We start from the raw sequence: 57,671 nt of genomic DNA, 5'->3' as shown, positions 1-57,671 counted from the left end.
ATATATTCATTGACCTTATCTGCCCCCAGATCAATGGGTAGGTTGTAAAGCAGGGCTAGGAGCTGGTTCCAGCCCTCTATGACTTGGTCAGAGAGAGACGAAAAACCGACGGTTAGTTGTTGCCCCACCATGGCTAGAAGCCCAATGACCAGGGCGATCAGACCAATTTCGGTAATAGCTGTTGCTAACCCGTTTGAAACTCTGTATCGGCGCAGGAAGTAAACCACAGGTGATACTAACCCCGCCAAGAGAGCTGCAATCATCACAGAAATAATGATGAGCGATACTTTGGCTAGCGCCCAGTAGAGGGTTGCGGCTGCAATGGCTATAATCATCAGCCTCCAGGCCCATGCCGAAGCAACGCGTAAGGCAAAGGGAAGCTGCTGACTGACAGCAGAGCTAGATCGAGATGATGGGGAGGTGTCGTTACTCATGCTGTCCATCTTCCCATGTTTTGAGTACCTGTGGCACCGACTAACCCATGTCGTTTCTCTGAGAGTGACTAAGCTCGCTCACACTGGGTACAAATAGCTGCTTGAAGGCTCAGGAGCGCCCCTGCTCTAGGTTGCTCTCAGGCCCTGGGAGATAGGAAGGGCAGAAGCCGGTTTCCCAGCTTCTGCCCTTCCCTATATTGGTTGTCTTAACCTTAGTCAGCCATGGAGCGAATGTAGTAAATTACGCGAAGAATCTCGATGTAAAGCCAGACCAGTGATACCACTAGGCCGAAAGCGATACGCCACGATTCGCGCTCGGGCAGACCTGACTTGATAGCTTCACTTGCGTGGGTGAAATCAAGCAGTAGGGAGTAGGTTGCCAGCAATACAGCGAAAAGACCGATAATCAGTCCCAGAGGAATACCCATAACTTCAACGCTCCGAGCATTGAAATCAAAGAACATCGAGGTCACAAGATTGACCAGGCAGAAAACGGTGTAAGAGATAGCTGCGACCATGAAAAAGCGGGTCAGCTTAGCAGTGGCACGAATTTTGCCAGAGGAGAAGAGCGCCAGAATGGTCCCGAAGACGATGACGGTTGCCAGAACCGCCTGAACAACGATGCCAGGGTAGGAAGCCTCGAAGAAGAGTGAGAGGCCACCGACCAGGAAGCCTTCCATGACCGAGTAGGTCATGACCAGAGCAGGCGAAACCTGCTTCTTGAGGGCGTTGACGAAGCCCAGAACCAAACCGCCAACCAGACCGACAAACATCAGAATGGGGAACTGCCAGGCAATAACTGCGGCCACAAGGACCAGACCAAAGTTGAGGCCGGTCTTGACGATGATGTCGTTGATGGTAATACGATTAGTGTCTACTGGGGTTGCGGCAGGCGCGGTGTACATCTGGTTGAGCTGCTCAGCAGATACGGGCTGGCCGTAGGGAGCCTGCTGGCCGTAGGGGGCCTGCTGTCCATAAGGGTTCGATGCGGTGGTGGTTCCGCCGGCACCGAACTGCCCGAAGCGGGGATCCCCCTGAGGCTTAGTCATGTTGTTAATGAGTGGGTTTCCAGCCACGCTATGTTCTCCTCGCTGTGATACAGAGTTCACGTAAATATCTTGTTCACCAGCCTAGCTGATAGAACATCTTTTTTCTGCCCTTTTTTCTCAGGGCGTGATAAGGGAACTCAGTTCTACCCTGCCGAGGTCAGCTCCCCCTCAATAAAGTTCAAGACAGCGCCTTCCTTATGAGAGCCGATCTGCAGGCTGGCCGCATCTAAGAGAACCGGATCGCTATTTGCCATTGCAAGTGCCCGGCCCGCGTAGCGGAACATTTCAAGATCATTGCCGCTATCACCAAAAGCCGTTGTCTGCTGCCCAGGTACCCCCAGGTGGTTAGCCAGCCACTCTAGCCCGTGCCCCTTGTGATGGCCCTCAAGAATCAGGTCAATAGCCCCAAAACCGCTTGAGGTCGCTACGATGCCTTCAGGTAGAGCTTCTTGAACCATTGCCAGGGTTTCATAAGCATCCTCTTGCCCGGAGCTTGTCAGCGCCAACTTCACTACGGTATCAGCAAGCTGACTCCGATCTGTCAGAAGCTGAGCATTGGGGTAGAAAAGTCGCAGGGCACTGAGCGGGTTGCTCTCGTCAAGGTCTGGCACCTGAATACCCTTGGCCTTAATCTGGGCAAGAATCAGGCTTGCGATGGGCTCAAGCCGCTCCTGGGGGACATAAGATCCGTTTCGGCAGGAGATAACAAGACCGAACTGGGGGTGGGCTTGGAGTGCCTTCAGCGTCTGCTCAACCAATTCCGGGCTAAAACTCCAGAGCGCTAGGTCCTTCCCCTGATTGTGGATAATGGCACCATTCTCAGCGATGTAGTAGAGGTTGGAGTGGTGCTCATGTCCAGCCATGTACTGCTGGATCTTGGGCATCTGGTTGCCGGTAGCAATAGCCAGGTAGGAGCCTTGCTCCGCCAGCAGATCCATGACCCGGTCGAACTGAGCATGGTCATAGGTTTTATCTTCTGCAAGCAGCGTCCCATCAAGGTCTACAGCGTACAGGTGGGGGGCTTTCGCTTCCTTGTCATTCACCACAGGTTTTTCTCCTCGCTCACGGGTTAGCGGCTTGTCTTGACCAGGGGACCAGAGCGCTTTTGAACAAACAGCACAGCCAGAGCCCCTATGTCTGCTTGACCTTATTCTGCCAAAAGCAAGTATATAGGCCCCGCTAGAAAGAAGATCAGGGAGATCGTCCCCGGCTCTTTAGCCTGATCACCAAGGATGGACTTCCATCTAGGCCCTCTAGGCGGCTACACTTATATAAGTTTTGATGCCACCGGATTACCAGAAATAAGATTTTCAGAGGGCATCAGACGCCCTCCCATTAGATTTAAGATGCCCGTCCAAGTTTGGTATTCATAGGCCAGTACTTCTAACTGCTTCCTCCGCATTTTAGCTAGCTTGAAGCATCCCATTACCCTTCTGCTCCATGACACTACGAGCTTGAAATGCTCAAAACCCAAAGGAATTTCTGTGAAAAGAACCCTGGCAACATCGCTGATTATCGCATCATCTATGCTCTTGAGCGCCTGCCATAATGAACCTGAAGCGCAACCTGCCCCCAGCCACATCAGCCAGGACGTCGTCCAAGAAGATGAGGGGCAGGATGAGCCAGATCTTTACGCCCAATACGCAATCAAGGACGGTCAGATATCTTCTACTAACCTGGTTGGACAGGACGGTGCTGTCGATCGAGAGGACAAGATCATCTGGGAAAAAATCATACAAATCATCCCCCCGCAGTACCTATCGATGATTAGCACATACGAGGTAGTGACCGACGGTAAAGATGGGGTTCTTGCCTCGGTTAATCTCAACGAGGACCTGACAACCTGGACTATCTCCGTTGATCTGGATGACACTCTAAATAAGAACCAGCAGCTAACACCCTCCAGTACGGTTACTATCATCCACGAAATGGCACACATTATTGCCCTGAACAGTCAACAGATGAGTTCAGAAGAGAATCAAGATACTGCCCATGCCGTTCAAGAGGGAACCTTAAAAAAAGACTCCTACCTTAGTGCTTTTTACGATAAATTCTGGAAGGACCATCCCGGTATCAGCCAGAAAGATTCGGGCATAGGTGCGAATCGTATTGATTCTTACCAGGGTTCTTTTGACCAGCGCCCCGATGACTTCATCACTGAGTATGCTGCTGAGAATCCGGTTGAGGATCTTGCAGAATCATTTGCTTATTTTGTTGTTTTGGATAGGCCAGAGGACGACAGTCTCAAGTCACAAAAACTTTCATTTTTCTATAACTATCCAGAGCTTGTTAAAGTCAGGGACGACATCAGAGCCAAAAACAACCTGACGCAAATGGCTGGAGAGCTAGCCGAGCTAAAATCAGGTCACCGGCTCTGAGATTGCAGTATCCCTTACTGTTTGCTGATAGCACCCCCTGTGGCATGGCACCAGGGGGCTGTTCGGGGATGTGCTTGAGCTGAACTACACCCCGGAGGAGGGCGATTGGTTGAGAAGGCCGCTACCTCCCGAGTTGTAAGCCAATGGGTTAACACGGGGACTAAAGTAGGCTGATAGGCATCTCGGGGGAAAACTATATATAGACAAGGTTCTGCTTGGGAACATAAAAAGACACGGAAGAAAGCTCCCGCGTCCTTTTACAGATCGTAATATCGTTTCTTAAATAAATCCCGATGCGCAGAATCAACCTCTAGATCACGATATTTTTCCTCTAGATAACCTGCTTTAACCATATCTTTAGTCTGCTCAGACCTTTCCCGAATCTCAGCACGAGACAGACCTGGCTTCCACGGCTTAGACAAGAAACCCACAACCCCGAAAACAATAAAGAACACAAGCGCACACACAAGACCAGCCACTGCCTCATGAGAGATCAGAAAGGCCCCCACCCCCGCCAAACAAGGGAGCACTAGAAACTCAGGTAAAGCATAGCCCCATCCACCCGGGTCACCGTGAGACGCCTTGATAATAAAGGGACGTTGCAACAGCACCACAATCAGCTCACCCCCAAGGACCACAGCACTGATAAAGACAAGGAGGCTTTGACCCCCAAAATCAAGGGCAGGGAAGAGGAATGAGAGTAACCAGTAGATAAGGCCTGCCAGGAAAGCCAGAAGAGCACTAGTCATCAGGTGCCCTAGATAGGCTGCGGACAAAGAAACGTATTCTGGGTGATTCTGATCGTATGCCTGGTTGGATGTCATGAGCACTGCTCCCCTTGATTTGAGAAACACGTGGAGGGATATCTGTGATTGTATCCCTCCACTGTTGAGAATAGTTGAGAGACTGTCCGTGAGGGCGTCACTGCATCCTAATATGTCTTGAAGAACGCCTGCTAAGTAGTCACCGATTTTCGCTGCGGTGGTAACGGTTCGAGCAGCACACCAGCTACCTCAAGAGTTGCGGTTTCACGGGTAGGCAATTCATCAGCAGTCCATATTGATAGGATGCCAGCCCCCAAAAAACTACCCTCACGCAAAAACATTCAACCGCCAAGGATAACCAGCCCCGCCCAACAAGACCCCTCCCTTGAACCCCAAGGAGAATCCTTTACTCCTGCGGCAGATGAAGATGCCCCGGAGATAAATCCAGGGCATCCAACATACACGGCTACTTCCTATATATTCAATATATTCCCTGCTGGGCACCAAGAACAGAGGCCACTAGAAAAGCAAACGGTATAGCGAAAACAGCTAAGATTGCGCTTAAAACAGCCATTTTTCTATTCCCCCCAAAGGCAAACAGGAAGAACGATAGAACAAAAAGAGAAGTAAGAGAAACTACCGTGACAAAGGTCTGAAGAGGGGTTTCGGTTCCCATCAACAAAAGATTTATATACCAAACAACTGCGGGGGCCAAAACAATGAACCCCAGACGCGAAAGCATCTTTTCTTTATTTTTCGCTGTTCACTCTCAGTCTCAGTCTCAATAGCTGCAGTAGACAAGAAAAACGCCCCGTTGGGCTTCAAACCAAACGGAGCGTCCTAGCAGGTGGTGCCCCCACTGGGACTCGAACCCAGAACACAAGGATTTTAAGTCCTCTGCCTCTGCCAATTGGGCTATGGGGGCTAGGGCGGTGCCAGCTCGGCGCTTAAGCCGGGCTGGCACATTCTTCGCCTCTACATTTATACCAGAAAAGTCTTTAGAGCTTGGCCTTAGACTTCTCGGGGGCGGTACCGGTCGCCTGCTGGAAAGCCCGGCGGGGTGAGCGCTGGTGACGGATTGATGAGGTGTCACGGCCAAAGACCTGGTTGAGCGCCCAGGTAGTCATGACACGAGCGGTACGCTCAGTAGTGGGGATAGCCAGGCCGTGGTAGCCACGGTGCATAATCCAGGCCAGAGGACCGCCGATGGTCTTACCCTTGATATTAGCAACACCCTTCCACAGGCCTAGACCGGCAACAACGCCAATAGTCTCGTGGTAGTAGTCGGTCAGGGCTTCGCCACGGCGCTTAGCCAGCAGGTTCTCTGCCAGCTTGAGAGCCTGACGTGAAGCGTGCTGAGCGTTAGGCACGCAGAAGCCACCAACCCCGCCACCGGAGAGATCGGGGACAGCGGCATTATCGCCAGCGGCCCAAGCATCTTCAATCACGCCGTCCTCGCCAGCAACACGCAGGTCAGCCTGAACACGAACGCGGCCGCGCTCGTCAACGGGGAAGTCAGTTTCCTTGAGCATGGGGGAAGCAGCAACACCGGCAGTCCAAATCAAGGTGTCGGTGTCGAGCTCACCAGCGGGTGACTTATCGCCCATATTGATGAGCTTGAGGTGGCCGTCGGTTGCATCGGCCAATGAGGTGTTCAGCAGAACCTCGATGCCGCGGGCACGCAGTTCAGCAACAACTTTCTCGGCGCGGTCTGCGGGGACCTCGGGCATGATGCGGGGGGCCGCTTCGACCATCACAAAACGCAGGTCAGAAACCCGCAGGCGCTCGTTACGGTTAACTGCCTCGCGGGCCATGTCTTCGAGCTCAGAGATGGTTTCCACACCGGCAAAGCCACCGCCGACGATGACGAAGGTAAGTGCACGACGGCGTTCGTCCTCATCGGTGGTCAGCGAAGCGATTTCGATGCGTTCCAGAACCCAGTTACGTACAGAGACAGCTTCTTCAACGGTCTTCATACCAATAGCAACCTCGGCCAGGCCGGGGATGGGGAAAGCACGGGTTACAGCACCGGCCCCCAGGACGATTTCATCGTAGGTCAGCTCAAAAGGCTCACCGGCGTTGATGGGTTCGATGGTTGCGGTCTTGGAGGCATGGTTAATCGACAGCACGCGGCCACCGATAATTTCTGAATCGCGCAAGTGCTGACGAAGCGGAACGGTCGCATTACGGCCTTCCATGGAACCAGCGGCAACCTCGGGGAGGAAGGGCTGGTAGGTCATGTAAGGGTTGGGATCAACGATGGTGACAACACCACCGGATTCTTTGATAACCTTCTGAATCTTCTTTGCAACGGTGAAACCGACGTAGCCGCCGCCGACAATGAGAACGCGGGGGCGATCCTGTGCAATCTTGTTGAATGCCATTCGTGTTTAACTTCCTGTTGATGTGTTGCCGGTACTCCGGCAAAAAGTCTCCATGCTTATCTTGCCACTTTTAACTGCATAAATATAGTTTTTTACCCAGCATGTGATGGGCAGAGCGGTCTGAAGGGCCTTGCAGGGAATAAGACCGGGGCTAGGTTCTCTGCTTCCGCTCCCCTAGCGTCGCCGGTTACGCCGTAGGATCCCGGTAAGTTGATGAATACTGCCTAGGGTAATAATTCCTAGCCAGAAAGCGAAAGCAGCTAGCACGATAAAGGGTAGAACCCCTGAGTCTTCCACTGGCCGGGAAGGAACGGGGGCCGCAAGCGGGCTAATGCTCTCGCCCACCTTGTGCAGAGGTGTTTGGCTGGGGCTGGGATCAGCGGTAGAACTGGCCGCGTTCTTTCGGTGAACCCTGATCCAGTCCTTCATGGAGCCTAAGGGGTTGGTCTGGGTATCATCCGGAGTATCGGCTGCCAAGGCTTTGGCGGGGTTGATAATGCCGTAACCGTAGAGCACATCTCTCCCGGGTGCCCCCTCATCATCTGCCGACGAGATAATCCGTTCAATGACCTGATGGGCGGTGAGGTCCGGGTATTTCTCCATGATGAGGGCGGCCAACCCGGTCACCAGCGGTGCCGAGGCGCTGGTTCCAGACCAGGTAGCGTACTTGTTACCCGGGATAGCACCAACCATTGACTCACTCGGTGCGGACACGGCAATGGAGATACCCTGGGAGGAAGAAGACCAGGAATCCTGACGGTTGGTATCAACACCACCTACGGTGAGCACACCGGGCATGGTCGCTGGTGCCCCAACCTGGGTGATCCCAGCACCCCGATTCCCCGCAGAAGCAATAATCAGAACCCCTTTTTCTTCGGCGTAAGCAAAGGCAGAATCCCAAGATTCCGGCCACGAGGTGTCGTTGGACCCTACGGAGAGGTTGATAATGTCGGCCCCCTTGTCCACCGCGTAGCGGACGGCATCAGGTATCTGCTCGTTGATGGAAGGGCTACCGGCAACGCTGGTTCCCAGTTCAAGAGAAATCGGCAGAATGGTGGCATCGGGTGCGACCCCTATCACGCCAGCAGGTTTGCCCGGCTGACCGGGGTTAGCCGATGTTGAGCCGTCGCTGTGGCCGTGGCCAGCAATCATCGAAGCGACCAGGGTACCGTGCTCAGGCTCAAGGCCCAGGCCTTTCCACCCCTTAGAAGAACTGCTCACGCCCGAGGCATCGTAGCCATCAATGACGTTGTTCACGAGGTCCTGGTGGGTTCCATCCACGCCCGTATCAATGACGGCAACAGTAATTCCTTTGCCTGTGGTTTGCTTCCACAAGCCGGTGATACCGTACTGGGTCAGCCAGTACTCGCGGCTACGAATAGAATCGCCCCGGGGAGATGTCGATGCTGAGGGGCTAGCCTGAGTGTCCGCTGAAAGGCTCGGGCTGGCAGTTACTGCCTGCGCCGTGGGGGCTAGGCCCAGGGCACCGCTACAGGCTACAAAAGTAGCGCAGAGCAGGGCTAGGCCTTTTCGCAAACGCTGGTGGGCCATTGGTTCCTCTAGAGCCCCGCGCGAGATGCTACTGACAGGGCAAGGCCATCCAGAATATCCTTTTCAGAGGCCAGGGCACTGGTGACGGCGCCCCCTGTCATGGCCGAGACTCGCTCTACAATGCGCGCCCAAATCACTGAGCCAGCGGGAATCACATCGACCCGCCCATCGTGCATGTACCCCAGCTTAGAGCGCTGGGCGCTAGTCATAGCCACCATGTCAGCAGCCGCCTTGCTGATGTCCTTGATGCAGATATCAGCCCGGTCGATACGGGCAGGGTCATAGCTCTCCAGGCCTAAGGCGTGAGCCGCAACCGTTGTCACGGTACCGGCCACACCGACAATGCGCTGGGTAGCGGAAAGGTCAACAGTACCCAAGGCGGTAGCAAGAGCTTTATCGGTATCGGCAATAACCCGAGCCACCTGCGAGACATTGGGCGGGTCAGAGCTAATGTGCCGCTCGGTCAGCCGCACGCAACCGATATCCACGGAACGAGCCGCAAGAACACCCTTCTGATTACCCAAAACGAACTCGGTGGAGCCACCGCCCAGGTCAACCACCAGGGTTGTTTCACCGGTGTTGCCTACCGATGACAGGGCACCCGCAAAGGACAGCTCAGCTTCTTCGGTCCCGGTTATTACCTCGGGCTCAATCCCCAGAATGTCCTGGATACCGCGGGTAAAAATATCGCGGTTACCGGCATCTCGGGTGGCGCTGGTCGCGGCAAAACGCACCTGCTTGACCCCGTACTCTTTCAGGAGCGCCGCATAGTCGCGGGTTGCCGCGAAGGTACGTTCCAGGGATTCCTTAGCCAGCCAGCCGGTCGCATCCACGCCCTTGCCCAAGCGCACAATTTTCATCTGCCGCTCTAAGTCTTTGAGCTGGATACCGTTGTCGGTGGGCTGGGCTTCAGCGATCAAGAGGCGGATTGAGTTGGTTCCGCAGTCGATAGCTCCAAGGCGCATGGGTTCTCCCTCAGATAGTCTCGGGGTGGGGGTTGGCTTACTGGTGGCTGAGGTTTAGTCGCGCCAGGTGGGGTCGCAGTGACAGGTGTCAGGGGTCCACCACTGAGCAATCAAATCTAGGGTCTGGTCCCCGTAAGGGTTGATACCGCGCCCAACCGCCAGGGTATGCCCAAGAACAGCGTGCAGGCACTTCACGCGAGTCGGCATACCCCCGGCAGAAACACCCTCAATTTCAGGTACCTGATCGAGGCCGGCAAGGGAGCGGATACGGTCGCGTTCAGCCAGGTAGTTCTCGTGGGCCGCCCTGTATGCCTCAGCTTTATCGACCTTATCGGTAACCTCATCGGTCATTTCATACATGACCCCCTCGGCCTCAAGACGGGAGACCGCGGCGGTAATCACGGGGTGAGCCAAATAAAAAACGGTGGGGAAGGGTGAGCCGTTAGCCAGCCGGGGTGCGGTTGCCGCAACCAGAGGATTCCCGCACACACAGCGGGCAGGGATTTCCACAACATCACGCACGCTTCGGCCTAGCTGTGCCGAAAGCACCCGGATATCAAGGTCGGTGGGGGCAAGAGTCTCGGCTGTCACGCCAAAGCCTTGGGGGTTGTGTGTGGTCATGGTGTCCTTTGATGTGGCCGGTGGGCATTGTCGGTTTAGTCTAGTGGGTGGCCCGTCACCGGGTACCCGGATAAATTCTAGGGAGCGGTCGGACTCCTAGGGGTTTCTGTTGGAGTAGCAGATCCCGTGGAGGTAGGGCCCTTTGCCTTCTCAGACTGAGGGGCATTGGGGTCTTCAGCCGCGAGCTGGAAGGAACCCCACAATTTAGTGGTCCAGGAGTCCTCGGGTGCTGTCTTGGCGGCGGCACTGGTGTCATCGGCAAGTTCGCTGGTGGTATCCAGCCCGACTACCAAGTAGGGGGTCTCCCCCGGCTCCACGTAGAAGAGACGGCTACGAGCCTGCTGCTTGACGTAGTTGTCGTCCTGCCAGAGGTTAACCTGGTTCTGTAAATCTTTCTTCTCAGCCTCCAAGCTAGTGATATTGTCCTTGGCGGCCTTAATCTCCTGGTTCTGTTTGATAAAGGATGTAAGCGGGCTGTAGACCGAAAGCGCGATAATGACCAGGACCAGGGCGAAGGTGATGAAGTGACCCGAGAAAGAGTGCGCCGCGACAGGCTTATCGGGGAGCTCAGAGCCGGTAGAGGGCACAGACTGTTTAGCTCGCTGAGCCCGAACAGATGAGGCAGCCGGTTTTCCCAGGCCAAAGCCAAAGAAAGCCGCAATGCGGTTAGGCTTTTTGTTCCCCTGTTGCCGTGCCATGCTGTATTTCCTGATTCTGCGGGTTGGTCCGCCGCTCTTTTGCTAGGGCTTCACTCAGAAGCCCGCATGCTCTCTTCCGTCAAGATTACCAGTCTACCCGCTCCCCCACCCACCCCACCAAGGCAAAAGGTAAGAGCTATGCCCTCATAGGCTGAACAGTGACCGAGTATAAAGAAGTGCCCCGGTAGGTAGCTACCGGGGCACCGCAGTCAGTCTATAAAACAGACTTACTTGGCAAAGCGGGGGAAAGCGCTCTTACCGGCGTAAACAGCCTGGTCGCCGAGCTCTTCCTCGATACGCAGGAGCTGGTTGTACTTAGCAACGCGCTCTGAACGTGCGGGAGCGCCGGTCTTGATCTGGCCGGCGTTGGTTGCAACAGCCAGGTCAGCAATGGTGACATCCTCGGTCTCACCTGAACGATGTGAAACCATGCAACGGTACTCGCTGCGCTGAGCCAGTGCCATAGCGTCAAGGGTCTCGGTCAGTGAACCAATCTGGTTTACCTTGACCAGCAGGGCGTTAGCAGCACCGCCGTTGATGCCCTGGGCCAGACGCTCGGGGTTGGTCACAAAGAGGTCATCGCCAACAATCTGGACCTTGTCGCCGATTTCGGCGGTGAGGGTCTTGTAGCCCTCCCAGTCATTTTCATCCAGGGGATCCTCGATAGAAACGAGGGGGTACTTGGCAACCAGGTCAGCGTAGTAGGCGCTCATTTCAGCAGCGGTCTTCTTCTGGCCTTCAAAGTCGTATGCGCCGTCATTGTAGAACTCGGAAGAAGCGACATCCAGAGCCAGCGCAATCTGCTCGCCGGGCTTGTAGCCAGCCTTCTCGATAGCCTCAATGATCAGGTCCAGAGCTGCCGCGTTGGACTCCAGGTTGGGAGCAAAGCCACCCTCGTCGCCCAGACCTGTGGATAGGCCACGATCGTGCAGAACAGCCTTGAGCGAGTGGTAAACCTCAACGCCAGCCTGCAGGGCAGCAGAGTAGGTGTCGAAGCCGATGGGGGCAATCATGAATTCCTGGATATCAACGTTGGAGTCAGCGTGTGAGCCACCGTTGAGGATGTTCATCATAGGAACGGGCAGAAGGTGAGCGTTGGGGCCACCCAGGTACTTGAAGAGGGGCAAGTCAGCGGACTCAGCGGCGGCCTTAGCAACAGCCATGGAGACACCAAGGATAGCGTTTGCACCCAGCTTGCCCTTGTTATCGGTGCCGTCAAGGGCAATCATGGCTGCATCAACAGCACGCTGGTCAGTGGCATCAATACCAATAACCTCTTCAGCGATTTCATCAATCACAGCAGATACAGCGCCAAGAACGCCCTTGCCCAGGTAAACAGCCTTGTCGCCATCGCGACGCTCAACTGCCTCCCATTCACCGGTGGATGCGCCTGAGGGAACTGCTGCGCGGCCAAAAGCGCCGTCTTCCAGAAGTACCTCTACTTCAACTGTGGGGTTGCCGCGTGAGTCGAGAATCTGACGGGCATGTACTGCGGTAATCAAAGCCATGAAAATGCTCCTTGAAGGATAAAAAGGTGGAATGGCTGTATAGCGTCAAGCTGATTGCTCAATAGGCCTCTCGGCCCAGACGCGTTTATGCTTCCAGTCTACCAAAAAACCCACATAAGCACACAGAAATTCAATATTTCCCACCTTTTTCTTCAATACGTCTGTGATTTGTGGGAGCAGAGCCAACGGCTCACAACACCGGAGCCTCCGAGCTGCCGAGTCCCCCTACAGGAGAGGTGCCCTACACTCACCCGCTCAGAGAGCACTGAAGGAGAGACTATTCAGAGTGGTGCTGAATATAGGAGCGGGTGTGGCTCCTCAGGGACCGTTCAGCATCCAAACCAGCGGCACGGGCAGCAGCCACCAGCTCAAACAGGTAAGCGCCCAGGGCCTCTTCAGTCTCGATACCGGCAGGCAGACCGGCAGGATTCTCCCCCTGACACGGCCACAGACCCGCTTTTGAGGCCTTATCCAAGGTCTTATCTGCCAGAGCAAGGGCAGGCAGGTGCGGTGGAATACCGTCCAGAAGCCCCCTACGTTCAGGCTTCTCAAGCTTCTTGAGCCGGTCCCAGGCTTCACATATTTCCTGGGCGCTCGGGCCGGGCCCAGCACCCTCACGGGGAGAAAAGACGTGAGGGTTACGGCGAATCAGTTTTGCGGCCAAATCAGCTACCACATCTTCCATGCCAAACCCACCCAGCTCTGCGGGCACCTCTGAGGCCATCTGGGCATGAAAAATAAGGTTGAGAAGCACATCGCCCAGTTCCTCCCGGAGCAGGGGAAGGTTAAGACCCCGAGGGTCTTCAAGAGCTTCAAGAACCTCGTAGGTTTCTTCAATGAGATAGTGCATGATGCTCTGGTGGGTTTGTGCACCGGTCCAGGCGCACCCGCCGGGCTGACGCAGGGTCTGCATGATCTCCAGGAGCTGGGAGAAATCAGCCGCTGTGGGAGTCCTATCAGAGCCCGGTATCTGTTGCCCAGTCCCCTGCCTGTTAGTAGCTTCATGGGGTTTGGGAGTTGAGGGTTGAGGCTCCGAGGGTTTAGGCTCCTGAGACACAGCTCTCCCCTTCTTGCTCCTGGAGAGCTAGCTGGCTGTAGACCATCTGGACGCTCCGCAAGAGTGCCTGCTTCTCATCCTGGGAACAGAAAGCACCGTTAATGGCGTTGAGAGTGACCTCAAAGAATTCGGTCAGACCAAAGCCGTGATATCGGGCCAGCTCAGCAAACTCACGGGTCATGCTGGTGGAGCTCATCAGCCGGTTATCGGGGTTGATTGTTACCGCAAAACCAGCCTGCAGGAGCAGTGCCACCGGGTGCTCCTCGTAGGAACGGGCAGGTTCAAAGTCGAGGCCGAGCCCCACCCGGTCAAGGTGTTCCGCCGCATCGGTTTGCAGGTTAGAACAGGGGCAGGTTTCCAGGGTAGTCCGGCGATTCTTAACCCATTCGGCAACCTCACCCAACTGTAGGACGGTCTGCTCCCGGTCAGCATCGGGCAGCAGCTCACCGGTCGGGTCAATCTCAGCCAGGGTACGAGCGGTAATGTCCTCTGTGATTCGTACACCGTGGCCCAGGCGCAGAGCACGACCAGCCACCAGGGCTTGACGAATCGAGTCAAGCCCGTAGGCCTCTCCCGCATGAAGGGTGACCGGCAGAAAATGACGGGCCGCAAGATCAAGGGCCTCCGCGTGGTCAGCAGCAGAGAAGCCGTCCTCCGGGCCAGCTAGGTCAAAACCCACCACACCCAGGGGGCGGTAGGCCAGAGCTGTTTTCACAACCTCCAGGGAATTATTCTGGTGGCGCATGGCGCACAAAATCTGGTTGACCAGAATACGCCCGCCAGCCTGCCCTACCTGTTCCATACCGTCCATGAGCCCGTCAGCTACCGCTTCAACAGCCTGGGCCATACTCAGCCCCTGGGTCAGGTGCAGTTCGGGGGCCCAACGGACCTCGCCATAGATCACACCGTCAGCAGCCAAGGTCAAGACATGCTCCATAGCCACCCGGCGCAAGTTTTCAGCAGTCTGCATCAGCGCTACCGTGTGCTCAAAAGTTTCAAGATACCGTTCTAAAGAACGAGAATCAGCGGCCTGTTTAAACCATGCCGCTAGAGCCTGAGGCTCCTCAGCAGGCAGCTCGTGCCCTATCTCCTGCGCCAGCTCAATCATGGTTTCCGGGAGCAGACCACCGTCAAGGTGATCGTGCAGACAGACCTTGGGCAATGACTGTAACCAGGTAGTGGGGGTATCGCTCACTCGTTTTCTTCTCTCATGGTTTTCTTGTGGAAACCGCCCCGCCACACGCGAAGGTGTGCCGGGGCGGTAGCTGGGGGCCGGTCATTAGTGAAAAACCCTAGCGGTGACTAGCTAGAAATTCCAGGAGGCCAGAGCTTCACTCATATGCGCTGGGATATTAGCTCCGGTGCGGGGGAACATACGCAATTCCTCTACATACTGCTGTGCGGGCAGATGCTCGGGGTAGCGCACGAAAGCCTCTTCATCGGCGTAGTCAAAGGAGGCAACCACAGGAATGCCAGGAGTAAAGCGCAGATTGATAGCCAGCGGTGAACCGTAGCCTTCCTTGTAAGAATCAGCCTTGAGCTGCAAAATGCCCAGAACATCTTCGGGAATCAGGTCAAAGGTGCGGACCTGCTCCCAGAAACCGTTCCGACGCACGTGAGTCAGGGCATCGTAGTAGGAGCCCAGGGTGCGTACACGGATCAGAACTGTTGAAACATCCAGCGCGGTACCCTTGAGGCCGAACAGGGCATCATAAGCCGGGGCAAGTCGGGACACGACCTCGGCCTCAGTCAGAATCAGGTTGCCATCTGCCTTCTGCGTCTCAGAGGGCTTGGCCTGGCTCTGCTCAGAGTAAGAGGGAGCTACGTCCACGCTGGCGCCGGTCATAGGGGCATCCAGGGTGGCAGCGGCAACCTTGCTCGGGGCGGCGGGGATAACAGAAGCAGATGCCCTTGTTGAGGGTGCGGGCTCTTCGTCAGTACCGAATTCACTGTCGTCGATATGGCTGGGCAAATCCTCACTGGCGTAAGGGTCAGCTACAATGCTTTCACTGTCATCCTCAGTAACCAGTAGCGCCGGAACATCAGAAACAGGTTCAGGTGATGTGGCCTGGCCCAGAAGATATGAGGGAGCTTCTGCCTTCTCAGCCGGCTGCGAAGCCGCTTGAGAATCATCGACATTAACGGTGCCATCAAAGTGTCCGCCGGTTGCCGGGTACTGGCTTGCAGACTCGGAGTGAACAGCACCTCCTTCTTCAGCCTTGTTCTCAGCTTCGACAGGCTCATGGCTGGACTCAATAGTGGGCTCTTCTACACGGGGGGCCTCTTCAATCGCTTGGGGAGCGATGTGCGCTGAGCTATCTGCAACCTCGTCACTGAAGCCCAACTCGGGGTCAAGAGTCCCAGCTATAGAAAGGCTCTCTTCCCCAGGTTCTTGGGTTCCAGCCGGGTTTTCATCCTCGTCTGTGTGAGCAAACCGCTGGGCTACGTAGCTGGTCTCAGAAACAGAGTCAGCTTGCTCAGTAGCCAGCTCAGAAGATTCTTCGACGGTCTCAGACAGGCTGAGGCTATCAAGGGGCTGGCCAAGGGCGCTGGCGGTTGATACCTCATCGGAACGAGTAACAGAATCGACGGTCCCTACCTCTTCAGCATCGGCCTCAGCCAGATCAGCATCAAGCCCCGCACCGCTCTGAGCGGTTTCTTCTTCATCAGATGCTAGACGAGCAGAAACCCGGTGCAGTCGCTCTTCAACAGGCTCCGGATTCTCCGTAGTTTCAGGTGTATCTTCGGTCTGAGCAGCCGCAGCTACCACAGCAGGTGCCGCGATATGGCCCAAATTCAGAGAATAGTTAAGGTTGTGGGTCCGGCTGGCCTCAGTATTCATGAATGAAACCTGGACCGCAGTTTCGTTACCCACAGCGGGGTTGACCACAATCAGTGCCCTAGTCCATGCACCGCGTTCGCTTTTTTCCTCTTCGACGTAGAGGTCAGCTACCGGGCTGAACCACTCGCTACCGGGCTCAATGACGCCAGATTCAATTTCCTGGCCCCGCTGGTAGAGCGTGTAGCTCATCTCATTACCCGCCTGAGTCAGGCTCAGTGTTACCTGTCCATCAGCCTTGGAGCGCATCTTCTCGACCGTGGCTTTGAAGCCTTTACCTGCGTTTGCCTCCGCAGAGACTCCCGCCGCAACAGCGGTCTCAGCAGGTGGCAAGGAGGCGGAACCCGCTGATTCTTTACTGGTTTCTGCGTCACTTGCAAGGACATCACGAGGTGATGCTGGGCTAGGAGCTGGCTGGTTTTTCTTTCGGCTAAAAAGTCCCACGGTTGTTCTCTTTTCTCGCGGTTGGACAGTTACTGGAGGGAGGTAACCCTATGCGTTGATTCGGTCCAAAATGATGGTGGACGGCGTGTACTCGCCGCCAATAGTCCACGCACCCTCAAGTGACTCGAGGGCTCGGGCAAATCGTTCGGGGGTATCTGTCATGAGAGTCATCAGGGGCTGACCTGCTGTAACAGTATCACCGGGCTTGGCGTGAAGCATAATACCTGCGGCAAGCTGAACGTCGTCTTCTTTACGTGCACGGCCTGCACCCAAACGCCAGGAGGCTACACCAACGGCGAGAGCATCCAAGCGGGTTAGAGTCCCTGAGCTATCAGCTAGCACGGTATGAGTTTCACGGGCTGTGGGCAGAGGTGCATCGGGGTCTCCGCCCTGAGCAGCAATCATCTGACGCCACTTATCCATAGCACGGCCATCTGCCAGCGCTTCAGCGGGGTCTGCCTCGACACCGGAGTTTTTCAGCATGACCCGGGCTAGCTCAACGGTCAGCTCCACAAGGTCTGCAGGCCCCCCGCCCGCGAGCACCTCAACGGACTCAGCGACCTCGCAGGCGTTACCAACGGCCAGACCCAGCGGAGTGTCCATATTGGTCAGCAGGGCACTGGTTGTTACGCCTGCGTCCTGACCCAAATCGACCATAACCTCAGCCAGCTCGCGAGCCTGAGCCAGGTCTTTCATGAAAGCACCAGAGCCCACCTTGACATCGAGCACCAGTGAACCGGTGCCCTCAGCAATTTTCTTACTCATAATCGAGGACGCAATCAGCGGAATCGCCTCAACAGTGCTGGTGGTATCACGCAGGGCGTAGAGCTTCTTATCGGCAGGTGCCAGGCCTGAACCGGCAGCGGAGATAACCGCCCCAACACTCCCCAAAATCTCCAGGGTACGTTCCTTGCTGATATTGGCCTGCCAGCCAGGGATAGCTTCAAGCTTGTCCAGGGTGCCACCGGTATGGCCCAGACCCCGGCCTGACAGCTGGGGAACAGCGACCCCGTAGACAGCCACCAGAGGGGCCAGCGGCAGGGTGATTTTGTCCCCCACCCCACCGGTAGAGTGCTTATCGGCAGTAGCCAGCTTCTTGTCGGGACCAATGATTGAGGAAAAGTCCATGCGCTCACCAGAACGAATCATGGCATCGGTCCAGCGCACAATCTCGGGGCGGCTCATACCGTTGAGAAAAATAGCCATGGCAAGAGCACTCATCTGCTCATCGGCAACCACACCGCGAGTATAGGCATCAATGACCCAGTCAATTTGCTCGGGTGAGAGGACCCCTCCGTCTCGCTTGGTGCGGATGACATCTACGGCGTCAAAAGCTTCGGTGCTCACGCTGTCCTTTCTACGCGAGTGCTACCTTGCTCCCCGCGCTCTTCTTGCTTGCTACTAACTCTATGTTCAAGTATGCCAGTTCAAACCGGCGAGCGCCCGCTCCCGGGCAGGCAACCGCAGTGAAAGATTAGCCTCTTGCTGTCTCTAAGCGTTCGGGGCCAAAGGCATCGGGCAGCATCTGTTCAATCGTCATCAGCCCGCTCACAGACTGTAGGAGCATACCGGGTGCGCTGTGCTCAAAGAGAAGTTGGCGGCACCTGCCGCAGGGCATGAGCGCTTTTCCGTCCTGATCGACGCAGGCAAAAGCTACCAGCTGCCCTCCCCCCGTGCGGAAAAGTTCAGAGATCAAGGAACATTCGGCACAGAGAGTAATACCGTATGAGGCGTTCTCGATGTTGGCCCCGGTAATAACGCGGCCATCCTCGGTGAGGGCTGCGGCACCTACCGGGTAGTTGGAGTAGGGAGAGTAAGAGCAGGCCAGTGCATCGGTGGCGGCCTGGGTCAGCTCTTCCCAGTTAATCTCGGGCATCTTTGTTCCTTTGCTTAAGACAGGGGTGGCTACCGCACCAAGCGGTAGCCACCAGAGATTTATTCCTTGACGTAGGGAATGCCTACGGCTGCGGGGCCTCGTGAACGGCCCACCAGGCCTGCCACCGCGAAGATGGTCACCAGGTAGGGCAGCATGGCCAACAGTTCGGTGGGTACGCTGGTGCCCAGGATTGAGAGAACGAACTGCAGGTTCAGTGAGAAGCCAAAGAGCAGGGCGGCGCTCAGGGCACCAATCGGGGTCCAACGTCCGAAGATAAGCGCAGCAAGGGCGATGTAGCCCTGGCCGGCGGTCATGTCGGAGTTGAAGGATGAAACGGATACCAGGGTGAAGAAAGCTCCGCCCATACCGGCAACGGCACCAGCTAGCAGGACGTTGGTAGCGCGCAGGCGGTTAACATTCACACCCAAGGTATCAGCGGCCTTGGGGTGCTCGCCTACGGCGCGGGTGCGCAAGCCCCAGCGGGTCTTGTTCAGTGCGAACCAGATAGTTGCAACGACGATATACATGATGTAGACCAGGACGTTCTGGTTGAAAAGCACCGGACCGAGCACGGGGATCTCCGACAGGCCGGGGATAGCGAAAGCAGGGAGTTTGGGTGCTGAGTTCAGCACTGATGCGTTGGGCTCCAGAACTCGGGTGAAGAAGAAGCCGGTCAGACCTGATACCAGGACGTTGACCACAACACCCACGATGACCTGGTCCACCAGGTATTTGATGGCGAAGACTGCCAGCAGGGCAGAGACCAGCATGCCACCCACCATGGCAGCTACCAGACCAGCCCAGGGGCTCTTGGTCAGAGATCCGACGAGTACTGCACTAAAGGCACCCAGCAAAAGCTGGCCTTCGATAGCGATATTGACAACGCCAGAACGCTCACAGAGCAGGCCGCCCATTGAACCGAAGATCATGGGAACAGAGAGCAGAACAGCACCGTTGAGCAGGGAGACCAGTGACAGCGAGGGGCTAGCTGTTGAGCCAACTGCCCAGACCAGCAGGCCAGTTGCAAAGAGTAGCCAGAAGAGAGGGGCTACCCACTTACCCAGTGTCTTACCCGCCTTGGCGGTCACCAAAGAGTAAAGGGTCAGTGCCAGCATCAGGGCCGATGCAACCCACCCGTAGGTCTGGGGGTTGATCCGCAACGGCTCAGCGCTAAACCAGCTCACGCCGTCTGAGATACCCAGGCTAATAGTTGCTTGGGGGGCGCGAAGACCTATCAGAAGGGTTGCAACTAGGGCCAGGACGGCATAGATAACAGGGTTTTTCCAGTCTTTGACCACCAGAGTTTCAGTGTCGGAAGAAAGGCTGGTTGCCTTGGTTGCTTCTACACTCATGGTTATGCCTCCACAGCCTTCTTTTGAGCTGACTTTTTCTTGGTGGTTTTGCCGGTGGGGTCGGGCAGGTGGAAGATGGAGCGAACCAGCGGGGATGCTGCGATGAACAGAACGATCAGCGCCTGCAGAACCAGTACGATGTCGATAGAGGTACCAGTAGATACCTGCATAGAAACCCCGCCTGCACGGAAGGCACCGAAAAGCAGTGCCGCGAAGAAAGTGCCAACGGGCTTGGATCTACCCAGCAGAGCCACGGTGATAGCGTCAAAACCCAGTGAACCTGCAATACCTGTGGTAAGTACCTTTTCGCTACCTGCCACCTGGGCGGCACCGGCCAGACCGGCGAGGGCACCGGAGAGCGCCATGACGATGATGTAGCCTGAGGCCACCTTGATGCCTGCGGTGCGAGCAGCGTGCGGGTTAGCGCCAACGGCACGCAGCCGGAAACCAACGGTGGAGCGGTTCAGGAGCCACCAAACAAAAGCTACAGCCAGGATAGCTACGATAAAGCCCAGGTGCAGGCGGAAGGCTGGCCCAAGAAGCTGGGGGAAGACCGCCGTATCGGGCAGTTTCTCGGAGATGGGGTTGGAGCTACCCGCACGCTGAAAGAGCGGGGTCTTGAGCAGGTAGACCAGCAGGTTGGCGGCAATGTAGTTCATCATGATGGACAGGATGACCTCGTGGGCACCAGTCTTAGCTTTGAGGACACCGATGATACCGCCCCAGAGGGCACCACCGACGATACCGCCAACAATAATCAGGGGAACCATAGCAACTAGGGGCAGGCCAGCGTTCAGTGCAACCCAGCCTGAAACCAGGGCACCGAGGATAAGCTGGCCCTGGGCACCGATGTTAAAGAGACCGGCCCGGAAAGAGAGGGCGACAGCTAGGCCCGCAAAGATCAGCGGAGTGGCTACAGTCAGGGTTTCGGTGATGGGGCGAAGCTGCTGGTTAAAGGTGCGCCCGTTGGGGTTGAAAATCGCCCCCTGCAGCAGTGCCATGTAGGCGTCATAAGCTGCGCTCCAGCCTGCACTGAGGGTGTCAATGGGGCGGGCAAAGAAGTACTTTGAGGCGGCCTGGGTGGCGGGGTCCGTCGCGGCAATGAGCAGGCCACCCACGATAAAGGCGGCCAGGGCGGCACCGATTGACAGGCCGATGTTACCGCCGGCAATGCGGGCAAAGGTGGAAGGCTTGGGCTGGATGACGGTCTGACTTTCAGTTGCCGGCGCGGGGCTAGTAGCCGCACTCTTGGCAGTCTGAGCGGGGTCTACCTGCTCGGCTGCGGGCTTGTTGTCACTCACGCTTATTCTCCTTCTGCCCAGGGGGTTTGGGGGGTGGTTACGGCTGAAACTTCTTCATGTTCATCGGCGGCTCTCTGGGCCTCCTCGTAGGTTGCCCCGGCCATCATCTGGCCCAGTACCGAGCGGGGTGTCTCAGGCGGGACAATGCCCATGAGCTCCCCGTGGAAGAACACGGCGATACGGTCAGCAAGACCGTAGACCTCATCAAGTTCAGTCGATACGATAATGACCGGTAGGCCCTTATCTCGTTCCTGAACTATGCGCTTGTGAATGAATTCGATGGAACCAACATCCACGCCACGAGTGGGTTGGGAGGCCACAAAGAGTTCGAGGGGGCGGCTGAGTTCGCGGGCCACCACAATTTTCTGCTGGTTACCACCGGAAAGAGTGGACGCGGTATGTTCTTTGGAGCCCATGCGGATATCAAATTCGGCTCCGGCACGGTCCGCGTTCTCAGAAATCTTGGACCGGTTGAGGGTTCCCATGGACGAGAAATCTTTGCTGTCAAAGAGGTCAAGAATCAGGTTCTCAGAGATAGAGAAGGAGCCGATCAGGCCGTCCTTGCTGCGGTCTTCGGGAACAAAGCCAACACCCGACTGTAGGACCTGCTTGGTGGAAAGCCCCAGCAGTTCTTTACCGTTGAGCTTCATGGATCCGGTTGCCTTGGGGTGCAAACCGATAATGCTTTCTGCCAGTTCGGTCTGCCCGTTGCCCTGAACGCCGGCTACGGCCAGAATCTCGCCGCCGCGGACGCTGAAGCTAACGTCCTTGAGCAGAGGAACACCGTTACTGGCAATCAGGGTGAGGTTTTCAAGCTCGAAAGTCTTTTGGGTGAGCTGGGGGGCGCCCTTATCGACGGTGAGCTGAACGGCCTTACCGACCATCAGGGAGGCCAGCTCGGTAGTGGACATAGCGGGGCTGGCCTGGCCCACCACCTTACCGCGGCGAATGACGGTAATATCATCGGAGATCTCACGGACTTCACGCAGCTTGTGGGAGATAAAGAGCAGGGATTTGCCGTCTTTGCGCAGTTCGTCCATGATGCCCAGGAGCTGGTCGGTTTCTGCGGGGGTGAGCACAGCGGTAGGCTCATCGAGAATCAGGATTTCGGCCTCCCGAACCAGGGCCTTAATAATTTCAACGCGCTGCTGAACACCCACGGGCAGGTCTTCTACTACCGCGTCGGGGTCCACGGCGAAGCCGTAGCGGTCAGAGATTTGGCGGATTTTACGGCGGGTAGTTTCCAGATCCAGGGTTACCCCCTTAAGGCTCTCTGAACCCAGAGCCACATTTTCTGCCACGGTAAAGACCGGAACCAGCATAAAGTGCTGGTGAACCATACCGATACCGGCGGCCATAGCATCGGAGGGGCCGGAAAACTCGACCGGCTGATCATCAATATAGATTTGCCCCTCGGTGGGCTGATAAAGGCCGTAGATGACGTTCATCAGAGTGGATTTACCGGCACCGTTTTCGCCCAGCAGACAGTGGACTGTCCCCGGGGTGACCGTCAGGTCGATGCTATCGTTCGCGGTAAAATCACCAAATCTCTTGGTCACCTTGCGCAGTTCGAGTTTCATGGGGGGTGGCTTTCTGTGAGAGAACCTGGGCACATCACCGCGCGGGGCGGCAGAAAGGTTTGCTTCGTGCTTTAGTTTAGCGGGTTGGGGCTTACTTACTGGACACTGCCCCTTCACCGCACAAACGGCTCACCCCTCTAGCGGGTAGAGGGTGTGAGCCGTTGCGGGGGTTAGCAAGTGGCTAACGGGTGCTTATTATGCAGCAGTGGGTGAGCCTTCGGTCTCAACCTTGATGGTGCCGGAGATGATATCTTCCTTAATCTTCTCCAGCTCCGCCTTGGTCTCATCGGAGACCTTGCTGTCGAAGTTGTGGAAGGGAGCCAGGCCAACGCCGTCGTTCTCCAGGGTACCGATGTAGGCCTCGGAGGTGAACTTGCCGTCCATGTCAGCTTTGATGGTCTCGGTGATAGCTTCGTCCATCTTCTTCATGATGGAGGTCAGGATGATGTCCTGGAAGTCGGGGTTGGTTTCGTAGCCATCAGAGTCAACCCAGACAACGGAGGCGGGGGCATCGGCGTGAGCCGCGTTGTATTCCTTGACAGCTTCAAGGGTGCCTGCACCTACGGGGCCAGCAACGGGCAGAATGATATCGGCGCCCTGGTCCAGGAAGTTCTGGGTATTGGTCTTGCCCTTGGTGGCATCTTCGAAGTCACCGGTGAAGGTGCCGGACTGGTTCTCGGTGTTCCAACCGAGGACCTCAACCTTGGTGCCCTTCTGCTCGTTGTAGTATTTGACGCCCTGGGCGAAGCCGTCCATGAAGATGGTTACGGTGGGGAACTGGGCACCACCGTAGGTTGCGACCTTACCGGTCTTGGTCTGGGAAGCGGCCAGGTAGCCAGCCTGGAAAGCGGCCTGGGCGGTGTCAAAGACGATGGGGCGCACGTTATCGAGCTCGATGGAGTTATCGTCCACGATGGTGAAGTGCAGGTCGCTGTTGGCTTCTGCTGCTTCCTTGGTCGCGTCTGCCAGACCGTAACCCACGGTGACGGTTAGGTTGCAACCGGCCTGGACCATTTCGTTGAGGTTGGGAGCGTAGTCAGTCTCAGCGCTAGACTGGGCCTTCTTTTCCTGAATGCCGTATTGGGAGACGGCGTCGGTCAGACCCTTGTAGGAGTTCTGGTTGAAGGACTTGTCGTTGAAGCCACCGGAGTCAGAGACGATGCAGCCCAGGTAGTCTTTGTTGTCGCCGGAGGCCTTGGAGGACTCTTCGGGGGCTGAGCCGCAGCCTGCCAGAAGCAGGGCGGAGATGCCCAGGATAGAACCGGTTGATGCGAAGTGCTTGCGTGAGAGAGCCATGAAGGTCCTTTTCGTGCCACTCTGGGAGGTAGGTGCACCAGTGCACTACTACCCGCGTGTGATGTGTAATCCCAGAAGAAATTTTGCGTAACACAACACATCATAGTGTGATTTATCTTCCGGTTCATCTCTGATTCACCCAAAAAGGAGTGACCCCAGCAACAAGGCTCTGCTATTTAATCACACCGGGATTATTGGCCCTGATCACCCAGCACCCCTAGGTAAAGAGTGCCCATTTGTTCCAATGGTGCTCTGCTGACCTAAGAAGCGCCACCTCTTCCTCAAAAGTGGGCAGGCACCTCTTTAGGCAAGCCGTGAACGCTCTAGACTAATAGCCCTTAAAGCGGTGGCAGCCATTACTCGAACGCCATACTCGATAGCCCGCTCATCGGGGGCATAGTCTCCCCGGTGTAAATCGTAGGTTATTCCACCTGGCACACGAGTACCTAGGCGAATGAGGGCACCGGGGACTTCCTGCAGTATCCAGGCGAAGTCTTCACCCCCCATAGATTGTTCCACTAGCACCACAGAGTCCTCCCCCAGTTCAGCCCTGCTGGCTGCTTCGACCAGGGCGACTTCCTCTTCGGTGTTAACGGATGGGGGTACGCCGCGAAAATGCTCTAGTTCAATCTCGACCCGGTAGGGGGCCGCGACCTGCTCCACCACCTGATCGAGCATGGCTCCTGCCTGCTTCCAAACCTCAGCATCTAAACAGCGCATAGTTCCGGCCAGGAAAGCGGTGGAGGGGATTGCATTGGGGGCCACTCCGGCTTCGATCTGCCCCCAGGCCACCAGCACACCACTGCGCACATCGGTCTTACGTGAGAGCACTGCTGGGACGTTGATAGCTATCTGGGAGAGGGCGTAGATGATGTCTTCGGTCAGGTGGGGCCGAGAGGTGTGCCCACCGCGCCCTTTGAGGCTGATTTTGATGGTGTCGGAAGCGCTGGTTATAGCCCCAATACGGGTTCCGATTTTACCCACATCTACCTTGGGTTCACAGTGTAAGGCAAAAGCGCGCGGCACCCCTTCTAGGATGCCCTGGGCGATCACATCAACAGCCCCGCCAGGCAGTTGTTCTTCGGCAGGCTGGAAGATGATGCGGATGCGCCCGCCCAGGGGCCTGTGCTGGTCAAGCCGATGCAGGAGGATGGCAACGCCTAGCATGACGGTCTGGTGGATGTCGTGCCCGCAGGCGTGCATGATCCCGGGGTGTTTGGAGGCGTAGGGCAGTTCTGTTTGCTCTTGAATGGGTAGAGCATCAATGTCTGCGCGTAGGGCTGCCGCCAGCGGGCCCTGCCCTACATCCACATAGCAGCCGGTGCCCTTGAGGTGCCGGGGCGCTAAGCCTTCCTGGGTCAGGGCGCTAAAGATTCGCTCCGTGGTTTTTTTCTCTAGGTAGGAAAGCTCGGGGTGGCGGTGAACCTCCCGGCGGAAGGCTTTCAATTCAGGAATCAGGTTGTCTACCGAGTTTTTGAGCATATCTTCAGTCTGTGTCGAGCTCAGCCCTGGAAACCCTGAAACTACGTCTTGAGTCGTAGAAGATTTATCCATAAGCCTACCTTACTGGCAGTATGGGGTATAACAGAAGAATGTTTAGACAGCTCCTAGTCGAAGGGCTCTTTCGATAAGTTAAAAATAGCCCTAACTGACCAATAAATTAACAAAAACAGATTTATTGTCAGAAAAAAGGGTTTATCTATCCCCCCACTTAGTACATGGCAGCTGGAGGGCCAGACTCGGCCAGTAGGCAGTAGATGTGATTAAACTAATCTATATCTCCAAATTGTCTAGCCCGTAGGGCAAACATCCGCATATACAGTTAAAAATGTAGCTATAGCTGATTTTTAAAATTTAGCGCACTGGTTGGTTAATGACGATTGACCTCCCCTTATAGTAGAATAGAGTGAGCATCGGTAGAAGAGCTTAAATTAGGTTCACCCTGGTTTGCCCTCTAGGTAACGCTTAGGGATTATAGCTTAACTGGGCATACCCCCTAGAAGCTCACCTACTCTTGAACTTGAACATCATTGATCGAAAGAAATCACGCACCATGACCCCTCAAATTTCACGCCGTAACATCGCCAAGGGCGCCGCCTGGGCCGCCCCGGCTGTTATCGCCACCTCAGCAATTCCAGCCTACGCAGCATCCTCATCCGATCGCACCCCCGATGATCCGCCGCTGGGCACTATCTGCTCCCTCTTCTTCGGTAGTGGTACCGTCAATTCCCAGACCAGTAAGGTCAAACTTGCCGTCCAGGCACCTAATGATATGCTTCATGCAGGCGACACCGTCACCTGGGTCGTCAACATGAGCAGCGGCCAGGTACCGGGCCTCAACTACTCCCAAAACGGTGCCTGGACCCTGACCACAGATATCCCCAAGGGCCAGTCAGCTACCCAGTTTGTAGTTACCCTAACCGCCAACCAGGACGTTCCCGTCCAAGATGTTAACTGCGTGGCAGCTATGATTTGGGACGGGTCAGGCTCGGCAGAGTCCTCTAATATCAGCCCCAAGAGCACCCTGTCGGTGACCTCCAGCGGCAACAATACTAGCTACTCCTCAGGCACTATTACCATTCCAAAGCGCTACCCCACTTCTGTCAACAAAAGCGGTCGTGAGCCCCTGCGTATTGACGGCACCTGCTACCCCACCGTCCAGTGGTCCTACCTGGGAAACACTACCCGCTACGATCTAGACGATCTCCTGGTCTTCAACGGTGGTAGCCCCATCGCTCCCGATAGCCACGCAGATAATAACCAGAAGGTAACCACCGGCACCTGCTAAGTAGGCGCCGACAGGTCTAACCCTTCAGGGCGAGCTACTCCTTTTGACAGGAGCAGCTCGCCCTTTAGTGTGCTCTCAGCCTGCTCTGCTCAAAACTTCAGACCAGGTACAGGGGTCTAACTGTCAGCCTTTCTAAAGCTAGAGCCGGTGCATGCCAGACAGACTAAGAGCTTACCCCCCTCCCCTAGGCCAAGCGCACACAGACCAAAAAGTCCTCCCGGCCTACCCCCTGATTGGGGTAGGCCGGGAGGACTAAGCGCGCTGGCAAGGGCAAGCAGCTAGCCGGCGGTGACTCAGGGCTACTAGAGCACAGCCAGCTGAGAGTAGCTAAAGAACCCTAGCCACCACAGCCTGCTTGACCTCGGCAATAGCCTTAGTGATTTCAATGCCACGGGGGCAGGCCTCAGTACAGTTAAAGGTGGTGCGGCAACGCCAGACACCCTCCTTATCATTGAGGATCTCCAGGCGCATATCCCCGGCATCATCACGCGAATCAAAAATGAAACGGTGGGCGTTCACAATAGCTGCCGGGCCAAAGTACTGCCCATCAGTCCAAAAGACAGGGCAGGAGCTTGTGCAGGCCGCACAGAGGATGCACTTGGTGGTGTCATCAAACCGGGCCCGGTCCTCCTGGGACTGCAGGCGCTCACGCTCAGGCTCATGGGTGTCATTAACCAAGAAGGGCATGATCTCCCGGTAGGCCTGGAAGAAGGGCTCCATATCAACAATCAGGTCCTTCTCGCAGGGCAGACCCTTAATTGGCTCAACGGTGATCGGCTTGGACAGGTCAAGATCCTTGAGCAGGGTCTTACAGGCCAGGCGGTTACGGCCGTTAATACGCATGGCATCAGAGCCACAAATACCGTGAGCGCACGAGCGACGGAAAGAGAGTGAGCCGTCAATCTCCCACTTAATCTTGTGCAAGGCATCGAGCACCCTGTCGGTGCCAAACATGGTCAGCTTAAACTCATCCCAGTGGGCCTCTGCCGACAGTTCAGGGTCGTAACGGCGGACCTGGACGGTCACATCAAAAGTAGGGATAGCGCCAGCTTCACCGGCCTCAGCCTTAAGAACGACCTTGGATTCTGGTTCGCGTGCTTCAAAATCAGCCATTTTAGTACTTACGCTCCATCGGTTCGTAGCGGGTGAAGGTCACGGGCTTGGTATCAAAGCGTAGACCCTTAATGCCTTCCATCTCTGCCTGCTCATCCAGGTAGACCATGGAGTGCTTCATGAAGTTGGCATCGTCGCGGTCAGGGTAGTCCTCACGGAAGTGACCACCACGAGACTCTTTGCGGTGCAGAGCAGCTACCGACATGACCTTAGCCAACTGGAGCAGGAAGCCCAGCTCAACGGCTTCAAGCAGGTCCAGGTTAAAGCGCTTGCCCTTATCCTGAATCTGAATGTTCTGGTAGCGCTCTTCCAGCTCAACAATCTTGTTGACCGCATTGTGAATGGTCTCTGCGGTACGGAAAACCTGCATGTCTGCATCCATGACATCCTGCAGTTCCTTACGCAGCTGGCCGACCTTTTCGGTGCCCTCGCCCTTGCGAATCTGGTTCAGCAAGACCAGGGTTTCATCGGCTGCATCATCGGGGACGGGCAGGAAGTCCGCAGAAGCGGCGTACTCGGCAGCATACATGCCAGCACGCTTACCAAAGACGTTAATATCGAGCAGGGAATTAGTACCCAGGCGGTTAGATCCGTGCACCGATACACAGGCAACCTCACCGGCGGCGTAGAGGCCGGGGATGATGTCCTCAGAATTGGAGTGGACCTCAGCCTTAATGTTGGTGGGGATACCGCCCATAGCGTAGTGGGCTGTGGGGAAGACCGGCACCGGCTCGGTGTAAGGCTCAACGCCCAGATAGGTACGAGCGAACTCGGTAATATCGGGTAGCTTCTCGTCAATATGGGCGGGCTCCAGGTGGGTCAGATCCAGCAGGACGTAATCCTTATTGGGGCCACAGCCTCGGCCTTCGCGCACTTCGTTTGCCATCGAGCGGGCCACAATATCGCGGGGCGCCAGGTCCTTAATGGTGGGTGCGTAGCGCTCCATGAAACGCTCACCCTCAGAGTTACGCAGAATACCGCCCTCACCACGGGCAGCCTCAGAAACCAGGATGCCCAGGCCGGCAAGACCCGTGGGGTGGAACTGCACGAATTCCATATCCTCCAGGGGAATACCGTTGCGTAGGGCAATGGCCATACCGTCACCGGTCAGGGTGTGGGCATTGGAGGTGGTCTTGAAGATCTTGCCGCAACCGCCAGAAGCGAAGACAACTGACTTAGCCTGGAAGACGTGCACATCACCGGTTGCCAGGTCGTAGGAGACAACACCGGCGGGGCGGCGGACGCCCTTTTCGTCCTCCACCATGACCAAATCGAGCACGTAGTACTCGTTGTAGAACTCCACGTTGTGCTTAACGCAGTTCTGGTAGAGGGTCTGGAGAATCATGTGGCCGGTGCGGTCCGCAGCGTAGCAGGCGCGGCGCACAGGAGCCTTACCGTGGTCGCGGGTGTGACCACCAAAGCGACGCTGATCAATACGGCCCTCGGGGGTGCGGTTGAAGGGCAGGCCCATCTTTTCCAGATCCAGCACAGCGTCAATGGCTTCCTTAGCCATGACCTCTGCCGAGTCCTGATCTACCAGGTAGTCCCCACCCTTGATGGTGTCAAAGGTATGCCACTCCCAGTTGTCCTCTTCGACATTGGCAAGAGCTGCACACATACCGCCCTGGGCGGCACCTGTATGGGAGCGAGTGGGGTAAAGCTTGGTCAGAACAGCAGTGCGAACACGCTGGCCTGCTTCGATGGCGGCTCGCATACCTGCGCCACCTGCACCGATGATAACGACGTCGTACTTATGTACCTGCATTGTGGGAATGCTTCTTTCTAAAATCTAGAGCGCTGTAACTTTAGGGAGCAGTGCAGAAGGAGGGCAGAAGCTCTGCGCTAGCACCGGCGGGGCAGGGATCGAAGGTGAAAATCACCAGGGTTCCGAGCAGAATCACGAAAGCGGTTGCCAAGAAGAGCGCAATCTTGAGGACGGAACGAACACCGTCCTTCTCTGCGTAATCGTCGATGATGACGCGGATACCGTTGGCACCGTGGATCATAGCCAGCCAGAGCAAAAGCAGATCCCAGACCTGCCAGAAGGGGTTAGCCAGCTTGCCGCCCACAAAACCAAAGTCAATGCGGTGGACGCCTTCGCCCATCATCAGGTTGACGAAGAGGTGGCCAAAAATCAGGACAACCAGCAGAACGCCTGAGACTCGCATGTAGAGCCAGGCGAACATCTCAAAGTTGTTGCGCTTGGAGGAAGAGCGGTTGTATTTAACTCCCGAGACGGTGTTATCGCGGCTACGAGGAACTGAAATCTTAGTTTTGAGAGGTGTTGCCATGTCTTAGTGACCCCCAAAGGCGAGCATGAGGTGACGGATAAGGAAGGGAACCATAACTATGGCCCATAGAATCAGAACACCCCAGAGCATGGCCTTCTGGTTCTTGGCACCGTTCTTCCAGAAGTCAACCAGAATAATACGGATACCGTTGAAGGCATGGTAGACGATAGCCGCAACCAAAGCGGCTTCACCCATGGCCATCAGAGGATTCTTGTAGATATGCATGATGGAGTTATAGGCCTCCGGTGAGATGCGTACAACTGCCGTGTCAAGCACATGAACCAGCAAGAAGAAAAAGATAGCGATACCGGTGATGCGGTGGGCAACCCACGACCACATACCTTCGCGGCCGCGATACAGCGTGCCCTTGGATGTATTCGGCACTGAATAACCTCCTGTGTGATGCGGGCCAAGCGCCAGTTTTGTACCACATGGCGCCCGCACACCAACCTAGTGTGTGTTCTACTCAACAGCAAGATTAGCAGGTTTTGAGGCAACTTACTTACAGGGTGTCACCAGTATCGGGCAAGAGAATCCCAAAAAATAGCGAACATTTTAATGCCCTTAACCCCTATAATCCCAGTATTTCGCGGAATTATAAGGTCGGAATCCCTCAGAAAGTGACTGCCGTCGTAGAAAGAACCCCAAAAATTTCAACACGATGACTTTAAAATATCGGTACACTATAGGGATAATGAGAACTCCACTTGAACGGTTCTACCCCCTCATTCCGGCCGGCGGCGTAGGGTCCCGCCTATGGCCTCTTTCTCGCGCTGTAGAACCTAAATTCCTTCTTGACCTGACAGGAACAGGCTCATCCCTGCTCCGCTCCACCTACGATCGACTGGTTGACCTAGCCCCCAAGGGCATTATGGTCGTTACCGGGCAGGCCCACGCCAAGGCCGTCACCCAGCAGCTCAGCGAGCTCCGCGGATCCGATTTGGTTCTTGAACCATCACCGCGTGACTCAGCGGCTGCAATCGGTCTTGCCTGCGCTATCCTGCACGAACGCGACCCTGAGGCCATCATCGGATCCTTCGCTGCCGACCATATTATCGACCCCGTAGAAGACTTCCAGGATGTCGTGCGCGAAGCCGTACACGCCGCAGCCTCGGGCAAGATCGTCACCATCGGCATTGAGCCAACGGAACCTTCCACGGCTTTCGGTTACATCAAGGCCACTCAAAACCTGGGTCTGGACCATGCCCCCAGCGCCCTAGCAGTTGAGCAGTTTGTTGAGAAGCCTGATGAGGCGACCGCAAGCTCCTATGTAACTTCCGGCGACTACACCTGGAACGCAGGTATGTTCGTGGCACCTGCGGCTCTCATGCTCAAGCACCTTGAAGCTAAGGAACCCGAGCTCTACGCAGGCATCATGGAAATCGCCCGCGCCTGGGACACCTCAGAGCGCGACATCTGCATGAACCGCCTCTGGGAGAACCTACCCAAGACCGCCATCGACTACGCTGTAGCCGAGCCGGCCGCTGCCGCCGGCGATGTCGCTATGGTACCGGGCCGCTTCAGCTGGGACGACGTCGGTGACTTTGACGCCGTTGCCCGCCTCAACATTGAAAAGAGCGGTGATGACCTCTTTGTTCTCGGCAACAAGGACAACGTCATTAGCGAGGACAGCACCGGAATTATCGTCAACAACACCAACCGTAAGATTTCCGTCATTGGCATTGAAGATATCGTCATTGTCGATACCGCAGACGCTCTACTGGTAACCGTCCGCGACGATGCCCAGAGCGTGAAGAACACCGTAGCTACACTCAAGGAGCAGGGGCTGAACAATCTGCTCTAGGCGCTAACTTCTTACATAGCTCATGGCCCGCACTCTAAGGGTGCGGGCCTTACTTTCACTCAGCATATGCAAACGATTCTCATTTAAGTTAGCATGGGGGCATGCTTACACCACGACGAGTCTTCATCCCCACCATGACCTGCCTAACCGCCCTCATCATTAGCGGATGTGGTGCAACCCCCACCCCCGCACCCTCAGCCACCACAGAGACCGGTAGCACAAGCACCCAAAACACCACCATCTCCGAAGCCTCCTCCCCCAGCTCCCGCCTGGCCCTGACCTACGACGGCGGCATCATGATCCTGGACGGCAAAACCTTTGAAGTTCTCACTACCATAGACAAAGAAGGATTCCTGCGCCTTCAACCCGCAGGCGACAACCGCCACCTAGTCGTCGCGGACGGCTCCAACTACACCATGCTCGACCTAGGAGCCTGGACCCAAGAACACGGCGACCACAACCACTACTACACCACCACCCCCTCCCTCACCCAGCTGACCTTCCCCGCCGACAAAACCGGGCACGTCATCAGCAGCCACGGCAAAGCCGCCATGTTCGCAGACGGCACCGGCACCTTCCAGGTCTACAACCCCGCCCAGCTCACCGACGAATCCCAAAACACAGCCAGCTCACTCGAACTACAAACCGTCACCCTGCCCGCAGCCCACCACGGCTTCGCCATTCCCCTAGACGACGACCGCTACCTAGTCTCCCGAGGAACAGAAGAAAGCCGCACAGGTGCCGCAGTTATCGATGCCCAAGGAAACGTACTCTCAGAAAACAAGGACTGCCCCGGCATCCACGGCGAAGCCCAGGCCGCCAACGACACCTACACCCTCGGCTGCCAAGACGGCGCACTCATCTACACCAAGGGCACCTTCACCAAAGTCACCAACCCCCAAGACCCCTACTCGCGCTCAGGCAACCAGGCAGGCGACCCCGACTCCCCCATCGTCCTCGCCGACTACAAAACCGACCAGGCCGCCGAGCTCGAACGCCCCGAACAGTTCGCCCTGATCAACACCATCACCAAGGAACGCACTAAAATCGCCCTGCCCGAAGGCGTCTCCTACACCTTCCGTTCGCTGGCCCGCGGCCCCGAAGGCTCCCACCTGTTACTGACGACCGACGGCAAGCTCCGCTTCTGGGCTGAGGACGGCACCGAGCTGGGTTCCGTCGACATCATGGACTCCTGGACCGAGTCAGAAATCTGGCAGGATCCCCGCCCCGCCATCTGGGTTGACGGCGAAACCGCCTACGTCACCGACCCCGCCACCAAGAAGCTACACGTTGTATCTCTAGCGAAGATTGCGGACGGTACCGCAGAGGTCTTCGCCAGCATCGATCTGCCCGAGGTACCTAACGAAATCAACGGTATCTCCCGCGCCGCAGAGCTGGTCACCACCACCGAAGTGGACTCTGACCACTAGCGTTTTATCGATAAAGCTTATTCATAAGCGGTTCCGCAGGCTCACGCTCGCTGCCGACCCTCTCGCTGGTTCGCTGACGCTCACAAGCGATTCACGCCAGCCCCGAGCCAGCAGCTTCGCTGTGAGCCTGCTCCACCGATCTTTATGAATAAGCTTCTATTGTTTAAAGGCGCACTGTTCCCAGCTGTTGCCAGCTGCCTGCACTGAATCGGTAAACCGTCAGCCGGTTCACGGTGAAACGGGCAAGCGCGGGTGGCAGGGTCGCAAAATCGCGTAAGGACGCCCCAAGGGAGTAAACAAACCGAAGACGCTCACAGAGGAAGAGAAGCTACGCCGTAGGATTGAGCAACTAGAAGCAGAAAACACCTGCCTAAAAAAAATTGCGGGACTTGAGGAACCAACAGCGAGGCTAAAGGCCAAAATCATCGCCGTCCTCAAGTCAGAACACCACCTGAGTAATTTACTTCAAGCAGCAGGTTTGGCCTGATCAACATACTTCTACCACCAGTTACGGCTAAATCATCCTGATGTACATACTCAGCTGAAGAAAGCCATTATAGCTATCTTTAAGAAAACGAAACGGCGGTATAGTTACCGCCGTGTCCTTGCCGAACTATGCCACCTAGGGTGGAAAGTCAATCACAAGCTCGTCTACAATCTCATGGACCAGATAGGGCTGAAGTATAAGGTCAGGGCAGGTAAAAAGTACAGCTCTTATCAGGGGCAGGTTAGTTGTATCGCTGAAAATCTTTTGAACCGTAACTTCACTCCCAAGGAGCCTAATGCTGTGTGGGTCAGTGATGCCACTGAGTTTTTAAGTCTGCGGTACCAAGGTTTATTGGCACCCCTTATGGATTTGTATGATTGTAGTATTCTGGCGCACGAGTTATCGACTTCGCCGTCGACAAAGTTTACATCTGCTTCGTTGAAGGAGGCTTTGATGTGGCATGAACCTGGTATGGGGTTGGTGGTTCGTACTGATCGGGTTTCCAGTATCAGCATTCTAGCTGGCGGAAACTGATTAAGTCGGTCGGTGGTGTTCAGTCCATGTCACGCAAGGGTAATTGCTATGACAATGCTGTGATGGAGAACTTTTTGGGCATTTGAAGGCTGAGATGTATTACGGGGGGCGTTTTGCGAGTGTTGATGAGTATGTTTTTTGGGTGTAACAATAATCGTTTTCAGGAGCGGCTGAAGGGCCTGGACTCCGGTGAGGTATCGGAGTAAGCCTTTGGGGTCCTGGTTGTCTAGAATTTAACTCAGCCCAATTTTCGGAGGCTAGTTCAGAAGACAAAATCTCTAGACCTTGAACTTAAGTACAACAATAGGTAATCCACTTCTGAACTTTTGTATATACCCTTACGTGAGCCTAATACTCCACAATAGATAGCAGGACAACAGTCTAACTCAACTCACAACGCTAAGGACTCCGAGCCGTGAAGAACATCAGCAAAGCACTGGCAATTATCTTCATCGCCGTTGCTCTCACCCTCAGTTTTTCACCTGCGCGGGCTGCTTCTTTGCCGCAGGATATTGATATTAAAGCTTCCCCCGCCTCAGCATCTAGCATGTCTCCTACTTTCTTTCGTTGGCTTTGCAAGTCAGGAATATGTGACTAACACTCATACGTTCCGAGGTAGCACTGCCCGAGGGTTGGTAGCATAAACCTATGACGACAAGCCCCCATAGTGCTTCCAGCAAGAAGTGGTTTCCCCTTGGCCCCTACCTGAGGGGGCTGCTTATCTGCCTGGTATTTATTTTTATTGCGGTCGATTTATCTTCGGGGGTCTACGAAAATACACATACCCAGAATCGTGTATGGGCTGTTGCAATTGCCTATCTGCCCGTTTTTATGATGGGATTCGGGCTCATGCCCGGAATTTATGGCTGGTATTTTTCTCTTGCCAACATCACGGTGCTTTATAACGATTCCAGTTTCGTCTGGGCTGGGTTCTCATCGGCGTCAATTCTGGTGCCTGTGTATTGCGCTTACCTGGCTACAAAACGTCAGGTCGTGGCATTCGGTATTGTCCTGTGTGTTTTTGTTGTGTATCCGGGTTGGGTTTCAATTACATCGGTTACTCAGTTCATAACAACGTCATTAGCAGTTTTTTCATACATCACAGGGCTAGTACTCAGAAGGTTCCGGCTTCAGCGGGAAAAAGACCAGCAAAAGATTATCTCTATTCAGGAAGCCCAGCTCCAGGCACGGAATGAGGAACGCACCCGCCTTGCCTACGAGTTACACGATATCGTTGCCCATGAAGTCACCATCATCGCTATGCAGGCTCGGCGTGCACAGTTTACAGAGGATCCAAAGAGCACAGCCGCTATTCTGACTGGGATTGGGGACTCTGCGAGCCAGGCGCTCGAGGATCTTCGCAAGCTGGTGACTGTCCTTAAAGCCGAGAAAAATGACTCACTGAACGGCGAGCTACCCAGCGCTCCCCAGTCGGAAGAGAATTTGCTGCTGGGCGACATCTCTCTTTCAGGGGAAACCACATCGTCTCTAGCCCTGACTCACGATTTACATAAAATATCTGATGCCCTAGAAAATGCAGGCTTTACGGTTACGCTGACCGTTGATGGGGATGTAAGCCTTATTCCTTTGGCATCTCGCCAGGCGCTAAGACGTACAGCTCGCGAGATAGGGACCAACATTCTCAAGCATGGCTCCCCTGAGGGACCTGTAAAAATAGACCTCACAGTGGATCAGCGTAACGTCACGCTATCCTCAGAGAACGTCATCTCTCATAACAAACCCGTTTCTTCATCTTTGACCGGGTTAGAATCAATGAAGGCTAGGTTTCATGATTTGGGTGGAACATCGTCTTATCAAAATGACCACGGTGTGTGGAAGATTCAGGTGAGCCTTCCCCTGCCTGAAACAGTGACCAAAGCTTTTTAAGCTGCCGCTCTAGCTCGTACAGACAGTGAAGGAACCATTCATGGTTAAAGTCCTCCTCGTAGATGATGAATCCCTTATTCGTAATATTTTGAAGGATTATCTTTCCTCCGATGAAAGCCTGGAAGTGGTGGGGGAAGCTTCAAATGGCAAGCTGGCAATTTCACAGGCAAGGGCCCTACAGCCAGATGTAATTTTGATGGATATGCAGATGCCTCTGATGGACGGTGTCGAGGCAACCCAGTATATTCATCATTCTTTCCCCGACATAAGAATATTGGGGCTGAGCACCTTTGCGACTGATCGCTATGTTGTTGAACTCTTGCGGGCAGGTGCCTCGGGGTACTTGGTAAAGGACTCCCGCCCCGAAGAGGTCACCAGCGCAATCCACACCGTCCATGACGGAGGATCAGTACTGTCCCCCGAGGTTACCCGCTATGTGGTGCAAGGGCTTGAGCAGTCAGTTCCTGCCGAAATTTCTCCCGACGAAGAACTCATGTCAGTTCTTACCGCGAAAGAAATAGAAGTCATTGAGCTTCTCGCGCGCGGTCTAAATAATAAAGAGATGGCCGCAGAACTTTTCGTTACTGAATCCACAATTAAAGCGCGTTTTGTGAAAATTATGGAAAAAATGCAGGTGCGCGATAGGGTTCAGATTCTAGTTAAAGCTATTGAATACAATCTAATCAACCTAAAAACCTGGTAAACCCCATAGCTTTGCTATTTTTAGCCGAAATCGATTCCTAGCACAGCCCCGATAGGGTAGACGAGCCCAGCAAAGGCTGGGGCAAGATCTTCCAAGCTAAGGCTGTCGATGCGGTGTATATCTAGCAAAGCGTCAACACCCCAACCCATCACGCTGTACTGCGCTAAGAATCTCGCTAAATCATCGGGTGCCAGATGCGAGCGGCTAAGATTACTGAACGCAAATTTTTTGACCTGCTCAAATTCCGTCTCGCTATAAGTTTCAGGAATATTGACGATAGCTTGCGCCACGCTCCCTAGAATTTCTAATGTCTCTTTGCTTTCACCGTTGTCTCCGCTGAAACTCCAGATGATGTGTGGTTTGCCTTCAATCAATGCGCGCATCGGCTGAAGGTTAATCCCAGCAGGTAGCCATGATGCTACGAGAGGATTCGCTGGGTTCATAAGCAAACACATGGCCACAAAGGTCTCAAGGCTCCCCGCCTTGGTTGCTGGCTCCGGGCCTGTGATAATGATGCGCTCTGTTGAGCCCTGCTGGTAGCGCTGGAGGTTAGCGGTCACTTCCACTGCCTGAAATGCAGAGGGTGCAGCAGGCTCGGGAAAGCTCTGGACCACAGTTTCAGGAGCAACAATAGCCACTGTAGCTTGAGCACTGGCAGTCTCAGCCTTTTCATCAAGAGCTTGCATAAAGTACTGCACCCAAGCCTGTGCATTTGCTGGGCTGAGCACAAAGGACGCTGACCCCGCCTGCTGATCGTTGTCCTGTTTAGTCAGTAGCGGCTGGTTACCAACACTTTGGTTGGTCTGCTCTGTCACTGCTGTCACGGTTTCTGCATAGTTTTTGCTAACGGCAGCAGGCCAGCCGATAGTTATAAAAGTATGCTCTGACCTGTGATCGATAGTAGCAACGAGAGTGTAATTATTTGGGGTAAACATAGTGGTGTTCCTCTTAGAGGTTAGTGCCAATTACTAAGGACGCGAAGGCCTGGTTTTCAAGGGTAACGGCAGCCTTGTTGGCTAGCTGTCGTACAGCGTCCAGCTGTTCTTCTATGCCACGGAGGCGCTCTGTCAAGGCAGGGATGTAGTGGGGGTCTCGTCGAATAACAGCATCACGAGCCATCACGCGCGAGGCCTTCTGATCGTTAGAAGTGTTGCTTTCTAGTCGAAGTATTGCCCGCTGGACAGCAAGTTTCATAGCACTATCCGGGGCTGTTTTGACTGAACTAAACCGATCGGCAGGGTCAAGCGGGACGTTGGTATCATCAACCAGAACAAACAGGTCATCGTAAGGGATATCAGCAACCCCAAAGATACCTGCGCTGGCATCCAAGGCTCGCACACCCGACAGGGTTTCTGTCACCAGCAAGGTACCTAGCAAGAGGGAGCTGATTGTGTCTGTATCGACAGTGCGGGTCACTGAAATCCTTCGTGAACCCCACTCTACAGGCTGCTCCAAATAGTTGGTGACACTCTGTTGAATAGACTGCCCAGCACCTTTTCGCTGACTTATTTTTACCAAAGAACCACTGTTTTCTGGGCGAGCCAACCCTAGGTTACCTAGAGCGCTTTCAACATAGCTGAATACTTGTTCAGCAGGCAGGGGACTAAGAATGACTAGAGCAGATTCATGCAGCTGGTAATAACGCCGATGGATGTCGATGAGGACGGTAGTGGTGGCTCGGTCTCGGAGATCCAGGTCGCCGCTACCATCATGCCCGTTGGCATAATCGGACCAGAACTGTCTGGTAAGGTGCGGCCATGGGAGGACTCCGCCGGGTGCTTTAGCTAACCGGTTAGAACGTTCGGTGGCTACCGCTTGAATCTGGTCGTCAAGCTGATGGAGCTTGAATGCAGGAAAAAATACCTGTTCCAGGAGTCGTTGTAGCGAGGTTTCCAGGTAAAACGGGCTACCTGTCTCGTAGAACTCAGTGTAGTCCATATGCGTATTACCGCCGAGAATACCTCCCTCACCTGAAATAGCGGCCGCCCTCTGAACGGCGGTTGAACCATGAGAATCCTGATAAATCATATGTTCAATGAGGTGGAAGAACCCTTCTTGACCAGGTTCCTCATCCCGCATACCAGCTGGTACCGCCAAACTGATGGAAAAGTTAGCTGCTTTTTGATCGTGGATAGCGATAACGCGTAATCCTTCGATTGTAAGCTCTTCGCACCCGTGGCTATCCAGGGATGTCCGGCTAAAACTCATAAGAAGTTACCTTCCTTTCGTACCTATCGATCAAGGTAGTTAGTGGCCAAGTCGATGAGAAGCTGGGCGGCTTGAAGATTTGCCCCCGCATAATGGTGCCAGTCATAAGCGTGATGAATGAGACGGAAGGCGATAGCCGAATTTAAATTATTTTCCGAAAAGTCCCCATACCCAGTAAGAAATCCTTGCTGAAGATCGGTTAGTTTCAGTCGTAGGTTGGGGTAGAAAGCGTATAGTTCAGCGAACTCCCCTAGAACCCACCCAATGTCATATTCTGGCAGGGCGTAACCAACATCTTCACCGGTTAGTAGGACTCCGGTGACCTGGTCAGCAGAAATAAGCCAGTTAATAAAGCCGGCATTTCCGTGGGAGACTGCTAGGTTTTCCCCCCTTGTGACGGCTTCGATCCACTGCCTCAGCTTTTCAAAATGTTCGGTAGCTAGAACTTTTGTGAGATATTCCCAGCCTTTTAGAAAAAGAGGGTTACTACCGCATAGCCTACTCCGCCGCCAACCAAGGCCAGCGCCAGGCTACGAGTCCAACGGCCAACCGCTGAGGTACCCTTTGAGGTAGTGGGGTAGGTAGTCTCGTTCTTGTAAGCAGTCATGTTATTTTTCCTTTCAATGATGATGGGCTAGTAGCCCTTGACGATGAATCAGGCAGAAAGCCCGATGTTAAGCCCCATTGTCTGAGGCAAATGATTGTTGCAGCGAAACCTTAGAGCCGGTTCGTAAAGCGTTGTTGCTGTATACACGGGTTGCCACCCAGAACAGCAGCGGAATAGTTACCCCAGCGATACTGGCAGCGGTCACCATTTCCCAGGTCTGCACGCCGTCCAGACCAAAGCGAATAGGCATCAGGTAGGAAGAGAAAAGCGGGACGAATGACAGCCCCCTAAGCCAAGCCTCTTCAAGATAGGTGGGTGTCAGGTACAGGGTGACCACCAGCAGCACCATCTGCAAAACCGACAGCGGCATCACTGCGGCACTCAGGTCCTCCTGTCGGGAGACCGTTGACGCCAGAATCGTGTTCATGGTTGCGAAGATGATGTAGCCCAGCAAAAACCATACAAGGAACCACAAGAGGGCTGCGCCTACTTCAAGCTCCAGCAGTGACCACCCGTCCACGAGGGTGAAACCCAGCAGACCAGTGCCGCCAATAAGAAGTAGCTGAACCAGCGTTATCGCGCCGATACCAATCATCTTTCCTGCCAACAGAGGTACAACACCGATTTTGGTGAGGAGGATTTCGACAACCCTCGATGACTTCTCTTCAACAACACCAGAGGTCAGGCTCTGGGATGAGTACACAAGAGAGCTGAGCAAAGCACTCACCATCGCTGTAGCAAAGAGCAGGCGGGTATCCAGCTGGAAGCTAGCATCCCCCATTTTCTCCCGCAAGAACCAACCGCCAACACCTGCTCCAATACCCACAGTCAGGGCAAGCAGCCCGGTGGCTAGCAGGATGGTCTTATTCTTGGTGCGGGTAAGAACCTCACGTCGAATGACGATTAACATTTCACGGTAAGCAGTGCTCACTGATTTTTCACCTACTTCATGCTGGGTAGTCTGCTGGGTCATGCCTTTAGCTTTCATCGTGTCTGACCTGCCGATTCAAGCTCTGCCTCACGGGCAGGGGTGATACTGCGGCCCGACGAAATATAATCCTGCGATAGGAGTGCGCCCAAGGACTGTTGCACAGGCTCAATACTGCGCAGCCCTCCAAATCGTGTGGCAGTTTCTAGTACGCTCTGGGGAACGGTTGCACCCCGTCCATCAACTGTGATGAAAACTGATGATTGGTTGCTCATCTTGAATTCGATATGGAAGGAAGCGACCAACGATAGTTCGGCAACGAATTCTCCGGCCGGGCGATCAAACTTTAGTTCCCACCGGGTCTGATCAGTACCTTGCAGCTCAGAGACAGCACCATCTGCCATCACTCTGCCTCGATCAAGTACGCAGACACGGTCGCATAGGCGCTCAACAAGCTCCAACTGATGCGATGAAAACAGGATGCCCACACCCTGGGCTGCCTGTTGTTGGATAAGACCAGCCATTGTATCTACGGCTAGGGGGTCAAGCCCCGAGAAAGGTTCATCAAGTACCAGTAGTTCTGGGTTACCAACCAGGGAAACAGCTAGCTGAACTCGCTGCTGGTTACCCAGCGACAAATCTTGGATGAGGGTTTTCTCTCGACCCGATAGGCCCAGTGTAGCGATAAGTTCGTCAGCTTTTTCCTTCGCCTGCCCCAGGGTTTTCCCTTCAAGTAGAGCAAAGTGAACAATCTGATCTTTGACACTCATCTGGGGGTACAGGCCCCGCTCTTCCGGCATGTAACCGATTGACCTGCGGTTCTCGGTTGAGATGGGCTTCCCGTCCCAGGTGATATGCCCGCCGGTGGGGTTAAGCATTCCTAAAATGAGTCGCATGGTGGTGGTTTTACCTGCGCCGTTGCCACCGATGAAACCAACAATTTCACCGCGACGGACGCCGAAATCTACATCCTGCAGCACCTTGTGGTCACCGAAGCTGCGGCTAATCCCGTGGAGTTTGAGACCGTTCATTGCGCACCTCGCTTTTCTTTCTCTTGCGCCTTCACTAAAAACTCTAGTGAGGCGTTAGAGCTTGCCACATATACTTTCGTACAGTTCTGGGGTAGACGATAGTTCATGCATTTGTATGTTCGCTACCACACCTGCAACAATTGTTGAACAATCTGAGGTGGTCTCGCCCGGGTTGGCTTTCTTTTACAGTCGCTACCGTAAAGGAGGCGCATGCACTTGCTTTCCTGCCCCTCCCCCATGAACAAATGCTTCGATCCACTCGCAGTGCTGGTCGATTGCACTAACCTTGAAGTTGCACTGCACGTGTGCGCCCACCTGGTTGAACACCCTGCCACCAGACAGGTAGAACTAGTACCCGATGCACGAACCGTCCTGGTCCACCTTGCCAGCATCAAACAGGCGCATGCCTTCATGTCCGCCCTCAGCCGGCCTCAGCGGCGATGTGCGTGCCCACAGGCAAACCATCACAATCGATGCAATCTATGACGGTCAGGATTTTATCGATGTTGCATCTCTGCTAAGCATTAGCCAGGATGCTGTGGTCATGCCCATACCACCGGGCATTGGTCGGCAACTTTTGTAGCCTTTGCCCAGGGCTTCTTCTACTTGCACCACCACGACGAAGCTCTGGAGGCGCCCCGCTAGCACTGGGGTCGGAGGCTAGTTCAACAACACGAAGAAGCAGGGCCTTTTGCTATAGATTTACTGTTCCCAGCTGCTGCCAGCTACCTGAGTGATAGCGGTAGACCGTCAGCTGGTCGATGGTGAAATTCGAAAGCTCAGGCGGAAGGCTCGCAAAGTCCTGCAAGGACGCCGCCAGGGCAGGGGCCGGTGCATGGTTGGCTAGGGTGAGGTGCGGCTCGTAGGGAAAAGGGGACACGGACTCCCCTACCGCCCTCTGGCAGGTTGCATGAATCAGGGTGAGCCTATCTGCCCCGGCAACAACGGGGAGGTAGGTTACGGGGGTAACAGGCTCAAAGGTTGCGGCCGGGCCCAGGCCCACCTGCACGGGGCCGATGCTGGCCACCACCTGCTCAATGGAGCGCCGGGGGTCGCCGCCGGCGTCCTCGCTAATCAAAATCGTAATGTGGCAGCTTTCTGCAACGGGGCCTACCATGCCCTGGCTCGCCCGCCAGCTGACCAGGCACGCAGACACCGCCGCAGGTACCTCAGCAACAATGCTGAGGTACCTGCGGTCGGGGTCTATGGTCGGTGAAGAAGCCACCAGGCTAGGTCGTCTAACTCTTAGAGGGCGGGCAGGAAGCCTACCGCGTCATACACGTTCTTCACGGTCACAGAGGCAATCTCACGGGCCTTACCCGCACCGATAGCCAGCAGGCGGTCTAGCTCCGCCGGGTCGTCCATGAGTTCCAGAGCGCGCTCACGAATGGGCGATAGCTCCTCAACCACAATCTCGGCCAGGTCAACCTTGAGGTGGCCGTACATCTTGCCCTCATACTCAGCTACGATTTGGTCAATCGGCTTACCTGTCACTGCCGAGTAAATAGAAAGCAGATTCGAAACACCCGGCTTATTCTCCCGGTCATAACTAATCTCGCTTCCCGCATCGGTCACCGCCGACTTAATTTTCTTTGCAGTCTTCTTGAGGTCATCGAGCAACCAGATAATGCCCTTATCGGTGGTTGCCGACTTACTCATCTTGGAATCTGGAGTCTGCAAGTCATAAATCTTGGCAGTCTCCTTGAGAATCACAGGCTCAGGCACCACAAAGGTATCGCCAAAACGAGAGTTAAACCGCTGAGCCAGGTTACGGGTCAGCTCAAGATGCTGGCGCTGGTCCTCACCCACCGGCACAACATCGGACTGGTACAGCAAAATATCTGCAGCCATCAGAACCGGGTAAGTAAAGAGACCCACAGAGGCGTTATCGGTGCCCTGTTTAGCGGCCTTATCCTTAAACTGAGTCATACGAGCCGCCTCACCGTAACCGGTAATACAGTTCAAAACCCAAGCCAGTTGAGCGTGCTCAGGAACATGCGACTGCACAAACAAGGGGGTCTTGGCCGGATCAATCCCAGCCGCAATATACTGGGCTGCCGTCTTGCGGGTGCGCTCTAAGAGCACAGCAGGATCCTGCGGAACAGTAATAGAGTGCATATCCGGAATAAAGTACAGGCACTCGTGGTCCTTCTGCAGACCCACCCAGTTATTCACCGCACCAATATAGTTACCCAGGTGCATGGAATCAGCCGAAGGCTGCGCCCCCGAAAAAGCGCGAGGCACCCCCCTTGAAGCATTTGGGATAGCGGCTTTAGGATCACGGTCGGGTGTCTGTGAAGTAGTCACGGGTTCGTCCTTTGCTAGGAATACATCTGCGGGGCAGGCCTCTGCTGAAGTGACCCACCGGCCCACACACAGCGGGCACAAAAATGAGGGAGAGATTAGGAGCCTTCGCGGGCCAGCTCCATACCGTTCTTCGCGGTGAAATTAATGGTGTCCAAGGCACGATTGATCATGTCACGAGAATTTTCATCGTTCACATCCAACTGCTCAGCAATCACCTTGGACTGCACCAAACAAATCTGGAAAGAATGCGCCAGTTTCTCGGTATGCACATCAGCCTCATATTCAGCGCGCTGGACAGCATGACCCTCATAGGCGCGGCGCTGGGCAGCAAGCGTACGGTTAACATTCACCAGTAGATAAACAGCAATACCGAGCCAGGCAGCGATAATACCGGCCAGAATCCAACCCAGCGCCGAGGCCTCATGAGCAGACTGAATAATCGCCCACACCAGCAGGACAACTAAAATACCCATACCGATAGCAGCACCAATCAAGACGGTCTTGGTGTTCTGTTCTTGAGCTGTTTTTTCTAAGCCGTTATATTGCATGGTTCCCATTATGTCAAAGGAATGCGGTCGCAGTGAACCTTAGACTAGTCCCACCGCGTAAAGTGGTGAGCATGATGGTAAGTGCCAGAGAAACCAAATACCAGGCAGTGGCCCGTCATATCTGCGACCGCTACCTCACCTATACTCAGCCACACTCCCCTCTTCCCACCGAAAGAGAGCTTCAAGACCGCCTCGGTGTCTCCCGCGATACCGTACGCCGAGCTATCCGAGAGCTCATCGACCGGCAACTGGTCTACAACATTCAGGGATCAGGTACCTTTGTCGCCCCCCAAGAATCACCATCACGAGCGCCATTGCTACGCCCCTTCACCCAAGACATGCTCACCAGAGGGCATACCCCGCACTCACTGACGCTCTCCTGCCACCTGGTCATAGCTCCCCTGCACGTCCAAAGAGACCTAGCCCTCAACCCAGACAGCAAAGTCATCGAAATTAGCAGGCTCCGGCAAGCTGACGGCTCGCCCATCGCCCTCGAAACAGCCTACTTCCTGCCCGAAGCCTTTTCCCAAATGCAACCCGAAGCCTCCACTTCGCTCGATGCCCAAATGCGGGCCAGCGGCTACCAAGTAGAAACAGCCCAGGTCAAAGTCACCGCCACCAACCTCACCCAGGCAGAAGCCCACCACCTAGGTGTACCCCAGGGAGCGGCAGCCCTGCGAGTAGACAAGGTAGGCTACACCGCCCGAGGCCTGGCCGTTGAAAGCACCCACACCCTCTACCGGGGTGACCGCTACGACTACGAGTTCCAGCTCCACCGCAGGCAAACCCACCGCTGAGGCACCCTAACTCATCCCCCGATAAAAGAACCGGGGCCGCTCCTCCCCTCCAGGAAGTAACGGCCCCGTTTTGCTTGGTGACCCCTAAGCGGTTTCAGCCAAACGCTCAGCGGTCTCTACCACATTCACCAGCAACATAGCGCGGGTCATAGGACCAACACCGCCAGGATTCGGCGAATACCAGCTCGACTTAGCGGTGGCCTCGGGAGAGATATCACCGGTCAGCTTCTTCTTACCGGTTTCGGTATCTTCTACGCGGGAAACACCAACGTCCAGGAGGACAGCACCCTCCTTGACCTGGTCCGCTGTCACCACATGAGCAAGACCCACGGCCGCCACAATAATGTCAGCCTGGCGCAGGGCCTCACTCACATCCTCGGTACCGGTGTGAACCAGGGTAGCCGTGGAGTTTACATCCTTGCGTGTCAGGAGCAGACTCAGGGGGCGGCCCACAGTAATACCGCGCCCCAGCACAGCAACCTTCTTGCCCTTCCAGGAGATACCGTGACGCTCTACCAACTCAATCACGCCGTTGGGAGTGCAGGGCAAAGGCGAGTTCAGAGGCTCACCCACATTCAAAACCAGGCGACCCAGGTTCATGGGGTGAAGGCCGTCGGCGTCCTTCTCGGGAGCAATTTTCTCAAGAACCCGGTTGGTATCTAGGTGCCGGGGCAGGGGTAGCTGCACGATATAGCCGGTACAAGCCGGGTCGGCATTGAGCTTATCCAGCTCGGCCTCTAGCTCATCCTGGCTGATATCCTCGGGGAGTTCAACACGGATAGAGGCAATACCCACCTCGGCACAGTCGCGGTGCTTACCGCCCACATAGGAACGGGAGGCCGGGTCATCGCCAACTAACACGGTGGCAAGCCCCGGGGTAATCCCCTCTTCCTTGAGCTTGGCAACGCGCTGGGCCAGCTCACTCTTAATCTGGGCCGCTGTGGCAACCCCGTCAAGAATCTGAGGCACTCCTACCACTCCTCAATACCGGAGTAGAGCGGGAACTTCTCGCACAGAGCGGTCACGCGAGCACGCTGGGAGGCCACATCGACACCGGGCTTAAGAGTCTCAGCAATAATATCGGCGACTTCAGTAAAGGCCTCGGAATTAAAGCCACGAGTTGCCAGCGCGGGAGTACCGATGCGCAGGCCGGAGGTCACCATGGGCGGGCGGGGGTCATTGGGCACAGCGTTACGGTTGACAGTAATACCGGCTTCGTGGAGCAGATCTTCAGCTTCACGACCGTTAATCTGGGCATCGCGCAGGTCCACCAGAACCAGGTGAACGTCGGTGCCACCGGAGATAACCTTTACACCGGCTTCGGCCATATCTGACTGGTTGAGGCGGTCAGCCAGAATCTTTGCACCCTCTAAGGTACGAGCCTGACGGTCCTTGAAATCATCGGAGGCAGCAATCTTGAAAGCTGTTGCCTTACCGGCAATAGCGTGCATGAGCGGGCCGCCCTGCTGGCCGGGGAAGACAGCCGAATCAATCTTTTTCTTGAGGTCTTCAACGCACATGATGAAACCTGAGCGGGGGCCAGCCAGGGTCTTATGTACGGTTGAGGACACAACGTGAGCGTGAGGTACCGGGTTGGGGTGTAAGCCAGCGGCGACCAGGCCAGCGAAGTGAGCCATATCCACCCAGAGATAGGCACCAATCTCATCGGCGATCGCACGGAAAGCCGCAAAATCAAGCTGACGGGTATAAGCAGACCAGCCCGCAATGATGAGCTTAGGCTTCTCAGCCAGCGCCAGCTCACGAACTTCGTCCATGCTGACCCGACCGGTTTCTTCATCTACACCGTAGGCAACAACCTGATAAAGCTTGCCCGATACGTTCAGTTTCATGCCGTGGGTTAGGTGACCACCGTGCGCCAGGGACAGCCCCATAATTTTGTCGCCGGGATTCAGCAGGGCATGCATGACAGCGTTATTGGCCTGAGCACCGGAGTGGGGCTGGACGTTCGCGTGCTCAGCACCAAAGAGAGCCTTGGCCCGGTCGATAGCGAGCTGTTCAAGGACGTCCACAAATTCACAGCCGCCGTAGTAACGGCGGCCGGGGTAGCCTTCAGCGTACTTGTTGGTCAGTACAGAGCCTTGAGCTTGAAGAATAGCGCGGGGGGCAAAGTTCTCGGAGGCAATCATCTCGAGGGTGTTCTGCTGGCGGCTCTGCTCCTGGGCAATAGCCTGAGCGACTTCGGGGTCGACTTCGGCCAGGGGTAGGTTGGTGACGTTGGGTGAAAGGTTGGTCATGCCACTTCCTTGACTAGGGTGGATCGAGGTTTTCCTTTTGTGCGGACTTGGTACCGCTCAAAGTCCGATATTTGGGGACTCACCCACCTTGGGGAGCCATCACCTTTAAAGTGTAAATTACCTCTAGGTGATGCAGGGCATATCTCTTCACATATGAGATTTTTTCTCTACACGTCCACCCAGACAGTGTATCTAAAATCACAGAGAGATAAGTGTGTGGTGCATCCAAGGGGAGCCGATGCCATAAGCCCCGCTTTTACGCCTGCTTGAGGATTGTTCGCGCGAACTCAAAGTAGCTATCAGGATCAAAATCTGTGACGGTCGCCGCCTGCACAAGGAAGCCGGTCACAACAGCCAGCACAGCCGACCCTATGGGGAAAGCCAGCTCTCACGTCCTGACTCGGTGATCTTAAGTTCGGTTGCGACCCAGCCCCGGTAGCTCTCAAGAATCCTCTTCCTCAGGTCTGTAAGTTGCTCCTGCGCTACCTTTTGGATCGCCGGCAAGGAATCTACTCTTCGCTAACCTTGGGCACCCATCCATCTTAAATCAGACAAGCTGCTTGCCCCGAAGAAAGCCCCCCGCAAACCGCTTTCTTGCTAGACTAGAGGGCGAACTAGCCGTAGTTACCTGTTCCAGTTACTACACAGGAGAGTTACCGGGTAGCGCACACCTGGATACCCCCATCTCGTCACCCATCACTCATGCATTAGGGAAGAGGCCTCACAATCGTGACCGAAGCTCCAAAATCACGTCGCCAACAGCGCCTTGAACAACAGAAGAAGGCCAGCCGCAAGTGGATCGCAACTGGCGCAGCCGCAATTATCCTGCTCAGTGGCGGTGCTATCGCCTACGTCAACATGACCGGCGATAAGACCCCTTCAACCCCCAGCGGGCAGGCCGTCCCTGCAGCTTGCTCCACCACACAGTCTGTAACTGTTGCTACTACTGATGCCATGGCAACCGCACTTAAATCCATGCCGGTTGATGAGGACACCTGCGTAACCCTCGATATCACCACCACGAAGACCGCTAGCAACATCGTGACCGAAGTAGCCGGTGAGTCCGCCTCAACCAACCTGTGGATTCCCGATTCCAGCGTCCGTGCCCAGCTCGCCATGGCCGAAGCCAAAACAGAGCTAACCCCCATTGCTGAATCTCTGGCCAAGAGCCCCGGTGTTCTTGTATCCGAGAAAGACACTACCTACTCCAACTGGCTTGATGTCCTCAAGGCCCAGGACGCCGTTGGCATGGGCGATCCTAAGGTAGAAGCAGGCGCTTTCTCTGCGCTCATGGGCGGTATCTCCGAAGCTTCTAGCGGCACTGTCAGTCTTGAAGACCTCACTAGCGGTAGCGCCCTGCGCGCGCAGTCTATTGGGGTTGACGAACCAGCGCAGAACGCTTCTGAGCTCCTTGAGGCTGTTGACAGCGGCAGCAAAGACGCAGTGGTTGTCAGCGAAGCTGATTACGCAACCTACGCCGCATCGCACAGCGACTCAGGCCTTAAGGCTACCGTCCCCGGTGACGGCTCTTTTACCCTGGATTATCCCCTCTACCAGGCATCCTCTAGCACCAACACCACCGTTGATGAGGCAGCCCAGCAGATCGTTAAGTTCATGTCCAGCGAAGAGGGCAAGCAGGCTCTGGCACAGGCCGGTCTGCGCACCGCTGAGGGCACAGTTGTTAACAACGATAAGAACGTCGGTGACTACAAGGCGCTTGTTCCTAGTAACAAGGAAACCCTGGGCCAGATGTGGACTTCCTACTCCTTGCAGTCCGCTCCCCTGAACGCACTGGTTGTGCTGGATGCTTCCGGCTCCATGCTCGATAAAGTAGCTGGTACTGATAAGACCCGCATGGATATTACCGTTGAGTCAGTGCTGGCTGGTTCTCAGCTCTTCCCGGCCCGTGACTCTATGGGCCTGTGGAAGTTCTCCCGCAACATTACAACCGCTGATGGTAAGGTCTCGGACTATGAAGAGCTGGTCCCTGTTCGCGGCCTTGAAGAAACCGTTGACGGCAAGACTCAGCGTGAGTTGCTTCAGGAGGCTGGTGCTGGTATTGCAGCTACCATTAACCCCGATGACCAGACCGCTCTGAACGATACCTTGCTGGCAACTTTCCGTTCTGCCAAGGCTAACTACCAGCCCGGCTCTGTTAACGCAGTCATTATGCTGACCGATGGCAAGAACGTTGATCCAGATTCGATTAGCCAGGAAGAGCTCATTAGCACTATCCAGGCTGAGCAGGATCCTGAAAACCCTGTGTTTGTGATTCTGATTGGCATTTCGGAAGAGGCTGATATGAACGCTCTGACAACCATTGCTCGGAGTGTTGGCGGTGAGGCTCACATCGCATCATCGCCCACCGATATTCAGCGTATTTTCGCTGAAGCTCTAACCGGCATCTCTGACGCCGCTAGTGAGGCCGCTGCTGCTCAACAGCATTAAGGTATCAGCCGGGTAGTTTTTGTTCCGGTATTCCGTTGATTCAGAGTCCCGCCCTACGATTCATCGTGGGGCGGGACTTTTGTGTGTGTTGGGTTGGGGTTTGGTGGAAGAAGTGGCGTGATGGAGGGCAGAATTCTGAGCGAGCGAAGATGAAAATTCTGCCCGTAATCGGTGCACGCCTCCCGAGGAAAGTTTTTAGTGGAAGAAGTGGCGTGCACCGGTAAAGTACATGCTCACTCCAGCTTCTTGGGCGGCTTGGATGACTTCTTCATCGCGGATGGAGCCACCAGGCTGGACAAGAGCGCGGATACCGGCGTTAAGAAGGACCTGAAGGCCGTCTGCGAAGGGAAAGAAAGCGTCAGAAGCCGCTACGGAGCCGCGGGCACGTTCTTGGCCTGGGGCTAGGGTGTTGGCACGTTCTACGGAGAGGCGGCAGGAGTCTACGCGATTAACCTGTCCCATACCGATGCCGACCGCGGCACCGTCCTGGGCGAGCAGGATTGCGTTGGATTTGGCGGAGCGTAGGGCTTTCCAGGCGAAGGCGAGGTCTGCCAGGGTCTGAGGATCAGCGGCTTGGCCGGCAACCAGCTGCCAGTTGGCGGGGTCATCGCCTTCGGCCTGTAGACGGTCGGCATCCTGCAGAAGAGCGCCGCCGGAGATTTGGCGGTACTCGATGCTGTCGCGGGCAAAGTCTGCAGGGAGCTGGAGGATACGCAGGTTCTTCTTGCTCTGTAGAATCTCCAGGGCTTCGGTGGAGTATGAGGGGGCGATAATGACCTCGGTGAAGATACCCTTGACGGTTTGGGCCATTGCGGCGGTGACTTCACGGTTGGCGGCAATGACGCCGCCGTAGGCGGAGAGCGGGTCGCAGGCATGGGCCTTGGCGTGAGCGTCAGCAATGGGGTCGGCGGCCTTGGCGGCACCGACGGCAATACCGCAGGGGTTGTTGTGCTTGATGATGGCTACAGCGGGTTCCTCGAAGTCGTAGGCGGCGCGTAGGGCGGCATCGCCGTCCACGTAGTTGTTGTAGCTCATGGCTTTGCCGCCAAGTAGCTCTGCCTGGGCGATACCGGGTGCTGCGGTGGGATCAACGTAGAGTGCTGCGGCCTGGTGGGGGTTTTCACCATAGCGCAGGGACTCACTGCGCTCGAAGGAGAGACCGGCGAAGGGGGGCCAGTAGTTGGCCTCCCCGTCTTTTTCGAACTGGGCGGCAGTCCAGGTGGCTACGGCGGTGTCGTAGGCGGCGGTGTGGGCGAAAGCGGCTGAGGCCAGGCGGCGGCGTTCTGCCAGGTTGAAGCCACCCTTCTGGGCGGCTTCAAGAACAGCACCGTAAGAGGCCGGGTTAACAACGACCGCTACAGCGTCGTGGTTCTTAGCTGCGGCACGCACCATGGAGGGGCCCCCGATATCAATCTTTTCGATGATGGCGTCCTGGTCAGCGCCTGAGGCCACGGTATCGACGAAGGGGTAGAGGTTGACAACCACCAGGTCAAAAGGCTCAATGTCCATTTCTGTCAGGGTGTCAATGTGCTCTTGCTTGCGGCGGTCTGCCAGGATACCGGCGTGGATGCGGGGGTGCAGGGTCTTCACGCGGCCTTCAAGACATTCGGGGAACCCGGTGATATCGGAAACCTCAGTGACGGGCACTCCGGCGGCGGCGATGGTGGCGGCTGTTGAACCGGTGGAGACTAGGGCTACCCCAGCTTCGTGTAGGCCACGAGCCAGGTCTTCTAGCCCTGTCTTGTCATAGACAGAGATGAGGGCGCGTTTGAGGGGTAGGCGGTCAAGCTTAATGAGACTCACAGATCTTCTCCGTTTCGTATGCCGGCGAGGGGACCGGCAGGTTGTTACCTGAGTGTGAGTCGCTTTATCTGGAGCCCCGACCCTAGGCCCAGCCCCGGGTGGGGCTATAACTAGGGTTAGGCGGTGGGCTCTTGCGCCAGGGAGGCTATGGTGGCTACCAGGAGTTGGCGTTCTTGCACTTTGATACGTTCGTGCAGGCTCTCTTCGGTGTCACCGTCAAGAAGGGGAACGGCGGCCTGGGCCAGGATAGGGCCGGTATCAACTCCCGCATCGACCAGGTGTACGGTCACGCCGCTGATCTTGACCCCGTGGGCCAGGGCGTCACGCACGCCGTGGGCTCCTGGGAAGGACGGTAGCAGAGCCGGGTGGGTATTAATGATGCGCCCGGTGAAGCGTTCCACGAGCTGAGCATCGACGATCCGCATGAAGCCGGCAAAAACAATGTAGTCGGGGGCGTAGCTCGCTATTTTTTCTTCCAGCGCCCGGTTCCAGTCAGCGCGGGTGGAGAAGTCCGCAGGTTCTAGGAGGAAAGTTTCAATCCCGGCGCCCTGTGCTCGTTCTATGCCGAGGCAGGGCTTATCGGCTCCTACCGCCACAATATCGGCGGTTAGCTGACCATCTGCAAGGGAGTCAAGAATGGACTGTAAATTTGTGCCCGAGCCGGACACCATCACCACAATGCGCATGAACACCAGTGTATCGCACGCCACGGCTAACGATGGAGGCATGTCCATGATAATCAGCCAGGATGAGTGGGTTCTATCCTCCTCTGAAATTCTATGAAGTCCACTGAGGTTGTACAGTGGTGCTTATGTCAGAGAATCAGCAGGTTTCCCCCTACTCCGAATCAGCCCTTGAATCAGTCAAGGTGTGGTCGCGTTCTTCCTTCCTCCTGATAGTTGCTACGGTCGGTACCACCTATTTTGCTGGTACCCTAGCTGTTGCGACCTTGCTCTTAGCGCTACTGACCGTAGCCTGTGCTATCACGACCCTGGTCAAAATGGTTAAGGTGCGTTTCCCGGGGTTCTCCATCATGCTCATGGTCATGATTGTGCTCTGGTCCCTCTTCCTCAGTTTTGGGGCCGGTCTCCAGCTGATTTTTTCCGATGCCTCTTCTGCCTATTCAGAATGTCTGCAAGGGGCTTTGACGATTACCCGCCAGCAGGAGTGTGCTCAAGAAATGAGCGACGGACTCTTCAAGCAGATGATGGGTAACTAGCCTCACCTGGGCACCGTATGAGAAGCCCCGCCCCGCGGTGTGCGGTCTGGGGCTTCTTGAGCAGAGATTCTGCTGATGCGCTTATAATTTGGGTTCTTCCTCAGCTTGATCTTGAAGCTGCTGATTCCAACGGCGGCGCAAGGACTTAGGGCGTTTGACCACGGGGGCGGACTTCTTAGTAGGTTCCGCCTGCCTTTCTTCAGCATCGGCCAAGCTCTTAGGGGCCTCTGCCTCAGAATCAGTTTTTTCTGTTTCTTCGTCGTCCGTTTCGGGCTCTGTTTCAGGCTCAGCATCGGCTAAGTCTTTATCTGCCCTATCGGTCTGTTCTCGGGGAGCGTCCATCGGGGAGTTCGAATGGGCTAGGTTTGGTTCGGTCTCAGGACTGTTTTCTGAAGCTTCCTCTTCCTCACCCGCCGGGTATTCATCCTTCTCACCCTGATCGCTGACCGCTGCCGCGGCTTTTTTCTTTTCTGCCCGTTCAGCGACACGCTTGGCCTTGGCTTCGGCCTTAGCCTGCTTCTTCTGGGCACGGGTGGGCTTCTGGTCGGCAAATCGCTCCAGTTCAAGGCTGCTATCACGGACCAGCAGATGAGCCAAGCCCAGGCCGATTATCAGACCCAGTACCAGCAGAAGGGCACCGCAAGCGCCGAACAGCAGGGGTGAAGGCCCGACCTCGGTAAAGCGACCAAGCCCCAGGGAACCGTGAGCGGCCCAGCCCAGAAGGAAGAGAAGAATAAAGGAGGGAATAAAGGCAAGCGCGGCAAGGCCCAGGGTGGACAGCGGCCAGGAGATCCAGCGGAAGCGAATCTTAAGAGAAAGCCACTCATCAAAGTGGTTTTCTCCCTCGCGGAAGAACCACCAGCCACCCACAGCACCTGCAATCAGGGGCACCGCCAACCCGATGTAGCCCCAGGGTTCAGCGGTATGCGGAAGAGCGCCCAGTACGGGGAGGGAGGGCATGATGCCCACGCTGGTGCCGGTGGGGCCTACGGAGGTCCCCACGCCCAGGGAGAAGCCCGCGCCGGAGCTCCAGGCCATAGAGTAAATCACCAGGTTCAGGAGCAAACCTAGCTGTAGGAGCGTCAGGGCAAATCCGCCCACTGCCCCGGAGTGCAAAGCCTGGTAAAGGCCCACCACCTTGTCCCAGTGCACAAAAAGACTGGTCACAAGGAGCAAAGAACCACCGGCAACATAAGCCATAACCCCCACCAGGGAAGCCCGAACCATAGCCCAAATATAGGATCCGGCCCAGCGTGAGTACTGGCTAAACTTCTTGACCCAGTCGGCGGCATCCACACCAATCATGGCAGCTAGGGACCGCGACTCAGCAAAGCCCCCGGCAAGAATACCCAGGGCAGTCACCCACAGGGGAATGATAGCCGCAAGCACCGGTGAGGTGGTGAAATAGTCATCGGTAGATATCAGGCTGATGCCGGCGCTCACCAGCGAGTAGGCCACCATGCCACCTACAAGAGGTTCCCAAAACTGGCCCTCGTAGCTAGCACGGGCCAGCCTGCGACCCGACCTGTAGCACAGGGCCAGCGGAATAAGAGTGAGGCCCAGTGGGACCAGGCTCATCGTCCCAGACACCGCCGAAAAGCTACCCTGCGCGGGTATGTTCATATTCAGGGGGACACCGTGGACCAGCAACCAGATATGGCCCGCCACGGACAGGGCGCCGGCAACGGTATCGGTATTAAAACCGTTGGTGTACCAGACCGCTGTGAGCATGAGCCCAACGGTGATATAGGAGACCAGGGCAACCAGAGCAAGTTCAACGGCGCCCTGAAGCCACAGGGGCATGGGAAAGGTTCTTTTGGGGTGCACGGTGGTATTCATCGCCTTTCATCATGTCATGTTTCCTGTCTCTACGCCTGGTCACGAACCGTAAGAATACTAGGTGCGGTGAAAATAACCTCAACCACGGCAGACAACGGACGATATTGCCGGGGAGTAGAGTGTCCCTATGAGTATCGAGAACACCTATGTTTTGGTCACCGGCGCTTCTGCCGGCATCGGCGCCGAGTTCGCCCGGCAGTACGCCGCAGCGGGCTATAACCTGGTGCTGACCGCGCGTAGGGAGAAGACCCTAGAAAATCTGGCTGGCCAGCTCCGCTCAACCTACAGGGTAGAGGTTGAGGTCATCCCCGCGGACCTACTGGTTTCCGGTGACGTTCAAAAACTCGTTGACCGGCTAGCTCAGGCTAAGCGCCCGGTGGAAATTTTGGTCAATAATGCGGGCTTCGGTTTGGGCCAGCCTTTTGAGGAGGCCCCCGCCCAGCGGCATCTGGATCAGGTGCAGGTCCTGGCAGCTGTCCCCCTTCAGCTCATGCACGCCGCAATCCGCGCCATGCTCCCAAGGGGCAGGGGCCGCATTATCAATGTCGCATCGGTGGCGGCCTTTACACCAGGTGGCACCTACTCAGCAGTCAAACGGTTTATGGTAGTTGTCTCAGAGTCAGCAAATATCCAGTACCGGGACCGAGGTATTGATGTAACCGCCCTCTGCCCGGGCCTGACCCGCTCGGATTTTCATCATGCCATGGGGCAAGAACAGCCCAAAGTGCCGGGCGTATTCTGGCTCAGCCCCCAGCAGGTAGTTACCGAAGCCATAGCTGCGGTCAATGCCGGTAAACCGGTCTGTGTGCCCTCCCTGCCCTATAAGGTAGCAGCGGGTATCTCGCAGATTATCCCCCGCAGGGCAGTGGCGGCGCTGATTTCCCGCACACGGAACTATTAGAATCCACAGGCTGGGGGTGCTCTTCCCTGCTTAGTCCTCCCAAGGGTTAACAGCGCTAACCCCCCAGGTGCGGTAGACATCGGCTTTCCCCGAAATAATCTCAAGCCGGTGCACGGTCGCTGTGGCCGCCATCAGCCCCTCCAAAGCGGCCCTTGCCAGGGGAGCCGGGCACTCAGAGCCCACCGCCTGCAAGGGCCTCTCAGCATGACGACCAGCCCACTCCAAAGACACCCGCGTGTCCACCTCAAGGAGGTGGTCACCAAACCGGTCAATCAGCTCAGCCAGCCACCGTTCAGTCTCCGGGTAGGGGTAGAGCCCTTTAAGCTCGCCCAGGCTTAGCACCGAGACGTACATGGTGCGGTAGGAGTTCCGGCGCAGGCAGTTCACAACCTGCTGGTGAGGGGTAGCCTTGCGAATCTCGGCAAGGACATCAGAATCAAGGAGCAGACCGACGTGGCTCATGCAACTTTCAGCGCACCGTACTCAGGGGCTGGGATACCGCTGGGGTTAGGAGCCAGAAGGAAGTTAAGGAACTCACTGCGCTCATTCGAGATACGCGCATAGTCCTGAATACTGATAGCGACAAAACCACCGCAGGCAGGCGTAGCAGCTGCAGACCTGTTCTTTTGAAGAGTGACATGGGGGCGGGTGTTTGACATATCGCCGTTGCGCTTAAGGTGCGCATTCCTTTCGAAACTTGCTCTTGTCTACACCAAACAGCGCCAATATGCGCGATGAAGACCGCTTCGTCATCCGAGCCACCCGTGAACATGGGGTTGGCGTTCAACCAAGTCGGAGCTTGACAGTTGAATCTCTTGAAGCTGGTATAACCATAACTCACACCGCAGGCACCTGTAAACTCTTGCCCAGATTTTTTAAAACGTGACCTCCCTCTCATCTTCTGGTGCCAGCTTTCATCAGCGTGCGATACGCTAGAAGACTAGGTCTATTTACTCCGCACGCGTGAGGTTTTTTGTGGCAGATTCAGCACCATTTCCCGACATCCCAGTCACAGCACCCGCCATTATTCGGCAGGTGGGCTCAGGCACCTACACCCGGGGGCAGGGCGCTATGCGGAAAGGGAGCGTTATCCGCTACCACTACGACGAAAACGAACGGGTTCTCGAAGGCCAGGTAGCAGGCTCAACAGCCCAGCCCTACAGCACCCGAATCACTTTCCCGGCCCAAGTTGCGGCAGGCTCCTACTCCTTTTCTGCCACCTGTTCCTGCCCCGTGCTCCACAATTGCAAGCACGCTGTGGCGCTCATGCTGACCGCCATCGACCGTTCAGCCAAAGCCAAGCGGGCGCTCACGGCCTCATCAAGCACCTGGACCACCCGCGCTACTGAGAGCGGCCGCACCCGACCCAGCGCAGAAGCCATGCGGGAACTCGAAAAATTTGGCATCACCACCGCCTCATCTCTGGCTGCCCCCCAAGACAGCCTGCCCCTTGAGCAACCTGCTCCCGCCGACAGCACCCCGGACCAGAGCGCCCTACCCACCTGGCGGCGTACCCTGGCCCATTCCCTAGCCGCCCGCCCCGGCTACGACAACCGCAACCACGGAGTATCCGGTGCCCTTGACCTGCGCCTGACCGTCCCCGGCAAATATGGCTGGACCAAAAGCAGCGGCTCACCCCGCATCAC

The 57,671-nt window shown here is 55.8% G+C and carries 53 protein-coding genes, 1 tRNA gene, 2 pseudogenes and 1 riboswitch (2 of these 57 cut by a window edge); of the genes and pseudogenes, 15 read left to right on the top strand and 41 right to left on the bottom strand.

What is annotated here, in order from left to right; genetic code table 11:
- The 3 genes from ACN080_RS00525 to ACN080_RS00515 all read right to left on the bottom strand — a co-directional run.
- Positions 1-434 carry the start of an AI-2E family transporter gene (locus ACN080_RS00525; RefSeq protein WP_419099908.1) on the bottom strand. 847 nt of this gene lie to the left of the window's left edge, so 434 of the gene's 1,281 nt are visible here — the first part of the coding sequence; it begins with the start codon at positions 432-434; its stop codon lies beyond the left edge, outside the window.
- A 212-nt stretch (positions 435-646) separates the two neighbouring features.
- Entirely contained in the window at positions 647-1,510 is an 864-nt protein-coding gene (locus ACN080_RS00520) for a Bax inhibitor-1/YccA family membrane protein (RefSeq protein WP_419112771.1), read from the bottom strand.
- 116 nt (positions 1,511-1,626) lie between these two features.
- The gene (locus tag ACN080_RS00515) at positions 1,627-2,529 is read right to left on the bottom strand and encodes an HAD-IIB family hydrolase (protein WP_419112770.1); all 903 of its coding nucleotides are present in this window, start codon (positions 2,527-2,529) and stop codon (positions 1,627-1,629) included.
- A 438-nt stretch (positions 2,530-2,967) separates the two neighbouring features.
- On the opposite strand from ACN080_RS00515, the gene ACN080_RS00510 reads away from it, so the two are divergent.
- Positions 2,968-3,861 carry a hypothetical protein gene (locus ACN080_RS00510; RefSeq protein WP_419112769.1) on the top strand — a complete coding sequence of 298 codons (894 nt, stop codon included), beginning with the start codon at positions 2,968-2,970 and terminating at the stop codon, positions 3,859-3,861.
- A 257-nt stretch (positions 3,862-4,118) separates the two neighbouring features.
- On the opposite strand, the gene ACN080_RS00505 is transcribed toward ACN080_RS00510, so the two are convergent.
- The 19 genes from ACN080_RS00505 to ACN080_RS00415 all read right to left on the bottom strand — a co-directional run bounded on the left by ACN080_RS00505 (position 4,119) and on the right by ACN080_RS00415 (position 25,579).
- Entirely contained in the window at positions 4,119-4,685 is a 567-nt protein-coding gene (locus tag ACN080_RS00505) for a hypothetical protein (RefSeq protein ID WP_419112768.1), read from the bottom strand.
- A gap of 421 nt (positions 4,686-5,106) precedes the next feature.
- A complete protein-coding gene (locus ACN080_RS00500; RefSeq protein ID WP_419112767.1) occupies positions 5,107-5,367 on the bottom strand; it encodes a hypothetical protein in 261 nt (86 codons plus the stop codon).
- 106 nt (positions 5,368-5,473) lie between these two features.
- Positions 5,474-5,550: transfer RNA gene (locus ACN080_RS00495), tRNA-Leu, on the bottom strand.
- A 73-nt stretch (positions 5,551-5,623) separates the two neighbouring features.
- Positions 5,624-7,009 carry an NAD(P)/FAD-dependent oxidoreductase gene (locus ACN080_RS00490; protein ID WP_419112766.1) on the bottom strand — a complete coding sequence of 462 codons (1,386 nt, stop codon included), beginning with the start codon at positions 7,007-7,009 and terminating at the stop codon, positions 5,624-5,626.
- A gap of 174 nt (positions 7,010-7,183) precedes the next feature.
- Positions 7,184-8,560 carry a S8 family peptidase gene (locus ACN080_RS00485; RefSeq protein ID WP_419112765.1) on the bottom strand — a complete coding sequence of 459 codons (1,377 nt, stop codon included), beginning with the start codon at positions 8,558-8,560 and terminating at the stop codon, positions 7,184-7,186.
- Between the two features lie 8 nt (positions 8,561-8,568).
- Positions 8,569-9,525 (bottom strand): exopolyphosphatase, encoded by a 957-nt coding sequence (locus ACN080_RS00480; protein ID WP_419104402.1) that lies wholly within the window; start codon positions 9,523-9,525, stop codon positions 8,569-8,571.
- Positions 9,526-9,579: 54 nt separating this feature from the next.
- Positions 9,580-10,146, bottom strand: coding sequence for a DUF501 domain-containing protein (locus ACN080_RS00475; RefSeq protein ID WP_419099917.1), 567 nt, complete (start codon positions 10,144-10,146; stop codon positions 9,580-9,582).
- 77 nt (positions 10,147-10,223) lie between these two features.
- The gene (locus ACN080_RS00470) at positions 10,224-10,844 is read right to left on the bottom strand and encodes an FtsB family cell division protein (RefSeq protein ID WP_419112764.1); all 621 of its coding nucleotides are present in this window, start codon (positions 10,842-10,844) and stop codon (positions 10,224-10,226) included.
- A 227-nt stretch (positions 10,845-11,071) separates the two neighbouring features.
- Positions 11,072-12,352 carry a phosphopyruvate hydratase gene (gene eno / locus ACN080_RS00465; protein WP_419099919.1) on the bottom strand — a complete coding sequence of 427 codons (1,281 nt, stop codon included), beginning with the start codon at positions 12,350-12,352 and terminating at the stop codon, positions 11,072-11,074.
- Positions 12,353-12,629: 277 nt separating this feature from the next.
- Positions 12,630-13,409, bottom strand: coding sequence for a MazG nucleotide pyrophosphohydrolase domain-containing protein (locus ACN080_RS00460; protein WP_419112763.1), 780 nt, complete (start codon positions 13,407-13,409; stop codon positions 12,630-12,632).
- Positions 13,393-14,604, bottom strand: coding sequence for an adenosine deaminase (locus ACN080_RS00455; RefSeq protein WP_419112762.1), 1,212 nt, complete (start codon positions 14,602-14,604; stop codon positions 13,393-13,395). The genes ACN080_RS00460 and ACN080_RS00455 overlap by 17 nt, the downstream gene beginning before the upstream one ends.
- A gap of 111 nt (positions 14,605-14,715) precedes the next feature.
- Positions 14,716-16,692 (bottom strand): hypothetical protein, encoded by a 1,977-nt coding sequence (locus ACN080_RS00450; protein ID WP_419112761.1) that lies wholly within the window; start codon positions 16,690-16,692, stop codon positions 14,716-14,718.
- Between the two features lie 48 nt (positions 16,693-16,740).
- Complete coding sequence (locus ACN080_RS00445; RefSeq protein WP_419111257.1) at positions 16,741-18,039, bottom strand: thymidine phosphorylase; 1,299 nt, start codon at positions 18,037-18,039, stop codon at positions 16,741-16,743.
- Between the two features lie 127 nt (positions 18,040-18,166).
- The gene (locus ACN080_RS00440) at positions 18,167-18,568 is read right to left on the bottom strand and encodes a cytidine deaminase (RefSeq protein ID WP_419099924.1); all 402 of its coding nucleotides are present in this window, start codon (positions 18,566-18,568) and stop codon (positions 18,167-18,169) included.
- Positions 18,569-18,627: 59 nt separating this feature from the next.
- The gene (locus tag ACN080_RS00435; protein WP_419112760.1) at positions 18,628-19,920 is read right to left on the bottom strand and encodes an ABC transporter permease; all 1,293 of its coding nucleotides are present in this window, start codon (positions 19,918-19,920) and stop codon (positions 18,628-18,630) included.
- Positions 19,921-19,922: 2 nt separating this feature from the next.
- Complete coding sequence (locus tag ACN080_RS00430; protein ID WP_419112759.1) at positions 19,923-21,221, bottom strand: ABC transporter permease; 1,299 nt, start codon at positions 21,219-21,221, stop codon at positions 19,923-19,925.
- Between the two features lie 2 nt (positions 21,222-21,223).
- Positions 21,224-22,801 (bottom strand): ABC transporter ATP-binding protein, encoded by a 1,578-nt coding sequence (locus ACN080_RS00425; RefSeq protein ID WP_419104393.1) that lies wholly within the window; start codon positions 22,799-22,801, stop codon positions 21,224-21,226.
- Between the two features lie 195 nt (positions 22,802-22,996).
- Positions 22,997-24,097 (bottom strand): BMP family lipoprotein, encoded by a 1,101-nt coding sequence (locus tag ACN080_RS00420; RefSeq protein WP_419111253.1) that lies wholly within the window; start codon positions 24,095-24,097, stop codon positions 22,997-22,999.
- Between the two features lie 303 nt (positions 24,098-24,400).
- The gene (locus tag ACN080_RS00415; protein WP_419112566.1) at positions 24,401-25,579 is read right to left on the bottom strand and encodes an amidohydrolase; all 1,179 of its coding nucleotides are present in this window, start codon (positions 25,577-25,579) and stop codon (positions 24,401-24,403) included.
- Between the two features lie 571 nt (positions 25,580-26,150).
- Between ACN080_RS00415 and ACN080_RS00410 the strand changes: the two genes are divergently transcribed.
- Positions 26,151-26,885, top strand: a complete 735-nt coding sequence (locus ACN080_RS00410; RefSeq protein WP_419112758.1) for a hypothetical protein — start codon at positions 26,151-26,153, stop codon at positions 26,883-26,885.
- A 327-nt stretch (positions 26,886-27,212) separates the two neighbouring features.
- Here the strand turns inward: ACN080_RS00410 and ACN080_RS00405 are convergent, their stop codons facing one another.
- Genes ACN080_RS00405 through sdhC form a run of 4 tightly spaced genes read right to left on the bottom strand, consistent with a single transcriptional unit; the run spans position 27,213 to position 30,673 of the window.
- Positions 27,213-27,998 carry a succinate dehydrogenase iron-sulfur subunit gene (locus tag ACN080_RS00405; protein ID WP_419099931.1) on the bottom strand — a complete coding sequence of 262 codons (786 nt, stop codon included), beginning with the start codon at positions 27,996-27,998 and terminating at the stop codon, positions 27,213-27,215.
- A 1-nt stretch (position 27,999) separates the two neighbouring features.
- Positions 28,000-29,763 (bottom strand): succinate dehydrogenase flavoprotein subunit, encoded by a 1,764-nt coding sequence (gene sdhA, locus ACN080_RS00400; RefSeq protein WP_419112757.1) that lies wholly within the window; start codon positions 29,761-29,763, stop codon positions 28,000-28,002.
- A 40-nt stretch (positions 29,764-29,803) separates the two neighbouring features.
- Positions 29,804-30,289 (bottom strand): succinate dehydrogenase hydrophobic membrane anchor subunit, encoded by a 486-nt coding sequence (locus ACN080_RS00395; RefSeq protein ID WP_419112756.1) that lies wholly within the window; start codon positions 30,287-30,289, stop codon positions 29,804-29,806.
- A gap of 3 nt (positions 30,290-30,292) precedes the next feature.
- Positions 30,293-30,673: a succinate dehydrogenase, cytochrome b556 subunit gene (sdhC, locus tag ACN080_RS00390; RefSeq protein WP_419104390.1), complete on the bottom strand. Its 381-nt coding sequence runs from the start codon at positions 30,671-30,673 to the stop codon at positions 30,293-30,295.
- Positions 30,674-30,983: 310 nt separating this feature from the next.
- On the opposite strand from sdhC, the gene ACN080_RS00385 reads away from it, so the two are divergent.
- The 6 genes and pseudogenes from ACN080_RS00385 to ACN080_RS00360 all read left to right on the top strand — a co-directional run bounded on the left by ACN080_RS00385 (position 30,984) and on the right by ACN080_RS00360 (position 37,134).
- Positions 30,984-32,093, top strand: coding sequence for a mannose-1-phosphate guanylyltransferase (locus ACN080_RS00385; protein ID WP_419112755.1), 1,110 nt, complete (start codon positions 30,984-30,986; stop codon positions 32,091-32,093).
- A gap of 101 nt (positions 32,094-32,194) precedes the next feature.
- Complete coding sequence (locus ACN080_RS00380; RefSeq protein ID WP_419112754.1) at positions 32,195-33,523, top strand: hypothetical protein; 1,329 nt, start codon at positions 32,195-32,197, stop codon at positions 33,521-33,523.
- A gap of 277 nt (positions 33,524-33,800) precedes the next feature.
- Positions 33,801-34,781 (top strand): annotated as a pseudogene (locus ACN080_RS00375) (IS3 family transposase); the annotation flags it as partial.
- 178 nt (positions 34,782-34,959) lie between these two features.
- The gene (locus ACN080_RS00370; protein WP_419104387.1) at positions 34,960-35,142 is read left to right on the top strand and encodes a hypothetical protein; all 183 of its coding nucleotides are present in this window, start codon (positions 34,960-34,962) and stop codon (positions 35,140-35,142) included.
- A gap of 50 nt (positions 35,143-35,192) precedes the next feature.
- Positions 35,193-36,431, top strand: coding sequence for a sensor histidine kinase (locus ACN080_RS00365; protein WP_419112753.1), 1,239 nt, complete (start codon positions 35,193-35,195; stop codon positions 36,429-36,431).
- Between the two features lie 40 nt (positions 36,432-36,471).
- Positions 36,472-37,134, top strand: a complete 663-nt coding sequence (locus ACN080_RS00360; protein WP_346875386.1) for a response regulator transcription factor — start codon at positions 36,472-36,474, stop codon at positions 37,132-37,134.
- A 20-nt stretch (positions 37,135-37,154) separates the two neighbouring features.
- Here the strand turns inward: ACN080_RS00360 and ACN080_RS00355 are convergent, their stop codons facing one another.
- The 5 genes from ACN080_RS00355 to ACN080_RS00335 all read right to left on the bottom strand — a co-directional run bounded on the left by ACN080_RS00355 (position 37,155) and on the right by ACN080_RS00335 (position 41,908).
- Positions 37,155-38,069 carry a hypothetical protein gene (locus ACN080_RS00355; protein WP_419112752.1) on the bottom strand — a complete coding sequence of 305 codons (915 nt, stop codon included), beginning with the start codon at positions 38,067-38,069 and terminating at the stop codon, positions 37,155-37,157.
- Positions 38,070-38,082: 13 nt separating this feature from the next.
- A complete protein-coding gene (locus tag ACN080_RS00350) occupies positions 38,083-39,342 on the bottom strand; it encodes a M16 family metallopeptidase (protein WP_419104383.1) in 1,260 nt (419 codons plus the stop codon).
- A gap of 469 nt (positions 39,343-39,811) precedes the next feature.
- On the bottom strand, positions 39,812-39,949 hold the full coding sequence (locus tag ACN080_RS00345) for a hypothetical protein (RefSeq protein WP_419104382.1): 138 nt from the start codon (positions 39,947-39,949) through the stop codon (positions 39,812-39,814).
- Between the two features lie 67 nt (positions 39,950-40,016).
- A complete protein-coding gene (locus ACN080_RS00340; RefSeq protein WP_237222377.1) occupies positions 40,017-40,922 on the bottom strand; it encodes an ABC transporter permease in 906 nt (301 codons plus the stop codon).
- Positions 40,923-40,933: 11 nt separating this feature from the next.
- The gene (locus ACN080_RS00335) at positions 40,934-41,908 is read right to left on the bottom strand and encodes an ABC transporter ATP-binding protein (protein ID WP_419104381.1); all 975 of its coding nucleotides are present in this window, start codon (positions 41,906-41,908) and stop codon (positions 40,934-40,936) included.
- Positions 41,909-42,311: 403 nt separating this feature from the next.
- Between ACN080_RS00335 and ACN080_RS00330 the strand changes: the two genes are divergently transcribed.
- Together ACN080_RS00330 and ACN080_RS00325 are read left to right on the top strand one after the other, a co-directional pair.
- Positions 42,312-42,491: a hypothetical protein gene (locus ACN080_RS00330; RefSeq protein WP_419104380.1), complete on the top strand. Its 180-nt coding sequence runs from the start codon at positions 42,312-42,314 to the stop codon at positions 42,489-42,491.
- A gap of 8 nt (positions 42,492-42,499) precedes the next feature.
- Positions 42,500-42,553 (top strand): annotated as a pseudogene (locus tag ACN080_RS00325) (hypothetical protein); the annotation flags it as partial.
- Positions 42,554-42,602: 49 nt separating this feature from the next.
- Here the strand turns inward: ACN080_RS00325 and ACN080_RS00320 are convergent.
- The 3 genes from ACN080_RS00320 to ACN080_RS00310 form a co-directional block, all read right to left on the bottom strand.
- Positions 42,603-43,133: a 2'-5' RNA ligase family protein gene (locus tag ACN080_RS00320; protein WP_419112751.1), complete on the bottom strand. Its 531-nt coding sequence runs from the start codon at positions 43,131-43,133 to the stop codon at positions 42,603-42,605.
- Positions 43,134-43,153: 20 nt separating this feature from the next.
- A complete protein-coding gene (gene trpS, locus ACN080_RS00315; RefSeq protein ID WP_419112750.1) occupies positions 43,154-44,215 on the bottom strand; it encodes a tryptophan--tRNA ligase in 1,062 nt (353 codons plus the stop codon).
- A 95-nt stretch (positions 44,216-44,310) separates the two neighbouring features.
- A complete protein-coding gene (locus tag ACN080_RS00310) occupies positions 44,311-44,763 on the bottom strand; it encodes a hypothetical protein (RefSeq protein ID WP_419111246.1) in 453 nt (150 codons plus the stop codon).
- Between the two features lie 71 nt (positions 44,764-44,834).
- Here ACN080_RS00310 and ACN080_RS00305 point away from each other — a divergent pair, with 71 nt between their 5' ends.
- Positions 44,835-45,560, top strand: coding sequence for a GntR family transcriptional regulator (locus tag ACN080_RS00305; RefSeq protein WP_419112749.1), 726 nt, complete (start codon positions 44,835-44,837; stop codon positions 45,558-45,560).
- Between the two features lie 84 nt (positions 45,561-45,644).
- Here ACN080_RS00305 and ACN080_RS00300 read toward each other — a convergent pair whose 3' ends face one another.
- Positions 45,645-46,529 (bottom strand): bifunctional methylenetetrahydrofolate dehydrogenase/methenyltetrahydrofolate cyclohydrolase, encoded by an 885-nt coding sequence (locus ACN080_RS00300; protein ID WP_419099941.1) that lies wholly within the window; start codon positions 46,527-46,529, stop codon positions 45,645-45,647.
- Positions 46,530-46,531: 2 nt separating this feature from the next.
- Entirely contained in the window at positions 46,532-47,815 is a 1,284-nt protein-coding gene (gene glyA / locus ACN080_RS00295; RefSeq protein WP_419112748.1) for a serine hydroxymethyltransferase, read from the bottom strand.
- Between the two features lie 729 nt (positions 47,816-48,544).
- Between glyA and ACN080_RS00290 the strand changes: the two genes are divergently transcribed.
- On the top strand, positions 48,545-50,263 hold the full coding sequence (locus ACN080_RS00290) for a substrate-binding domain-containing protein (protein WP_419112747.1): 1,719 nt from the start codon (positions 48,545-48,547) through the stop codon (positions 50,261-50,263).
- A gap of 195 nt (positions 50,264-50,458) precedes the next feature.
- Here the strand turns inward: ACN080_RS00290 and purH are convergent, their stop codons facing one another.
- Positions 50,459-52,066, bottom strand: coding sequence for a bifunctional phosphoribosylaminoimidazolecarboxamide formyltransferase/IMP cyclohydrolase (gene purH, locus ACN080_RS00285; RefSeq protein WP_419112538.1), 1,608 nt, complete (start codon positions 52,064-52,066; stop codon positions 50,459-50,461).
- Between the two features lie 116 nt (positions 52,067-52,182).
- Positions 52,183-52,752: a phosphoribosylglycinamide formyltransferase gene (gene purN, locus ACN080_RS00280; protein ID WP_419099945.1), complete on the bottom strand. Its 570-nt coding sequence runs from the start codon at positions 52,750-52,752 to the stop codon at positions 52,183-52,185.
- A gap of 125 nt (positions 52,753-52,877) precedes the next feature.
- On the opposite strand from purN, the gene ACN080_RS00275 reads away from it, so the two are divergent.
- Positions 52,878-53,285: a hypothetical protein gene (locus ACN080_RS00275; protein ID WP_419099946.1), complete on the top strand. Its 408-nt coding sequence runs from the start codon at positions 52,878-52,880 to the stop codon at positions 53,283-53,285.
- Positions 53,286-53,366: 81 nt separating this feature from the next.
- Here ACN080_RS00275 and ACN080_RS00270 read toward each other — a convergent pair whose 3' ends face one another.
- Complete coding sequence (locus ACN080_RS00270; RefSeq protein WP_419112746.1) at positions 53,367-55,088, bottom strand: DUF6350 family protein; 1,722 nt, start codon at positions 55,086-55,088, stop codon at positions 53,367-53,369.
- Positions 55,089-55,251: 163 nt separating this feature from the next.
- On the opposite strand from ACN080_RS00270, the gene ACN080_RS00265 reads away from it, so the two are divergent.
- Positions 55,252-56,025, top strand: coding sequence for an SDR family NAD(P)-dependent oxidoreductase (locus ACN080_RS00265; protein ID WP_419099948.1), 774 nt, complete (start codon positions 55,252-55,254; stop codon positions 56,023-56,025).
- Between the two features lie 30 nt (positions 56,026-56,055).
- Here ACN080_RS00265 and ACN080_RS00260 read toward each other — a convergent pair whose 3' ends face one another.
- Both ACN080_RS00260 and ACN080_RS00255 read right to left on the bottom strand, forming a co-directional pair.
- Complete coding sequence (locus ACN080_RS00260; RefSeq protein WP_419112745.1) at positions 56,056-56,487, bottom strand: plasmid stabilization protein; 432 nt, start codon at positions 56,485-56,487, stop codon at positions 56,056-56,058.
- Positions 56,484-56,684, bottom strand: a complete 201-nt coding sequence (locus ACN080_RS00255) for a nuclease PIN (RefSeq protein ID WP_419104369.1) — start codon at positions 56,682-56,684, stop codon at positions 56,484-56,486. Before ACN080_RS00255 ends, ACN080_RS00260 begins: the two co-directional genes overlap by 4 nt.
- A 35-nt stretch (positions 56,685-56,719) precedes the next feature.
- Positions 56,720-56,846: riboswitch (SAM riboswitch) on the bottom strand.
- Between the two features lie 154 nt (positions 56,847-57,000).
- On the opposite strand from ACN080_RS00255, the gene ACN080_RS00250 reads away from it, so the two are divergent.
- Positions 57,001-57,671: the 5' portion of an SNF2-related protein gene (locus tag ACN080_RS00250; RefSeq protein WP_419112744.1), read on the top strand. It continues 3,016 nt past the right edge of the window; only the first 671 of its 3,687 coding nucleotides appear in the window; the start codon lies at positions 57,001-57,003; the stop codon falls past the right edge of the window.

Origin of the sequence: Rothia sp. CCM 9416 (assembly GCF_048513535.1) — a bacterium.
Taxonomy (GTDB): domain Bacteria; phylum Actinomycetota; class Actinomycetes; order Actinomycetales; family Micrococcaceae; genus Rothia.
This window is presented reverse-complemented; position numbering and strand designations above follow the sequence as displayed.

Excerpts from the sequence above, each read along its gene's own strand:
- ACN080_RS00505 (WP_419112768.1), bottom strand. The coding sequence starts at position 4,685 with ATGACATCCAACCAGGCATACGATCAGAATCACCCAGAATACGTTTCT.
- ACN080_RS00500 (WP_419112767.1), bottom strand. The coding sequence starts at position 5,367 with ATGCTTTCGCGTCTGGGGTTCATTGTTTTGGCCCCCGCAGTTGTTTGG.
- ACN080_RS00490 (WP_419112766.1), bottom strand. The coding sequence starts at position 7,009 with ATGGCATTCAACAAGATTGCACAGGATCGCCCCCGCGTTCTCATTGTC.
- ACN080_RS00485 (WP_419112765.1), bottom strand. The coding sequence starts at position 8,560 with ATGGCCCACCAGCGTTTGCGAAAAGGCCTAGCCCTGCTCTGCGCTACT.
- ACN080_RS00480 (WP_419104402.1), bottom strand. The coding sequence starts at position 9,525 with ATGCGCCTTGGAGCTATCGACTGCGGAACCAACTCAATCCGCCTCTTG.
- ACN080_RS00475 (WP_419099917.1), bottom strand. The coding sequence starts at position 10,146 with ATGACCACACACAACCCCCAAGGCTTTGGCGTGACAGCCGAGACTCTT.
- ACN080_RS00470 (WP_419112764.1), bottom strand. The coding sequence starts at position 10,844 with ATGGCACGGCAACAGGGGAACAAAAAGCCTAACCGCATTGCGGCTTTC.
- eno (WP_419099919.1), bottom strand. The coding sequence starts at position 12,352 with ATGGCTTTGATTACCGCAGTACATGCCCGTCAGATTCTCGACTCACGC.
- ACN080_RS00440 (WP_419099924.1), bottom strand. The coding sequence starts at position 18,568 with ATGCCCGAGATTAACTGGGAAGAGCTGACCCAGGCCGCCACCGATGCA.
- ACN080_RS00435 (WP_419112760.1), bottom strand. The coding sequence starts at position 19,920 with ATGAGTGTAGAAGCAACCAAGGCAACCAGCCTTTCTTCCGACACTGAA.
- ACN080_RS00425 (WP_419104393.1), bottom strand. The coding sequence starts at position 22,801 with ATGAAACTCGAACTGCGCAAGGTGACCAAGAGATTTGGTGATTTTACC.
- ACN080_RS00420 (WP_419111253.1), bottom strand. The coding sequence starts at position 24,097 with ATGGCTCTCTCACGCAAGCACTTCGCATCAACCGGTTCTATCCTGGGC.
- ACN080_RS00415 (WP_419112566.1), bottom strand. The coding sequence starts at position 25,579 with ATGCTCAAAAACTCGGTAGACAACCTGATTCCTGAATTGAAAGCCTTC.
- ACN080_RS00410 (WP_419112758.1), top strand. The coding sequence starts at position 26,151 with ATGACCCCTCAAATTTCACGCCGTAACATCGCCAAGGGCGCCGCCTGG.
- ACN080_RS00405 (WP_419099931.1), bottom strand. The coding sequence starts at position 27,998 with ATGGCTGATTTTGAAGCACGCGAACCAGAATCCAAGGTCGTTCTTAAG.
- sdhA (WP_419112757.1), bottom strand. The coding sequence starts at position 29,763 with ATGCAGGTACATAAGTACGACGTCGTTATCATCGGTGCAGGTGGCGCA.
- ACN080_RS00395 (WP_419112756.1), bottom strand. The coding sequence starts at position 30,289 with ATGGCAACACCTCTCAAAACTAAGATTTCAGTTCCTCGTAGCCGCGAT.
- ACN080_RS00385 (WP_419112755.1), top strand. The coding sequence starts at position 30,984 with ATGAGAACTCCACTTGAACGGTTCTACCCCCTCATTCCGGCCGGCGGC.
- ACN080_RS00380 (WP_419112754.1), top strand. The coding sequence starts at position 32,195 with ATGCTTACACCACGACGAGTCTTCATCCCCACCATGACCTGCCTAACC.
- ACN080_RS00365 (WP_419112753.1), top strand. The coding sequence starts at position 35,193 with ATGACGACAAGCCCCCATAGTGCTTCCAGCAAGAAGTGGTTTCCCCTT.
- ACN080_RS00360 (WP_346875386.1), top strand. The coding sequence starts at position 36,472 with ATGGTTAAAGTCCTCCTCGTAGATGATGAATCCCTTATTCGTAATATT.
- ACN080_RS00355 (WP_419112752.1), bottom strand. The coding sequence starts at position 38,069 with ATGTTTACCCCAAATAATTACACTCTCGTTGCTACTATCGATCACAGG.
- ACN080_RS00350 (WP_419104383.1), bottom strand. The coding sequence starts at position 39,342 with ATGAGTTTTAGCCGGACATCCCTGGATAGCCACGGGTGCGAAGAGCTT.
- ACN080_RS00345 (WP_419104382.1), bottom strand. The coding sequence starts at position 39,949 with ATGACTGCTTACAAGAACGAGACTACCTACCCCACTACCTCAAAGGGT.
- ACN080_RS00340 (WP_237222377.1), bottom strand. The coding sequence starts at position 40,922 with ATGACCCAGCAGACTACCCAGCATGAAGTAGGTGAAAAATCAGTGAGC.
- ACN080_RS00335 (WP_419104381.1), bottom strand. The coding sequence starts at position 41,908 with ATGAACGGTCTCAAACTCCACGGGATTAGCCGCAGCTTCGGTGACCAC.
- ACN080_RS00330 (WP_419104380.1), top strand. The coding sequence starts at position 42,312 with ATGCCTTCATGTCCGCCCTCAGCCGGCCTCAGCGGCGATGTGCGTGCC.
- ACN080_RS00310 (WP_419111246.1), bottom strand. The coding sequence starts at position 44,763 with ATGCAATATAACGGCTTAGAAAAAACAGCTCAAGAACAGAACACCAAG.
- ACN080_RS00305 (WP_419112749.1), top strand. The coding sequence starts at position 44,835 with ATGATGGTAAGTGCCAGAGAAACCAAATACCAGGCAGTGGCCCGTCAT.
- glyA (WP_419112748.1), bottom strand. The coding sequence starts at position 47,815 with ATGACCAACCTTTCACCCAACGTCACCAACCTACCCCTGGCCGAAGTC.
- purN (WP_419099945.1), bottom strand. The coding sequence starts at position 52,752 with ATGCGCATTGTGGTGATGGTGTCCGGCTCGGGCACAAATTTACAGTCC.
- ACN080_RS00275 (WP_419099946.1), top strand. The coding sequence starts at position 52,878 with ATGTCAGAGAATCAGCAGGTTTCCCCCTACTCCGAATCAGCCCTTGAA.
- ACN080_RS00270 (WP_419112746.1), bottom strand. The coding sequence starts at position 55,088 with ATGCCCCTGTGGCTTCAGGGCGCCGTTGAACTTGCTCTGGTTGCCCTG.
- ACN080_RS00265 (WP_419099948.1), top strand. The coding sequence starts at position 55,252 with ATGAGTATCGAGAACACCTATGTTTTGGTCACCGGCGCTTCTGCCGGC.
- ACN080_RS00260 (WP_419112745.1), bottom strand. The coding sequence starts at position 56,487 with ATGAGCCACGTCGGTCTGCTCCTTGATTCTGATGTCCTTGCCGAGATT.
- ACN080_RS00255 (WP_419104369.1), bottom strand. The coding sequence starts at position 56,684 with ATGTCAAACACCCGCCCCCATGTCACTCTTCAAAAGAACAGGTCTGCA.